This is a genomic window from Stieleria varia, from assembly GCF_038443385.1.
Lineage (GTDB): Bacteria > Planctomycetota > Planctomycetia > Pirellulales > Pirellulaceae > Stieleria > Stieleria varia.
The window spans coordinates 7,612,325-7,669,995 of sequence record NZ_CP151726.1; the positions used below are offsets into that span (position 1 = coordinate 7,612,325).

A 57,671-nucleotide genomic window follows, 5' to 3' on the forward strand; every position below is an offset into this window, starting at 1 on the left:
ATGTTCAAGGGACTGAACTTGATCAGTCTCACGATGGGCGATCAGACTTCGTACTTCTTTAATCTCTTGTACGTCATGCTGATTTTCTTCTTCTGTTATTTCTGGACGGCGATCACGTTCAATCCCAAGGAAATCTCGGACAACCTTCGCGACAGCGGCACGTTCATTCCTGGATACCGTCCGGGCAAGCGGACCACGGACTACATCGAAAAGGTGATGGTTCGTATCACCTATGTCGGTGCAGGATTCCTTGCCTTGGTTGCGATCGTTCCGACGATCATCTACGGATCGCTGGGTGTGCCCTACTCGATCGCCGGTTTCTATGGCGGTACGGGTTTGTTGATCGCAGTCAGTGTCGCCTTTGACTTGGTCCAAAAGATCGACAGCCACTTGGTCATGCGGAACTACCGCGGACTGCTGGAAGGTGCTGGCGGCGGCGTGACCCCAGTCGTTTGATCGGGGTCTGATTCTGATGCGGATCGTTTTCATCGGACCGCCGGGATCAGGCAAGGGGACGCAGTGTCAGCGGTTACTCGCACGTTACCCGCTGGCTCACATCTCAACAGGCGAAATGCTCCGCAATACGCCCACGGACACCGAGTTGGGCCTGTGGATCGCGGAGTTGATTGCGTTGGGGAACTTGGCGCCCGATGACTTGGTCATGTCGATTGTCCGACGGCGACTTGAGGAGGACGACTGCCAATCTGGTTGTTTATTCGACGGCGTCCCGCGAACGCTGACGCAAGCCAAGATGCTCGACGAGTTGTTGGCCGAGTCCGAGGAACATATTGACTTGGTTTTGTCCCTGCAGGTTGAAACGCACGAGATCTTGCGTCGATTGACCGCCAGAGCGGTCATCGAAGGCCGTCGTGACGACAACACCGCCGCCATTGAGGCTCGTTTGGACCTTTTCTATCAGCGGACGCTGCCCACCCTGGACTACTATCGACAGAGCGGAATCGTCCGTGAAATTGATGGAATGCGTGACCCTGATGAGGTTTTTGTCAGCATTGTCGACGCCATCTCAACGTCGGCCGGCTGAACATCACCGCAGGGACTCCCATTTCGACGGTCCCCGATTCGCTCGATAGGTCCTACAATGAATCTCGTTAGAATCGAGCTACAAATCATTCTGATCGATTCTTATCTGTGCCGATCCATCCCAGAGGCTTGTTCGTGAATCATCCAAGACTTCGTCACGGTTCTCCACTTCGTAGCCGGCTGATGTACTGCGCGCTGATCGCGTTGTCGGCAATCCTGGGGGCCGATCACGTTTCCGCGCAGAACATGATCATTCAGAACGGCCAACCGGCGTCCGGCCGGTTCATCGAGCCGCCGCGGTGGTTGTTGCAGCAGGTGCGCGAAGCCGAATCGGCGATCGAGAAAGAACAGTACTCCGAGGCGGTCGTTCGCTTGGGCGACTTGTTGCAAGGCGAAGACGTCAACGCGGATGGCGAAGCGTTTGCCGGACAGGACTATTTTTTGTCCATCGATCCACTCGTCAGCGTACAGCGACTGGACGAAAGCGTTCTGAAGAAGTGCCGTGACATGATCGGCAACTTGCCCGAGGCGGCTCGCGAAACTTACGAGTTGCGTTACGGCCCGTTGGCACAGCGAGAGTTGGACGAAGCCGCACAGAGTCGCGATTGGCAACGACTTCGGGACGTGCGACGCAAGTTCTTTCATACTGCGGCAGGCTACACCGCGTCATACTTGCTGGCCGTACGAGAAATGCAAACCGGGCATCCGCTCGCTGCATCCGCTTTGCTGGATGATGTGGTCAGTCAGCAACGAGCGATCAAGCAGATTGGACAGGGAGTTCGTGTGCTGCATTCTGCTGCGTGCAGTGTTTCTGGCAGAGACGTTCCGGATCCGCCCGTTGCGAACAACGCAACAGTGGTTCTCGGTGGATCGGAGACAACGTTGCCGTCATCGGATCAGTGGCCTGCATGGTTGGACGAGCATTTCAGCGTCACGATCGACCGAGCTGGCGGCGAGATGGCGGAGTACCGGTTTCTCGGGGGCGGTTCCAATCGCAATGAAACCCGGGCGGGAGAGATGCCGATCGGCAACGCGTCCTGGGTCGTTCCGACGGTCAACAGCACCGCTGAGGAACGTATGATCATGGAAGAGTCCGAGCGGTTGGTTTCATCTGGCAAACTGCCGCCGCCGAGCTGGTCTCCCTTGCGGATCGGTGACCACGTTTTGATGCGTTGCACCGAACGTCTGCGTGGAATCGATCATCGGACCGGCAAGCGGATCTGGGAATGGCCTTGGTATTCGGCCGACAACAACGTAGAAGACGACGAAACGGTCGTTGATTTGGCTGGTCCGGATGAAAACCCGACCGATGTTCTCGTGCAACGTGTTTGGAATGACTTGCCGTACGGTCAAGTGACCAGCGATGGAGAGCGTGTTTTCATGCTGGATTCTCTGGAGTCCGTTCAGCCAGTGATGTTCAACGCGGTGATCGGAATTCAAGGCACGCTGCCCAAGTCAAAAGAGGGCAATACGCTGGTCGCGTTGGAACTGGCGACGGAAGGAAAACTATTGTGGCGTCTGGGGCAGGGCGAATCGGAGGGGACGCCACTCAGCGAAGCGTTCTTTCTCGGCGCACCACTGCCCGTCGACGGGCGGTTGTACGCGATGGTCGAAATCTCAGGCGACATCTCTCTGGTTTGCCTTGATCCCGCATCGGGTGAGTTGCTGTGGCTGCAGCAACTCGTATCGATGGAATCACTAGGTGTTGAGTACGACGCCGTCCGGCGAATCTCGGGGGCCACCCCCACGTACCATGAAGGCGTGTTGATTTGTCCGACCGGTGCAGGCGTGACCATCGCGATCGACTTGGGAGACCGCATGCTGCGATGGGGCCGTAGTTATCCCCGCAAAGCGACCGTGCCCCGAGGTTACAACACACAGCAATCTGCTCCGGATGCGGAAGCCTTGATGCAACGCTGGCACCACGGTTCGGCAATCGCGTCGGGACGATACGTCGTGCAGTCGCCTTCGGAAACCGATCAAATGTTTTGCTGGGATGTGCTCAGCGGCAAGACCAGCTTCAACACCAAACAGCGTGAGAGCGCACTGTACGTTGCCGGTATTCAAGACGATCAATGCTTGATTGTCGGACCCAATGAAGTCCAGGCCATTGACCTGGCTACCGGTTCCACCAAATGGACGACGAAATCGGACCTGTTGCCCTCAGGCGAACAAATCGTCGGCAGAGGCGTCTTTGGCATCGATAGCTATCTGTTGCCCGTCTCAGGAAACCAACTGTTCCAAATTTCGCTTGAGGACGGTTCTCTATTGCAACATCGCAGCGTCAACTTTTCCGTCGGCAATTTGGTTGCCGTTGATGGCGAAATCCTGTCTCAGAGCCCCACTCAACTGTCGTTGGTCAGCGGCGAGAAAAGTTTGGCTCAGTGGGTCGAGCAAGCGATCGCTGCAACACCTGATGATGTCAATGTGTTGGTGCAACAGGCACAACTCTACGTTCAACGTGACGAACGAACCAAAGCGTTGGAGGTGCTGGATAAGGCGAGAGAGCTGGAGCCCGACAACGACGATGCCCTGGCGCTGTCGGTTTCCGCCATGCTGGGCATGTATCGGGCAGACCCCGATCAGTCTGATGACTTCATCGACGAGCTCAGCGCACTGATTCACGATTCGTCTCAACGAATGGAGTTCCTCGCTCTACGAATTCAAAAGTCACTTCGCGACGAAATGCCGATCGATGCGATCCGGCAGTTGACGGAATTCTCTTCGGAAGTCATCGATCAGCCGACGTCGGCCTTGGAAGCCGGCCATTCGCTCACCGAGACAACCCGCCAAGCTGCTCCATCGAGCTGGATTTCGGCCCGTGCAGCCGAAGTCCGTTCCGTTGCCCAACGCACCGAAAAATTGACCGACGTCAATCAGATCGTTTCGGACTACTTGGAAAACAAATCGGTCGGCTCGAACAGTTTGCTGCGACGACTTTTGCGATTCTATCAGCCGCTGGGTGTTGGCGAATTGAGCCGACGCTACGCAAAAAATCTGCTGCAGCAAGACGAAACCCTGGCGGCCGAGCGGGCAGCCATGGGAATCGCGGTGCCCCCTAACACGCCGGTCAAGCAAACCGATACAGAGAACCAAACCGAAACCTCCGACGCCATTGATTCCGAGTATGCCCTGATGCTGGCGGAGGTTTATGCCCGAGGACGATTCGGTGCCGATGCGTTGAACTGGCTTGCCGCTGCCGGCCCCATCGATGAACAGAGCGAGCGAGTCGCGGAAATCGAAAAACTTGCCAAGGGCTCACAACCGGAGACGGCCAGCGCGTTGGACGTCAAATCCCAGGTTCAGTTGAACTGGAGTTCGGAACGACTGGGCAATCCGGGCTACAACCGAATGAACGTACGCAGCGTAGCCCAACCGAGCCTATCGGGCTGTCTGACGTTTGAAGGCTGGAATGTGATCAGCGACCAGACCAGCGTGTGGACTCAAGATCCACTGGGCGAGCCTCGACGGCTGTCCATTCAACGCATTCCCACTGGCAATGACGACGCCTACGAAGTCGCCATCCACGGCGGGATCATGCTGATGATCCGTCCAGGCGAAATCACCGCGGTGGACCTGTTTAATCTGCGTGAGCAACCGTCATCGGCCGTGGTGCTGTGGCGGAGGAACTTGGGCAATAGTGACGCAGCCATGTCGAGACGTCGCAGCGCGATCAGCAAGTTCGGCAGCCAGCACACCCGCTATTCGATGAGTTCTCGCGGTCAGGAATTTCGAGTCGGTCCGATCTTGGGCGATCGCGTCGTTGTTTTACAAGGCGGTGAGCTGATGGCCATCGATATTCTCACTAACGAAACACTATGGCGAAACTCAGAGGCTCCGATCAGCGGATCGATTGTGACCGATGGCCACGAAGTCGCTGTGGTGCGCCACGTCGGGGTCCGCAGTGGTGTCCTGGAAAACGAAATCGCACTGTTTGATGTTCTCGATGGAAAGAAGAACACCACTCGGCCTTGGCAACACGGTGAGGTCTGGGAGACCAACGGTCGCAATGTGCTGGCCTATTCACCGGGCGAGGACCCTACGCTCTACGACGTCAAACTGGTCGACGCGTTTACCGACGAAGTGTTGCTGAGCATGCAGTCGCCCGTCAAACAACAATCAAAACTGTCCGCACCGAAGGGATACGGCGAAATCGTCGGCAATCGATACATGGTTTTGCTGGATACACTGGGACAACTGACCGTCTGGGATATCCAGGAGGGCAAAGAAATCTGTCGCCAGGAAGTGACGGCGGACGACCGATTGATTTCGATTCATTGTTTGCTGTCCGAGGGTCGCCTGCTGGTCATGCCAGAACGCTACGAGGCTCCCAGCGACCTGGTCACGCGTTCCAACAATGAACACTTGACCGTTCACGGGGTCTACGCGATTTCGCTCGAAAGCGGTGATTTGCAGTGGGAGCGAACTTTCGATGAACCGTGGGGCTGCACACTGTCCCAACCCTACCGCTCTCCCGTCGTGTTTTTCACTCGTTCCATAACCACTCATGAGCCCAATAAACGGACGCGTACCGTTCGCTTGGACGTGCAGATGCTGGATATCTCAGATGGAAAGACATTGCACGAAGAATTGGCTAAGGAAGTGGCCTCAAACTCCAACGGCTTGGCCACCCAGGTCAGAGTGAGTCCCTGGCAAAACCAAGTCGTTGCTCGCATTGAAAGCGAAACCCTGGTGTACACCTTTGCCGCGTTTGCCAACGGCAATCAGACGGAGAACGATACCGCAGAAAAAGAAAGCAACGAGCCTGGACTCAGCGGACGACCGTTGGAAGATGAATGAACGCTAGCAAGGTGAGTTTTCAGGCTCCTCTTGTCCTGTAATCTCGCTCTCACTACTCTGATCCTGCGTGAAGGGAGTTTCACGCCACGGGAACGGGACGCCAAACGCCAGGGAAGGTGTCAGCATGCTTAGAAATTGGACCATCCAAAAGAAATTGGTTGCCGGGATCACGCTTCTGTCGTTGATCTTTGCGTTCACTGCCGTCAGTGGAATCACCGGCTTGCGTCGCTACCGTTCTCTGGCAATCGAAGTCGAGCAGCGTGCCGATGAGATCCTTTTTGCCCACGACTTGAATCGCTGCGCAGAAATCCTCCGGCAGAGCCAGTCTCGGATGTCTCGGTTGGAAAACAACATCGGGATGATCGAATCGGTTTTCAGCCCCAGTGAAGTCGATGTCGAACGCGTCGCCATTGAGAATGCATTGGTCGAAATGCGGCTCAAACTGGAACGGTATCAACAGCACATTCAGGAAGTCGCTCAGTCGAATCAAAGCTCTTTGTTGGTCGATCGTGATCTGCAACGGGACAGTCTGACTGAGATCAGTGCGATCGTTCACTTGGTGGATCAATACTGGCACAGTCCAACCTACCATCGTGACCTGCCACTGGGTGATACGCTCAACAAGTTGGTGGAAACCACTCATGATCACTTTGATCTGATCCACCGTGGAATGGCCGAGTTCCGCGAGGATGCGCATCAAAAGTACGTCGGTTGGATGTGGAGTTGGTCTGCCTACACCAGCTTGGCACTTGGTGCCGTGATTCTGCTGAGTTGGTCGTTTCGCACCTTGGTGGTCAAGCCGTTTCAGACGCTGCTGTCAGGATCGCGGTTGGTCGCCGGCGGGCAGTTCGGACACCGCATCGACCTGGGGACCAACGATGAGTTGAGCGAACTGGCCGAGGCCATGAACGCGATGAGTCAGCGATTCATGGATGCCTACGCCAAGGAACGTAACCTCAACCGTGAATTGGAAAAGAAGGTGCGTGACCGGACTCGCGAGCTGATCAAGAACGAACAACTTGCCAGCGTCGGATTCTTAGCCGCCGGCGTTGCACACGAAATCAACAACCCGTTGGCGGCGATCGCTTTCAGCGCCGAGGAACTCGGTGACAATGTCGAAGATCTTTCGTCGTTGAGCCCAACGCCGATCGAGCAAGAAATCTACAACAATCTGCACAAGAATCTGCGACGCATCCAAGACCAGGCCTTTCGTTGCAAGGACATCACCGATCGGCTGTTGGATTTCAGCCGTTTGGGCGACTCACGACGCAGCGAGACCGATCTGAAAACACTGGTGGATGAATTGGTGGCAATGGTCGTCAAAGTCGGCAAGTTCCAATGCAAGACGGTGCGCACCCACTGCGAGGACGATGTCTTTGCCCATTGCAACCGCCAGGAGATCCAACAAGTGGTTCTGAATCTGGTCACCAACGCCATGGAAAGTGTTGATACCGAAGGGGCAGTTGATGTATACGTCACTCACCAAGATGGATGTGCCGCAGTGATCGTCCAGGACAACGGTTGTGGTATGGATCAAGAAGTCAAGGAGCATCTCTTTGAACCGTTCTACACGCGTCGACAGGACGGAACCGGCACGGGGCTGGGATTGAGTATCTCCTACCGAATCGTTTCACAGCACCACGGATCTCTGATCGCCGAGAGCGACGGCGTCGGCAAAGGATCTCGTTTGGTGCTCCTGCTGCCCACGGAAGCATCGTCGGCAAGCCTCTCAGAAAACCACGAAAGTCATTGGAATCATGAGCCGCAAAAAGTTGCCTAAGAATCAAGTGTTGCATGTCCTGTTCGCCGATGACGAACCCGATTTGCAAGAACTGGTTGGTGAGTCGCTCCGTCGCATGGGACATAGCGTCGTGGTCTGCCCTGACGGACTGACCGCCATCGCTGCGCTGGAGAAAGAATCTTTCGACTGCATGATTGTGGACCTGAACATGCCCGGCTTGGGAGGCATGGAGGTGATCAAGCAAGCCGCTCAACTGCGTCCCGAGATGGATGCCGTCGTGATGACCGGCAAAGCCACCAAGGACACTGCGATCGAGGCCGTTCGTCAAAACGTGTTCGACTATCTCACCAAGCCCTGCCGAACCGCCGAGCTTGCCGAGATGCTCGGTCGACTCTCGGAGCACCGCAGCGTGAAACGACAGATGGCCGCCCTGCGTCATCGACTACGTCAAGCCGAAGGTGACTCGAAACTGGTCGGTACCGCCCCGGTGATGGACTCCGTTCGCAAACTGATCTCGAAAGTCGGACCGACCGACAGCACGGTACTGATCCGCGGTGAAACGGGATGCGGCAAAGAACTCGTCGCACGGGCGGTATACGACAGCAGTCTGCGTGCCGCCCAACCGATGGTTTCGATCAATTGCGGCGCGTTGCCCGAAAACCTGATTGAAAGCGAGCTGTTCGGGCATTGCAAAGGCGCCTTCACCGGTGCCGATTCGGCACGCATGGGACTGTTCGAAGTAGCCGACGGGGGCACGATCTTTTTGGATGAAATCGGCGAGCTGCCTTTGTCGATGCAGGCCAAGTTGTTGCGAGTGTTGGAGACAGGCGACATCCGACGACTGGGAGACAACCAAACCGTCCACGTCGATGTTCGCGTGATCTGTGCGACACACAGAGACTTGGAAAAGATGGTGGGCGAGGATCTGTTTCGCGAAGACCTGATGTTCCGCATCAATACTTTTGAAATCGACGTGCCACCATTGAGGCAACGCGAAAGTGACATCATGCCACTGGCAGTCCACTTGCTGCGCCGCCACAGAAACGATGGAAGCGACGATCAACTGTTCAGCGACGCCGCAGTCGCAGAGCTGCTGGCACACAAGTGGCCCGGCAACGTCCGTGAGTTGGCCAACGTCATTGAGCACGCCGCGATTCTTTGTGATCACCTACCGATCGAGCCGGAGCATTTACCCAGACATTTCAGTCGTCGCCAAGTCCGGGCGGGCTTGATCGACAACCAGCCGATGACGCTACGAGAACTCGAGTCGATCGCAATCGAGCGAGCCTTAGAACGTCATCACGGCGATAAAAAAGCGGCCGCTGAAGAACTGGGAATCGCCCTCAAGACACTCTACAACCGCTTGAACTCCAACACCCCAGCCAGCGAAGCTGCATAGCGTGCCTGATAAGCATCCGCGACTACGAACAGACGAAGAACGATATCAGATGACCCCATCATCCATCAACACTCAAGCAAAGACGCGAAGAAAGGTGCCCGCCCTTCGCGCCCTTGCGCCTTCGCGTGCAAACATCACAAGGCTTGTCAGGGCTTACGGTGGACTGCTCAAAGTTTGGTGTTGACATTGTTTTTTCAGTCCATGTTTTTGTTCCATGCATCGCAATCAAAGTGAGCCTCAGGCGCTAGCCGTGGGCCGGCACCACAATCCGCCTCAGGCCCACGGCTAGCGCCTGAGGCTCACTGGGGGGCCACCAGCTGCGCCGGCAGCAGCCTCAGGCGCTAGCCGTGGGCCGGCACCACAATCCGCCTCAGGCCCACGGCTAGCGCCTGAGGCTCACTGGGGGCCACCAGCTGCGCCGGCAGCAGGGACATAAACTTGCGCAAACCCAAAAAGACACAACACCAAACTTTGAGCAGTCCAGGCTTACGGGAACACAGCACTTTACTGATTGTCGCACGGGTTCACCGAATTGATCTCAATCCCGTTTTTTCCTCCGCTCGGTTAGAGACAGTGCGATGCCTCAACAGAGTGCACTGTCTCCGGTTATTCCCCGTCCCCTTATTGCTCGTTCTTCCCCTTATTGCTCGTTAAGAAGTGAACGCTCCCACAATGTGGCACTCCATGGGGCTGACGCCCCACGCTTTATGCTGCCGTCGCATCCGCGACCGTGCACGGGCACCAATGTTGATTGGCGCCATCAGTCACTTTGATCAGCTTTTAAGACCCCCTTCCCTTTATTGCTCGTCATCAGTCACTTTGATCAGCTTGTAAAAACCCGTTCCCGTTATTGCTCGTTGACACTTGACCGACTCAACTTGTAGGGTCGAGAATGCGGTTCTTACGGGTAGTTCAATCAACGCAGGGCGTTGATCGCCAGGGCTTTGGCCCATGTTGAGCTGAAGGTTCCCAGTTGTTCCTTTGCGGGAACACGGTCCAGGGATGACATAAGACCCGAGAAATTTTCGATGCGATGGGGCAATTGTTGCGTCACTATGCGATCAACGTCATCGAATCCAAATGTTGCGTAGGGCGAACCGCCGATGGACTCCTGTATTTCATCGACGATAGGATCACACCATGCGTCGATCGCCACACCGGAGGCACCCAGTGCGATCAGTTTCACCGCGTCTGCCGGCGTGATCTCGCCAGGCACGATCCACAGTGGCAAGTGCTTCGCGTCGGCTTCTCGCATCAGCTTGCGAGCTCGTCGGGTCAAGGCGGCCAGTTGTAACGGTTCCATGTCGACTTGATCCATTCGCAAGATCACGCCGTCAGGTTTGGAGACCAGTACGCCCGACAATTCTTCTTCCAGTCGAAAAGGCGGAATCGAAACAAACACCGCCGCCTTGGGCGACAACCGTCGCAACTGATCGATTTTATTTCCCAGATGTTTCATCGAGATCACATCCGGTGGAAACGTTCCCGCAGGCACATAGCCGCCACCGGAGTGTGGCGAATCCTCGGGAGTGGCTTCCCAACGTCCAATTTGTTCAGGCGAATAGGCAAAACGTCCCGATATATCACGATGAAGTGTCAGTCGCACATCGATGATCTTGGCATCGTCGTAATCGACGGGCAGCAGACCGTAACGCTCGGGTCGATAGGGGACCATTCGCGGCAGGTAAAACGCATTCGATTCGTCTCGGCTGGCGTTGGAGGCCGGGGACGACTCATCCGCGGATTCTTGCCGCTGCGTCATCAGCATGGGTGTTGCGTGCGCGGAGAGGTCTCGTGAAAGTGCCGAAACGATGACATCCAATTCGGCCACCGACGTTGCCAACCAGTCCGCGTGTTGTGGGGCAAGCGAGTCCCAGGGAGGGTCGTACCAAAAAAGCGGCAATGGACACGTGACCTCGACACCATCGATGCGGGCAAACGTGATCGGCCGCAGATCACAATCGTGTCCGCTCCAGGGGGTCGTGACGCGTGGTGGCACGAGCAACAAAGAGGCCAATCGATCGTCCAAGAGACTCACCGCCAGTTCGGGTTGACTTCGCCACGCTGCGCCTGTTCGGCAGCCAGCATCGCTTCGGGAACAATCCGCTGAAAATCCTTTGCATCGCCACGAATTCCAGCACTGATCAGCAACAAGCCCAACTGCAATTCCTCGCGTTTTCGCAACGGGGCTCGCACGACACCCTTTGCCAAACTCTTTGCCTTGCCTCGCAGAAACACGTTGACGTTGCTCATTGCGTCGCCCAAATTTTCGCCAGCATCTCCGCCGATCACGATCATCCCACTGAGCGCGCCGACGCCGGCCTCATGCCCCACGTTGCCTTTGACAAAAATCCCTCCGCCACGCATCGCCGCGCCACAGTGATTTCCGGCCGTACCGTAGATCGCTAGCGTTCCGCCGGCCATCGCCGTTCCCGCGCCCGCACCCGCGTTTCCGCGAATGCGAATCGCTCCACTGATCATGCCCTCGCCAACACCGTGTCCTACATCACCGGTGAGCTTCGTCAGGGTTCGTGCGTTGTGTGCAAAGGCATAATCACCCAGTGGACCGGTGACGCGGAGCCGAACCGGATGATCCAATCTCATCAAGGCAGAGTGTTGGCCATTGGCATCAAGGATTTCGATTGTCGCCATCTGGTCCTCGGACCCGTCCGATTCAATGGCATGGATGGCGTCATGCAGCTCCTGCGGAGACAACTCCGCGAGCGACAAGCGGTACTCGGGCGGCGGCTCCAGAGCTGAACCGGAACCCGACAAATCTTTCCCGGCAGGTTTTCGCCGGGCCAAGTGGTCAGTCGATGAAGAATCCGAGTCAGGTGACATGGTGGCTTGAGAGGAGAAGTTTTCGATCGATTTTAATTCGATCCCACAACACTCGAAACGACTTGTTCCATTTTTGTCGCCGCTGCCTGACCGGCCTGCAGCACTTCGGCGTGATCCGCCTTCACACCATGATCTACCTGCGCGACGTTGCTGACCAGGGATAATCCCAACACTTGCATCCCTAATTCAGCGGCGGCCAAGACCTCGGGCACCGTGCTCATTCCAGCGACATCGGCACCGATCCGCCGCATCATTCGGTATTCTGCCCTGGTTTCGTAGGTTGGTCCCAAAGTCGCCAAGTACGTGCCCTCATAAGCCGTGAATCCATTCCTGACGGCCGATCTCATGGCAATCGAGGCAAGTCCAGAGTCGTATAGTTCTCCCATCCTTTGACGCCCCAGGCTCAGCGGCCAATCCGCCGGATTGGCGACCGTCGGCTGATCGGAGCTGCCCAGCCCTCGCTGGTGCAGCCAGTTGATATGGTCCCGAATGACGATGATGTCGCCGACGCGAAGCTTGGGGTTCACGCCGCCGGCAGCGTTGCTGACAATCAGCGTCCTCGCGCCCAGGGCATGCATCACGCGGACCGGAAAACCGACGTCCGCATTGCTCCAACCCTCGTAACGGTGAAACCGTCCTGCCATGGCCACAACAGGTCGTTCATTCAAAGTGCCGACGATCAATTGTCCGCGGTGACCGCTGGCAGTCGACTTTGCGAAGCAGGGAATATCGCAGTAGTCGAGTGCGATTGGGGTTTCGATCCGGTCCGCTAACCCACCCAGCCCGCTGCCCAAAATGATGGCGGTCTCAGGAACGACTGCAGTCCGCGACTGGACAAACTCCATCGTACGCTGAACTCGATTCGAAAGCGATTCCCTGTCGGTCACAAAGCGGTACTCGTTGATGGTTTTGTGCTGAATCGAAACGATAGGAATGAGCCGTCTGGCACCGAGAATGATACCAAGTATACGTGCGATCATCATCGCGTGGCCAGATCACGCCACGTAGGATGAGCGATCGAAATCGCAACCCAATCCATGCCGATTGGATTCTCTATTTCTCCGTGCCCGCAATGGAGCTGCAGATGACTGATCAACCCACTGATGGTGATCGAAACCAACCGAAGACCATTGTGGTTTGTTGCGACGGAACGGGAAATGTGGGTGGAGCCGTCACGCCGACGAATGTTTGGCGTATCCGCGAAGCGGTTTACCAAGGCATACCAAAGCGAGACGATCGCGTTCAAGTCGTCCTGTATCAGGACGGTGTCGGAACCAGCCGTTTTCGGCCCCTGGAGATCTTGGGCAAAGCCATCAGCTTTGGTCTCACGGCGAACTTGGAATCCCTGTATTCGCGATTCATCCAAGTCTACCAGCCGGGCGATCGAGTGTACTTGTTCGGGTTCAGTCGGGGCGCGTACACGGTCCGTATGTTTTCAGACCTTTTGTATCGGTGCGGCGTTGCCAGTTGCCGACATCACACAGGTCGCCTGCTGCGAAACGATGAAATCGATGATTTGGCAACGCGAGCGGTGGAGGCGTACAAACATCGCCACGTAAAGGATGCGTCAGGGCGATCGTTGGCTGAACTGTTTCGTTTGCGGGCAGGCATCTCTAAATCCGCTGACGGAGAACCCAGTTACCAGCCGCCTGCTACGTTCGAAGACCGCGAAAATGAACCAGCCGCTCCAGAGAAAGGCAGAATACCGATTGAGTTCGTCGGCGTGTGGGACACGGTCGCTTCGGTCGGATTTCCGTTTGACAACGTCAATCAACGACTGATGAGTTTCTGGCAACGAGTGGTTCGCAAACCTGGGCTACGATGGGCCACGTTCGCACAACTGAACTGGCATCGCGATGGTCACTGGACTCAATGGCGTGACGACGACTTGAATCCATTGACCCGAAACGCGTTTCACGCGATCGCGGTGGATGATGAACGCCAAGCATTTCGGCCCATTCTGTGGACCGAGTTTGACAAGCCGGACGCGTCTGTGGCAACCGATGACGATTTGGATCAAACACGTCCTCCCGTCGGAACGCGAAAAAAGAACGTGAATGTCCAGCAGGTATGGTTCGCCGGAATGCATGCCAATGTCGGTGGAGGCTATGCCAAAGACGACCTCGCCTATGTGTCACTCAAATGGATGATGGATCGGGCCGAGGAAGCCGGACTTGTTTTCGAAGCGAACACGCGTCGCCGATACGAAGACAATGCGGATCCGCTCAGCCAGATCGCGGACTCCCGCAGTGGACTGGCGTTGTACTATCGCTACAAACCTCGCTCGGTCGAAAAACTGTCTGCTCAAGTCGGCTTGACCTATCAGAACGACGAACGCAAGCCAAAAATTCATACCTCGGTCTTGCAGCGCATTGAAAACGGAACAGACCAATATGCCCCGATCGGCCTGCCAAGCCCCGATCACTATGTCGAAGTCGACGAAGCGGCTGGCACCCTGGAGCAGCAGATCCGTGCACAGACAACGACGCAAATCGAGGATTCATTCTTTCGTGACCCAACGCTCCGCGGTAGCGTGCCAACTGCGTCCTCGACCGAATATCGATGGAAACAACGAAGCCGACCTGAGGAGGAGGTGACTCGATCGACTCTTCAAAAGTCCACCGCAAGTGAGACGCTGCGTGACGAATCAACAGCGGTGGACCCTGCCTGCCCGGAAGAAACTCGCCGCCAGGCACTGCGGATCACGTACGGCTACACACGGATTCGACGAGGATTGTACTACGCGTTCTTTACGCTCACGATTGCGTTCCTCGTGGTCGGTGTCACGTCCAAACGCCCCGGACTCTTGGCCCCCATCGACAACTTCTTCTATCATGGTGTTGCCCGCGTGACAGACGCGTTCCACGAGATCAATCCCCTAGGGCCGATCCCGCTGATCGTACTCACGCCGCCTTTGATCGCGTTGGCAGTGATCTCATACCGATCTCGCAAACGGGTTTTGGCGCAAGACGAACTCGATGACCAACTCACAGAATTGGCTGATCCGAATCCGATTCGGACCATTTTCTTAAACGCCGCGGGCTTCATGATTCTCGCCCTGATCCTGCGTCCGTTGGCGCACTGGGTGACCACAGCCTTGATCCCGGTCGCGGGTGAGCAACTGGTCGGAGTTCTTGGTTCCCCCACTTGCTTTGCGATCTTCGCCGCGTTGTTCTACGGAGTGATCAAACTCAATGCTTTCTGTCGCAATCGGATGCGGCTATGGAGTGTCTACGCTTGGAGAGTGTCCCAGCGGATCATTGTGCGTAAAGAACTCTCACCCGACCGGTACGACCGTTTCGCCGGACGTTTTACCGAGCGCAGCCCATGGATCAAGTTCTTTGACCACATCGTCGTCCCCACGGTCGCCTTCTCGATTCTGAGTGTGGCCTTGGCATTTCCGATCTGGATCACGATTCGCGACATAGTGTTGCGAATGCGAATCCAGAGTGCAGACGCGACATCAGTGAGCATGGCCGACATTCCTGCCGGCATCCAAGGCATTGAGTCAAAAGCTTTTCAACTCTCCTTTGTCACCTCCGACATCCTTGACACGGAACTGACTGTCGATCCGCGTGTGATGTATGTCTTGGCGATCCAGAGAGGCCTAACAGAGGAGACGCAATGGAAGGACCGAACGCAACCCATCGATGCAGACGGCGTGATCGCACCAGAAAATCTGAATGCCTTGCAGCGGCTATCAACCCCACTGAAACGAAATCCGGCTGCCGCTTACTTTCAACTCGTTGCCAGTGTCGACGATCCCGCAGAGATGCCATTTGTGATCACGCCCGGCATCCCGTTTTCGGTTCCACGCCGAGGAAGGTTGTATCTCAGCGTCAATGACGTCCCCGGTTTCTATTTCAACAATCAGGGAACCGCAACCGTCTGGATCTGGCCACTGGCAAAGAGCACCGAACATCAAACCCCGTAGTGCAACGCTGTAAAACACTCTGACGGTCAAAAATACTAGCACGAAGCGCAAGCGAGTGAATTTGGCGACTCACTCGCTTGCGCTTCGTGCTGGTATGTTCCGCGTAGCCCGTAATGGGATTCGCCAGAATTCCCCTCCACAACACATCTCCCCCAAACCAAAAAGATGATTCGTTACGCACCGTTCGCTACCACCCCCGGGCCTGCAGTCGTTTCGCAACTTCAAATTTCAACGGGCCAGCGGCCATTCCGAACGCCAAGCGATAGTTGGCTCTTGCTTTCTTCAGATCGCCTTCGGCCTCGGCGCGTTGTCCGCGATTGAAAACCTCCAACGCCCTGGTTTGCTGTGCATCCGCATTGGCTTGCATTCGTTGTTGCAAGTATTGATTCTGTGCCGCGGTGTAGGCTTGTTCTGTCGCTCGCATTTGTTCCAGCGGTTGGCCATAGCCGCCACCGGAGACCACGGGAGTGACCCCGGTGACAAATGGGCGAATGGTCTGGCTGGAAATGGAGCCCGGATAGCCGTTCATGGTCGTCAGCGACGGGGTGGTCGATGAGATTGATCGGCTACTTCCTTGCGCGAAGTTCAATCCGAGACTGCCGCGGATCGGTCCGCTGCCGAAACCAATGCCTGTACGCAAACCGGAATTGGGATCCGGATTTCCGAATGGTGCCTGAACATTTCCACCGCCAAAGTTGGCTTGAAAATTGGGTCCCCCGATAGACCACTGAACTCCGTTCTGCTCATGGAAAGAAGAACCGATTTGTTGAAACGGAGCCTGCGTGGTGATCATTTGTGCCGACGCGACTTGAGTGCTCAGCACCATCACAAGTGCAGCGCACAGCATCGCAGGCATCGTTGCATTGAGCGCACGTCGTTGCTTGGGCGCATTATTGTTCATGATCAATGATTCTCCGCTGAGAGGGCATCGCAAGACGGTCGAGTTTCATTATCAGGCATCGGGACAAGAAAAACAAATCGAATCGATGGCTTTCGCGATCTCGTCCAAGGAAATGAAAAAACGCCGCGTCGAATGAATCGACACGGCGTCTTCGATAGCTACACAGCGAGGGAGAGATCACTCGGACTCGGGACGACGTGGTCGCTCTCCGCCTGGTTGACCTTCTCGGTCGCCCCCACGACCTCGGAATTGTGGGCGGTCGCCTTCGCCGCCACGAGCCATTCTTGCTTCTGCCATCTTTGTAAGTTCGGCCTTGGACAGTTTGCCGTCGCCATCGGAGTCGGCACGATCAATCATGGCAGCCATTCGCTCGGGCAGTTCATCGGCGGTCAGGCTTCCGTCATTGTTTTTGTCCATTTGCAGCATACGTTGCACGGCCCCCTCGACAGACGCTTCCCCACCGGGACCGCGACCTTCTGGGCCGCCAGGACCGCGACCACCAGGTCCACGACCTTCTGGGCCGCCAGGTCCACGACCTTCTGGGCCACGACCTTCTGGTCCACCAGGGCCACGTCCTTCCGGGCCACCGGGACCGCGACCTGGGAATTCGGGACGCAGTTCTTCGGCGGTCAGTTGACCGTCACTGTTTTTGTCCAGGGTGCGAAGGGCGACGGCGGCGTTGTCGATTTCTGACTTGGAGATCTTGCCGTCATGGTCTGCGTCCAAGGCAGCCAGTACGGGCATCATCCGCATCATCATTTCCGGACCGCCACCTGGGCCACCCGGACCGCCGAATCCACGAGGACCTCCCGGTCCACGGTCACCGTCGCGCGGACCGCCAGGACCTCGATCACCGTCGCGCGGACCGCCAGGGCCTCGATCACCGTCACGGGGGCCACGCTCCGCTCCGCGGTCACCGTCGCGTGGTCCTCGTTCTCGTTCGCCGTCTTGAGCGATTGTGGTTCCGGCCATCGCGGCCGCCAACAAACCTGGGATCAACAGGGCTCGTGTTTTCTTGAACATGGGGAATTGTCTCTTGGAGCAAAAGGGTTGGGGGGAAGGAATGCTGCTACGAGTTAGTACGGAAAACGGTCGCGATCGGCGACCGATCATCAGCCATCTTTTGGCGTCTTGCCCAAAACGATGTCAAAATTTGCAGTCAGTTCACCCAGGGTGGACTCCGCCATCGGCTTGAAATCCACCAAAATGGACTTCAACGCCTCGGGGTCACGGATGCGTTTCACCAAACCGTCTGTGTCGTTCTGTTTTTCGCCAGCAATCAGCATTTGAGTCGTCAGGACTCGCTTGCCGGATTGGCTGACGGCAAAGTGGATGTGTGGCGTGCGACCGGGGTATGGCACCGGTTTGATCGTTCGGAAGTAGTAGCGCCCAGCGGAGTCGGTCAAAAATCGACCGTATCCTTGGAAATTTCCGTCGCGACGTTCGCGATTGCTGCTGCCGGTGTGCAAATAGGCTCCCTGATTGTCGACTTGCCATATCTCCACATACGCATTGCGAACGGGAGATCCACTGGCCGTCAACACTTTTCCTGTTAAATGTGTGATCTCGCCGACGGCAGGTGTGATCGCGTCGTTGATGACCAGCAGATCGTTGTCTGTATCCAAAGGCAACTTGTCTGGGTAAAACGGACCTTCTGTCATCGCAGCCGTCTGCACCAACTGCTCCGCAAATAGGCCACGCGTGGTCATCATCGCCGACGCAGCGATGCCCGCGGTGAGCGCTTGACGCCGATTGAACGTTGAGATGTTCACAAAGAAATTCCTTGACAAGAGAGTAGAAACGTTATTGTTGTAACGATTACTGGCAGCGAAAGTTTCGTTGGATTCTCGCTGCCGACACTGGCAACCACTGTAAAACGCCCCATCGACGCCGCATTTGCCAACCCCTATCTGTCAGCCAACCAACAGCGCAGGACATTTTCATGGGCGACGAAAAGACATTTGATACCGACGGGATGTACGTGTGTGACCACTGCGGTGAAGAAATCGTGATTCCGTTGGATCCGATGGCAGGTTCGCACCAGGACTATGTGGAAGATTGCCCGGTTTGCTGCCATCCCAGCGTGATCCACGTGGACTGGGACGACGAGACCGCCCGCGTCTGGGCCGAGTCCGAGCAAGACCGATACTAGACGCGGATTATTCATCAGCCGGCACGCGATAGCGTCCGGTTCCCGAGTATAGGCGTGAGAACCGGACGCTATCGCGTGGCGGCTCATATGCGCAGACTGTTTTCATACCAATACGCGCAAACCGTTTCGTGCAAACGCATTGCGAAACCCGCAGTGAGTCGCGTGAATCATCCGGGCTAGTAGTCTGAACCCCACGATTGCGCCGTCTACCGATACCAAGCTCTTAATCGGTCCGGCGAAACACCCATGCGGTACGCGATCTGGATCGTCCAATTGCGTGCCGTTTGACGCACGACTCCGCGACGCTGCCAACGGCGGGCATCCACAAGCACCGGGCCGGGCAACAGAAGGGCTCGACCAACTTTGCGGAGCCGTCGAGAGAACTCAACGTCCTCCATCAATGGTATCGCGGGAAAACCGCCGACCTGATGATACACCCGCCTGCGAACGAAAATCGCTTGGTCACCGAAAGGCATCTGACGCCATCGCACTCGCGCCGCGTTACCCGTCTCAAGCCATCGATAAAGCCATCCCGTCGCTTCAATGGACTGCTCAAACGCGCCCCAAATCTGCTCCGCATCCAATTGCCTGATTTGATCAATGCACTGCACAGCCAAGCGATTGTCGGCGTGCAAGAACAATAGCCACTCGCTCGACGCCACCTCGGCACCCTTGGCCAATTGGATACCTCGTCCCGGCGACGACTCCACCACTTGATCAACTCCAGCGGCACGCGCGACAGCGATCGTTTGATCCTCACTGCCGCCGTCGGCAACGATGATTTCATCCGCTCCCGCATCGATCACCGATTGAATCGTCTCTGCGATCGAGCCTTCCTCTCGCAACGTCGGGATGATCACCGAAACGCTGTGAGACGTCATAGCGAATGGGCTTCTCGCAATCGCACATACGCAAACGGCCCCAAGATGATCAGAGGCAGCCAAGCGGCGACGGCTGGCGAAACAAGGTAGCCGTTGCCTCCCATCGCGCTGGCAACGGTCTTGAGCACAAAGAATCCGATCACCGTTCCGATCGCGATACCGATCATCACAAACAGATTGCGTCCACGGCGATTGATCACCAGTGGCAACCCGAGCAGGAAAAGCGAAAAGTCTAGGGGGACTCGGATCAGTCGCTCATGCAACAGCACGCGTGTCTTCATGCTGTTGTGTACGGCTGGATTTCGCAGACGCTTGACGAGCTCTGCGCTGGAGCACAATCGCGTGGACGACTGGTCCGTCTGCAAGATGTCCGTGTTGACCGTCGTTGCAACGAAACACTCACGCGTGCTCAACCAAACTTGATCCCGCGATGTCATCAACACCGGCCGATCGCCTGCAGCCAGTGACGGCAGCGAATCGATGTTCTCGGGATCCACCACGTTTTGCAACAAGTAACCTTCGGGATGTTCCTCGGTCGCCGCCATCCACTGCGCCGTATCGGCCATCAGCACATCGCCGTATCCAGGGAAATCGCCGTCGAGGCGGAAACTCGGCTCCAATACGAGACGACTTCGCGGCTTGATCGACTTGCCTTCCAGCAAAATCCCGTTGGCTTGATCGTAACTGGGCGAGATCAACTGCTCCGCATCGCCCGTCAAATCGCTGGCCTTGAGCGACAACGCGTCACGCATGTTGGGGATCAACAGTTCACGACTGGCCAACTGGACCAAAACCAACACGGCGGCCGCAAAAATCATCGGACGAAAAATCCGACCATGCGAAATCCCGGCGGCCAACGTTGCCGTCAACTCTCCGGTCCCTCGTAGCCAACCGACAACGAACAAGAATGCCATCAATGAAATGATCGCGCCCGTCCAATCAAATAGCAGCACCATGTAGGGCCCGTAGTAACGTGCCATCACAGACACCATCCCGCTGCCATCGGACGCCATTGCGAGCAACTGGTCCATCTTGGTGAATGCGTGAAAGACCACAAAAATGCCCCCCAATGAGCAAAAGCAAACCAAGACGGTTCGCAAATACAGCAACAGGACGTAGCGATCAATCTTGGTCACGTGGCGGAAAAGCGATTTGCTGGTAAAAAAGGGTGTGATTGGATTGCCGATCATCCTCAATCCCGGCGGACCATCGCAAGACCGAAGACACTGGTCCACCAATATCGCCCCAGAAATCAATCCTTCTGGACGAAAATCACCCACTTTTGCCGATCTGAGTTCAACCAAACCGCGGCGGCTGGCCGGTGGATTCCAAGACAGTCATCCAGAGGTCGCCGTTGGGGTCGACGCAGTTTCGCTCACGAATCGCCAACGACATCGGGACGTGAACAAATCGGGTGTGCCAACGACTGACGACCATCTTGGTCCGTCCACTCATCGCCGCATGCACCGCGTTGTGAGCCAACCTCGAACAGTAGACGCTGTCATACGGATTGGCCGGCACACTGCGGATCACATAGCTGGGGTCGATGTACTTGAGGTTCAAACACCAATCGTTTTCAGCAAAATGTCGTTCGATCTCTGACTTGAGCCAGACACCGACGTCACCCAATCGCTGATTCCCCGACGCATCCGTTTGGTTGACACGTTGCATCAAGTGCTGTCCTGCGCCCTCGGCGACCACGATCACCGCATTGCCGCTTTGCCGAAGCCGTTGTTTCAGGCAAGCGAGCAAGCCGTGTTCTCCATCCAGCTCAAACGGCACCTCGGGGATCAACACAAAGTTTGCGTCGTTCACCGCCAAAGACGCATAGCAAGCGATGAAGCCACTGTGTCGACCCATCAGCTTGACCAACCCGACACCCTGGGGTGCCCCGCAAGCCTCCACATGCGCCGCGCGGACCGCGGAGGTGCCTTCCGCAATCGCGGTTTGAAAACCGAAACTCTGATCGGTGAACATGATGTCGTTGTCGATTGTCTTGGGTACTCCGATGACGGAGATCTCCAGTTGCCGCTTTGAAACCTCCTCTGCGATCGCCATCGCACCACGAATCGTGCCATCACCGCCGATGACCATCAAAATATTGATCTCCATTTCCAATAGACGATCGACAATCTCGCTAGGATTCTGTTGACCACGCGATGATCCCAAAATGGTACCGCCGTGTTCATGAATGTCCTTGACCGAATCGGGAGTGAGTTCCACCGGCGGACGCTCCGAAGCTGACACCAGGCCTTGATATCCGTTGCAGAAACCAAAAACCGATTGGATCTGATAGCGCCGGGTGAACTCGTTGACCAAAGAACGAATGACGTTGTTCAGGCCGGGACACAGACCACCACAGGTCACAATTCCCGCTCGCGTTGTTGCGGGATCAAAGAAGATCTTTCGACGAGCACCCGCTGGCTCCAATCCGGTCAAAGCACGTCCCGATTGCAGCTCATCGCTCAATGACGAGACCGTGTTGTCGACCAAGATTCGATCGGACTCTTCGACGTAGTTGATCGAGTACTGACGGTAATCCAATAGAGGCGTTAGCGGAGACTCATACCGGCACTCTCCAAGTTGCTCGACTCGAATCTCGTCTTCGCTGTACATCAGATTGCGGCTTCGTCAAATGAAGGGAACCAAGTTGAAATCTCATCGCAGGGCTCAAGAAAAGCCAAACGAGCGGTGAAGATCAAGCGACGAAAAATCAGGGGCGACGTTTCGGGAGTTCGGGACGCTCAATAGCGGCATCAACGCCTTTGACGCTGGCGACGTTCCAGCCAGGGTTGGGCAATCACCGCGACGACAATGATCGCAGTTCCGGCAAAAAAGCTTGCTCCCATCCGCTGATGATCCCTAAATAGCAACGAACCGAGCAGGATGCCGTAGACGGGTTCCAGGTTGTTGGCAAAGTTGATCGTGAACACACTGAGCCGCTTGAGTAGCTCGACGTAAACCTGGTAAGCATAAATCGTGCACGCGAGGACCAGAATGGCAATCCATCCCCATTCCCAGAGCGTGGGAAACCAGCGATCGGACGCAAGCCCCCAGCCGAAATACTCCGAGAGTCCCAACGCAAGGGCGCAAAAGATCGCTGAACCTGCCATCTCGTACATCACGATGACCCGCTCGCCAGCATGTCCCGATAGACCGCCATTGAAAATCGAGAAGACACAAGCCAACAACGCGGAGAGCGACGCGACCACGATCCCCGCATGAAACTGCGTCTCGCCGCGATAGATCAGATAGACGCCGCCGACCACCACCAGACCGAGGATCAAGTTGACGCCTTGCCATCGCTGCTTGGCGATCATCATCGGTTCCAGCACCGCGGTCCAAAATGAAACCGTGGCCATTCCCACCATGCAAATGGATACCGTGGAGATCTTGACCGCCAGAAAAAACAGCACCCAGTGAGCACCCAACAGCATCCCGTTGCCGATCAATGCCATTGCCAACCGACGGTCGATGATCAAAAACCTGCGTAGCATGACCGCAAGTATCAAAGCGGCAAGTGAACTGCGGATGAAAACGACTTGAGCAGCACTCAGATCGATCAGGTTTCCCAAGACCGCAGTGAAGCCCCAAAGCACAACTACCAAATGCAGTTTGAGGAAGTCGCGCACAGAAGCCGGGCCAAGAAAGGTGAACGGGGAAGGAGCAGAAACGCACTACGTTACGCTCTCCGCCCAACTCACACCATGCCCTACGCATCGTAGGTCATGCTCTGCATGACAGAATACGGCACGCCTGCCCAAACGCTTGGCGGTTTGGATCAAGCAAAACGCTCGAAGCCGTCCAAAGCGTTCGGGTTGTGCTGGACGGATTGCGTCATGCACAGCATGACCTACGCGTTACGACTAGGCGTCGTTCCCCGCCCGACGGCGCACACCTGACTGCTTGTCCGATCCCACTTGCAACAACAGGTTGCTCGACTCCGGCAGGAGATCGACCGAGGCGTTGGAAGCGATCAACGCGTCGACTTCCATCACCGACAGCACGGTGTCCAAGATCTCTTTGTCGACGGCCGCAATCTCGTTCAACGCTTTGCCCACAATCTTTGGACGCGACGCGGATGCTTCGGCCATTTTCTGTGACACCTTGAACGCCGTTTCACTCTTGATCAAACCGACGCGGTTCTCACCGTCTTGTTTCATCGCGCTGGTGACCTGCACAAGACGCTTGACCACTTTCTCGGTGATGTTGTCGACCATCAACCGATCAGTGAACGCGACCTTTCGAATGTAGACCGAACCGAGTGTGTAGCCCCATTTTTCCGAAAGCGGAGAAACCGTCTCCCGAACGGTTCGACTCAACGAGTGTCTATCCTCCAGCATCTTTTCCATCTCAAGATTGCTGAGCGTCGAAATCGTCGAACTGGTCACGTTTGCCTGCAGCGAACCATCTGGATTTGCGTTGGTGAACAAGTAGGAGACCGGTTCGGTGACACGCATTTCGTACCAGATGCCGACACCCATCGGCGTACCTTCCTCCGAATTGACCATCTGGCTACGTAGATAATGTTGTCGCAGCGAAGTGTCGACGACATACGATTTTCCAAAAAATGGCACCAGCATCGCCCTGCCTCCGAAGCGGAGAACCGGAATGTGCAGCCCTGGTTCGTCGATCGTGCCGATGACCTTTCCAAACAGCGTGAACACGTGCGATTTGCATTCACCGACGCACACGTACAAGCCAAAGAATCTCGCGACCCCGAGAATCAAGGGGATCAACATCATCCCAAAAACAAAACCGCCGACAAACCATCCCATCGTATTATCCAACTAAAAAAAGAGTTCGAATGTGTATCGTCCAAAGCCGTGGTCGATCGGTTGGCTATCCCGGTTCACCCTTGTCAGTCGTCTCAATCACTCGGTTGGCGATCGAATACAGAGGAATGCGTGCGTTGCGAAGGTAGGCACGCAAGCAAGACGAGCCGCCTTCCTTTTTGATCTCAGTCAGCGTTTGCGCAAGTTCACGAAGTGGTGCCACTTCGGCTTGTGCGTTGTTGGTCGCGATCTCAACGGCGCGGGCACTCATCGTGATCTGCTGCTCGCTATCGGCTCGAGCGGTACTCAGATCGGCGGCGACTTGGTTGCGAGTGCTGTTGATCGCCGACAGCGCTCGGTCGACTTCGGCCGGCGGGTCAATTTCCGTGATCAAGGCAGCATCGAGTTCGATGCCGTAACGTCCCGTGGTGGAACGGCACTGTTCCTCCATGTACTGATTTAGCAGCGGCAAGTTCTTTCTCAGGTCGTTGATCGAGACGCCTTCGGAGAGATCCACCGCGCTGGTCGACATTTCAGGTTCGCCCTCCGGAGCGGTCGCCGCGAGAAGATTTTGGCCCTTGGGATCGACAAAATTCGCGACGCGTTCTCGTAGAACAGAGACGAAGTAGCCCATCACATGTTCCAGCGGGCTGGCGACGCCGAACAAATAGGGATAGAGGTTGCTCTCGCTGATACGGTAGCGAAGCTGACCGTTGATCCCCGTGGTCAGGTTGTCCTTGGTGACGGCTTCGATCGTATCCTGAGACTTCGAGGGGTCCCATGACAAGTCGACCGCTTGCGTGGCCACACTGACCTTGTGGACGTCTTGCCAAGGCATTTTGAAGTACGGACCGCCGGGTCTCACGACTCTTACCTGCGGGTACTCGTACCGGTTCTGCTCTTCGCTGCTGAGACCGGATGCCCCCTCGTCGCCCGGTGGTGGTTCAACGGCACGCAACCGATCGGCTTTTCCAAAGCTGGTGACGACGGCTCGTTGATCGGGGCTGACCGTGTACAGTCCGCCGGCGATGCAGCGAAAGAAGCTGTAGACGATGATGCCTAGAATCAATCCGATGATGAATGACATGTTGAAGCCTTGTTTGGCAAAAAACGGAAAAAACTCAGACGGCCAAATTACACGATTGAGATTGCATAAACGAGTGAGATTGCGAAGTGAGCGAGTGAACAGTCGCCGGCGAAACTCGTAATGGGATTCGCCAGAATTCCCCTCCTCAAGACACAGGCCCGAATCGACAGCCGACAGGGCGCCGATGTGTTGTCACACCCGATCAGGAGAACGTGTGCGATCCCCAAAACGCACGAAACCGGCCGTTTGTGTGGTGCGTTATACCGCAACTCTCAATGAACATAGGTTGCAGTTTCCGTCTGGATCAAGGATTTAGTTCTGGGAAGGGAATTCTGGCGAATCCCATTACAACGGGTGAATCTGGGCATTCGGAACAGTCTTACGGTTCTTGCGGAAAATCGTACACTCAAGAACCCAATCATCGAGGAACTTTTTCGGCAACTTGCGGTCAAAGACACGATGGTATGATGACCAGCACGTCGGCCTTTCCAGGCCGACATCGACAACCAACGGTCGGGCAAGAAAACCTGACAGACATCACACAGGGGCGACTTTCTTGAGTGCAATGAACATCAAATGCGGCACATGCTCCCAAGTCTTGTCGGTCAGTGCTGGGATGTCGGGCAAACAAGTCAAGTGCCCCAAATGCATGTCCGTGTTGGTCGTGCCCGCATTCGGGCAACCTGCGAGTCCACCCCAGGCGAGTCCATCCCCGGGAAGTCCAGCACCGGCGAGGACGCCTCAAAGCCCAAAACCGGCCACCCCAGCCGGTAATCTGATCGTCTCGTGTTCACAATGTGCGTCCAAGATGTCTGTGAAACCCTTGGATCGGCCCGCGATCGCCAAGTGCCCCAAGTGCCAGTCCAACGTGACGATTCCCGCTGCGAAACCGCAACCAGGGCCGAACGCACCTGTATTTGCACCTGTCCCTAGTCCACCGCCCGCGGGCTTCGATCCGTTCTCGTCACCGACGCCCGGTCTCGCACCCGCCACCGGTGCCATGGATTTTGACGCATTGAATCTGCCGACAGGAGCGATTCCGGGCGGAGCAACCAGCCCAGCCATGGGTGCCAATCCCTACGCCGGCGGTAATCCTTATGCAGGAACCGGCAAGGCGGCCAAAGGTTCCGGCGGAGGCTTCATGCGTTGGGTCGCCTCCCATCTTTGGGTCACCGCGATCACGGTCTTCAACGTGGCGATTTTGATCAGTTGTATTTTCTACCCGCTCATTCTCGTCGTTGCGGCGGTGAGTATTCCTGTCGGACTGGTCATCATTGGCTTGCTGTTCATTCCACGCCAACACTTGGTGCAAAAATTTTGGGACAAAGTGGGCGCGCAAGCAGCAGGGGCTGGTGCGGGAACAATCGTCCTGGTGTGCATGGGAGTCGCTTTCAAGCTAATGAGCCGTCTCTCGCGCAATGATAAGCTGGACTTCTCCGGATTCACCAATCCGGCAAACGTGGGGGCGTTGATCGGTTCCTTGGTCGGGTTCGCGGTGATGTTCTCGTTGGCGTTGTGGCTGTGGAAGATTTTTGGCATCGCCCGACTATCTGCAGGCGGATACTTGGCATTCGGGTCGCTGTTATTTAGTTCCGTGCTGTACGGTGCAATCAAGAATGAAAACCTGGGCGACCCCTTTGATCGAAGCCATCGCCCCGGCTTTCCGTCATCGGAATACTCCGGCGCTTTCGGCCCTGGACCAGAGATGGCACCGTCCAGAAATCGACCATCCGCCCGACCACCCGGTTTCCCAAGCGGCGCCGAGGCGTCCACGTTCAATGTTGCGTCTGATCAGGTCATCAGAATGACACTGTTGCATCGTGTTGATGCCGATATCGAATCTGTACGCGATCAGCTTATCAAACAGCTCGATGATGCTGATTACCAAATGGTGCGACGGGGAACGTCGACGAACCTGATCCTCAAGACGACGATGGATCCCAAAGCCCTCGCGGAGAAGATCGACTTTGGCAAAGTGCTCGCCGTCTCAGAGCGGCTCAGGACGATTCACGTCCGAGTGGATTGAAATTCATCATGGTTGTTCGCCGCTGGCGGAATCAAAGGTGTCTTCGATCTCGCGATAGTTCGCAGCCAACTCGTCGAGCTGAGCCTTCAGGCGACTCAAGTCGCGGCCGTTATCCAATGACTCGGACAAGATCGGACGCAACCATTCTTGCATGAGGTGAAACTGTCCCTTGATCAGGTCTGCCAAGACACGAGGGACCTTGTGTTGCACGTATACTTTTTGGTCGGGCGGTGCCGCCGTTGCCTGATATTCGCTGATCCGTTTGAGCTGTTCGCCGGTCTGTTTGAGCGTCCCGGCGAGTTGGTCCGCCGACGCGGTCAGGCTTTGGCGGATCGAGTCGATCCGCGTGTCCATCCGCTCCTCGGCTCCATCGCTCTGTGCGGCGATCGCCCTGGAGATGACTTGACGTATCGACTCCAATCCGTCTCGCATCGATGCCAGTTGCCGCATCAACTGCCCTGCTTGATCCTCGCTGTCCATACCTGACATGCGAACGCTCTCGACAAACGCGTACTTGATCGCGTCCCAGCGTTCTTTTTCCTCGGTTGTCAGGATGCCCATCAACTCCTTGAACTTCAGCACGTTGGCTTCGTTGTCCGTGGTCAACGTTTGGGCGTCTTGCTCGTAGCTGCCCACGATCAACGATTGCAGTTCGGCATCGTTCATCACTCCGGCAACCTTCTCCGCGATGCGGTTCATGTTTCGGTAACTACCCTGCAACTTGAACGGCGGTTCGGTGCGATACGCGTCGGCCTGTGCGGCAGATCGGATGTACGCGCGATTGACCCGCAGGACGACGTCGCGGACGCGAAGCAGTTTGCGCATGACTTCGTACATGTCGCGGACTTGGTCCATCGACAAATTGCTCTTCAGTTCGATGCCTTCGAGTGAATCGCGTTGAGCGGCCATGATGACCGCCCGAGCGTCTTCCGGTGCGGCGGAAGAAAGCGGTGCCAGAACGGGGTTGCTGGTCAAGCAGTTTTCGAGGTAACTGATTTCGAACGCGTCGGCCGAGTCACCGATGATTTCACCGAGGTTGTAAACGTCGGCTCGATTGGAAAGCATGTCCGGGATTTGGAATCGCTCGCCGCTTTCGGTGTAGGGATTGCCCGCCATGACGACGGCGACGCGACGACCACGCAAATCGTAGGTGCGTGTCTTGCCATTGGAGACGCCTTCGATCTTGCGCGTGGCGTCGCACAACGAGATGAACTTTTGCAGGAATTCAGGATTGGTGTGCTGGATGTCGTCTAGGTAAAGCATGACGTTGTCGCCCATTTCCAACGCCAAATTCAACCGCTCGACTTCCTCGCGAGCGGCGGCATTGGGTGCCTCGGCGGGATCGAGTGACGTGACTTGGTGCCCGATGGCGGGACCGTTGATCTTCATGAATACGATGCCCAACCGATTGGCGACGTACTCCATCAACGTGGTCTTTCCGTAACCCGGCGGCGAAATGAGCAACAACAAGCCCATTCGGTCCGTCCGCTTGTTTTCGCCCGCGGCGCCCATTTGCTTGGCGAGGTTGTCGCCGATCAGCGGCAAATAGACTTCATCGAGCAATCGGTTGCGGACAAAACTGGTCAGCACGCGAGGTTTGAATTCCTCCAACCGCATATCGGCACGAGCCGCATCGACCAAACGTGACTTGGTTTGGTGCAACTGTTTGAAGCGTGGCACGACATCGTTGCGGTAGTGACGCACACGACCAAGCAGCTCGTGATAGTGCAGTTGCATTTTGCCGCCGTGGATTCGCGAGTGACTGCCCGCCATCTCCTGAAGCGTGGTGGCGATGTTCACTTTTGCCACATTGGAATTGCTGTCACCACCGGAGGCGATCAGCCAGCTCAATTCATCGATGTAGTAGATCGCCGGGTCGACTTCATCTGTTTTGGAATGCGACTCCAAGAATGCATCGGCCCAGTTGCGACACAGCACGAACAACCTCACCGGATCGGCTTGATTGCTCTTGATCGCCGCGCCGAGCAACTTGTCCAAATCTGCCTGCGGCACCGCTTCGATGAACTGATGGTACAGGCCATCAGCGCGTCCGCTGACGACGTTCTTTCGTCCAGGATGGATCAGTTGATCAAACAGGTAGCGCGAAACACGAGCAGCGGTGACGTTCGCTTGAAACAGCGGTTGCCAAATGGCACCGTCGGCGGTGGCAAGCTCCTCCAGCCGTTGGCGAAATTCGACGGCCGGCTTGGCATTCGGATACGCCTTGGCCAATTTGGCAAAGCCTCCGATCCAGTCGGTCATTTCTTTACGAGTCTTGGCGTCCAGGATCTTGTGAAACCACAACAACGCCGCTGTTCGCACACTGGGGGCATGACGCAACAATCCGATCGAATCATCGATCGTGACCAAGGCTTTTAAGATCGCAGCAGCATCAAAATCGTGCACGCCCTTTGCGTAGCCTTCGTCAAATCGACCGCCGATCTTTGCCTGGACCCAAGCCGGATTGATCTTCGACGCGTCCAGCGTTTCTCCGGCCGCGTGTGCACTCTCGAAAAGGTCGACCGCCAGATACTCGCCACGATACACCTGCGCGTTCTCGCTGATCAGTTCCTGGTTCCAAAGGTCCCGGCTGGCAGCCAGTGCGTCATCGACCAACGGCTGGAAATACTGAGTTCCCGTCAAGTGCAAACACATCGCGTCGTTACGCAGCACCGTGGTCAGATCCAGTGGTTGCGTGTTGACGGCGAAACGTTGCTCGCCCAATCGGATGATGTCGCCACCGTCCTCGAACAGCTCCTGGCGGTCCTTGAGTTGACGGATTGAGTCTTCGCGGATCGTCTTGAGTCGGCTTTGCAAATCCTCCACACGCACCGCGTCGTCCAGGTCCTGCAGTTGCGTGACGATGTCACGAACTTTCTCGACCATCAAGTCGCCGGCAAAGTAAGCGGCAATGTCGTCGATCGTGTCCATTCCTCGAACGCGGTTGTCGATCCCTTTCAAGATGCGATCAGCCGCCGAGGAAAGCGACTCTGCGCGACGATTTCGCTTCTCGACCAGTTGAATCTTACGCGACTCAAACGCCGCGTAGACTTCTTCTCGCCGCGTGGCGAGTTGGACGACAAAGTCATCGAATTCTGCGAAACGGCCCTCAAGTTCCTCCAACTGGACCATCACCTTGGTAAGGTACTCGTCGCATTTTTCGGGCGAGTCACAGACATCCAAATAACCGGACGTCGTCTGCTCCAACAGTTTCAATTGCGATGCAAACTCGGCGCGTCCCTCGGTACCGACGAGTTCCGTCGTGCGTGCTTTCAGGGCACTGCGAACGCGGTTGAGCGATGCAAACACGTCACCGATGGAATCGATGATCTCAGTGCGTTTGGTGGTGTCCTCGATGCGCAGATTGCTCACCGTTTCGGTCAGCAGCTCCAACTGCGATCCCGCGGCGTCGATTTCTTCCCCGAGTTTCTTGGATTCGGCGACCGTTGAGATCGCGGGCACTTGCTCGCTCGCCTTGGCGACTCGCTGAACATAGGGGTCCAACGCACCGGGTGTGAGCAGGAAATCGACACAACGGCGAGACAAACGCTCGCTTCGTTCGGCCGTGGTCTGTTCCAGATGCTCAACCACGGCTTCGTCAACATAACGCAGCTCTTTCAATCCAATCGCGTGACCGCGTTCCTGTCGCAGCTTTGCCAACGATGCCACAAAGTCGTCGATCGACTCGAAACGACTGCGCTCGATATGTTTGATCAGCGCTTCGATCGACGACTGGACTTCCTTGGTCTTTGCCTGAGTATCACGCCGAACACGGCTGACCTTTTCGAATTCCTCGACGGCGGCATTTGCGGCGTCACGGATTTTCTGCAACGGCTCGGAGAGTTTTTCGGTTTCGTCCTTGTCGATCCAAAAGTAGCTGTCCAGGACATCGGCCGATTTCTTGCCCAGGTCCAAGTAGAGACCGTCGTAACTGTCATCCTTGTCGATCAGTTGCAGGATTTCACTGCATTCGGCCATCCCTCGCACGATTTCTTTGTTGCCGATTTTGAACAGCAAAGAATCGGTTTGGTTCTCGGGCGTGTAGTTGGCACCCGTGAACGGCGTCTGCCAAATTTGGATCGCGTGATGCTTTTGCGGTTCCTCTTGGCTGCGAAAGCAAACCATTTCACCGCGTTCAAAGAATGTTTGGCCGTGACAGATCAGTGGGGTCTCGACCGTTTGCCGGATCAAGTTGTACCGTAGTTGCACATAGGTGCCCGATTCGGGAGCGTAGAACAGGTACAAATAGTCCTCGCCATTGGATGCGGCGATCGTGCGTTGGTAACGCATGTCGGACAGACCGGTATCAAATCGTTTGGATTCACCGGTTTGTAAGTAATAGCCGCCGGGGAAAATCAATCCTTGATCGCTGGGCAGCATCACGCAAGCGTGTTGGATCTCGTCAATCCGGCTGACTTTTTGAATCTTGCTGTTGTAGACCAGAAAGCGAGTCGCACTTTCCTGATACGGTTTGATCTTGAGCAAGACGAGATTGCCAAGGACCGCATAGTGGATCTCCGCATCGTCGAGAGTTTGGTCGGCATGGTCGACCGGCTCGGCGTAGATTCCTTCGCCGCTGCCGGTGTTGTTCTCAACCTTGACGGTCAGGTCGCCACCGACCGTTTCGACGAAAACGATGTCTTCGATCGAGATGTGTGGGTGCTCGCCGTAGCGATGTTGATCACGGGTGGTGCGGGTCCAGCGAAACTCGTGCTGCTCGGGCTCTCGAATTTCGTGCTCGCTGCGGTTATCGATGTACTCGATGCTTGTCGGTGTGACACGCCACTTGAACGACTTGATGTCGCGTTGGGTCTTTCCGACTTGGAAAACCATGTGCAACATGGGCCCGACGCGAAAGAATCGAGAAAACTTGGTGTCTTTGTAGAACCGATACAGTTCGTGGAAATCGTTTTTGAAACCCGCTGCACCGATCAGATCCAGCGAATCTTCGTGAAAATGATTATCTGCGAATCGGTATACGGAAAACACATCAGCGAGTTCGATTTCTGTTTTGAGACCGAACTGCACGTTGTATCCGAACAGAAACTTGTCACCGACGGATACCAAGTCACGCGGGATGCAATTGTGCTCCGTGGTGACTCTCTCGGTGGAGAGCAGTTTCGTCTCAATGTTGCCGAAGACATCGGCGCGAGCGGTGTTCAGCTTGGCAAGCCGACCACGTAGGTCCTTCGCGGCGTCGCGTAGTCGATTGCGGAGGACCTCGTAGGTCCCAGCGGCGAGTTGGGAGTCGGTCACGAGCGGGCTCCCCTGTGGAGTGTGTTATGGAGTGATGATGTGACGGCGTCTCGTCGGGAATGGTGCATCGCGGAGATCATGTCGACCTCCGCGATGCGGGCGTGTCCAAAATCAGATTTGGACCAATCAGAGACTGACAATGGACTAAGCCTTTTTGCCGTTGGGCTTTGCGACGCTTGCTGTCAGCAATCGACCGGCCTTTTGATCAGCCACATTGGCCTGTCCAGCCATGCCGAGCAGGCTGGTGAGTTGGCCTCGGACATCCTCTGTATTTGCCATTCCCAACATTTTGGCGATCAGGGCCGCGATGGAAAGGTCTTTGACGCCATCAGTGTCGAGGTTGAACTGTCCCATCATCTTGGTCAACTGATCTCGGAAATACTCCGCATTTCCGTCAAAGAACGTGTCTTTGATGTCCGTAGCCACTCTGCTGTTGTAAACAAATCGGTCGATGGCTTTGCCGCCTTTGACCGCCGAAGTGATCTGTTCGAAGAACTCTCCGTCGCCACCGACGATGTCGATGCGAGCCGCCTTGAGTGCTTCGCCGACAACACCGGCTTGGCTTTCGGCGATGCCGCGTTGGGCATCGATCGCTGCGATCTCGACATCTTTTTCTTTGGCCAGCTTCAGCTTGAACTCCTCGTGATCCTTTCCGACGGTATCCAGAATCTTCATCGCTTCGGCCTTCTCGGTGATACCGATCGCTTCGCTGCGGTACTTCTCCAAGTCGACGTTGGCTTCTGCCAAACCTTGCTTTTCGATAGCGGCTGCCTTGGCTTCGATCCCCTTGGCTTCGGCAACGGCTTTCTTTTCCAGCACGCTGGCTTCGGCCGCCCCTTCCTTTTCCAGGCTGGTTGCTTTGGCCTCTTGGACTTTTGCTTCTGCCAATCCGATGGCGGCGGCTTGTGCCGACTCGGCTTCGGCCAACATTTTGGCGGCGGCGGTTTCGTTCTCGGCCGCATCGCGTTTCGCTTCGGCTTCGATGCGAATCTTTTCAGCAAACAGTTCGCTGGATTCCTTTTCGGCCTGGGCCAACTTGGTTTGACGAATCAATTCTTCTTCGGCTCGCATTTCTGCGGCGGTCACTTGGACCTTCTTGGCCCGCTCGGCCTTGGCGATCTCTTCGGTGTCCTTGATTCGCTCTTGTTCTTCCACGACGGCACGCTCGACGGCGACCCGTTCGCGGATGACTTCTTGAATGTTTCGTTTTTCGACTTCGATCGCCTTTTCTTTCTCGATCTCGGCGACGCCGACCAAACGCATCCGCTCGGTGGCTTCCAAGTCACGGTCACGGTTGACGCGTTCCAGCTCGACGGCGTCCGTCTTCTCCTTGTTGCGTTGGGCGACCAAGACTTGGCGATCTTTGTTTTCGGTTGCGATCCCGAGTTCTTCTTCGGTGGTGATGCGGGCACGCTCGGATTCCAGACGCTGCTCCTGCTGGACCTTTGCCGCGGAGGCTTGTTCGCGGGCCGTGATTTCGGCAATCTCGCGTTTTTGTTTCTCGACCGCTTCGACGCGTTGGCGTTCCAGAGCCAAAATGGTTTCTTCCGCTTCGACGTCCTGCTTCTTCAGCGTCTTTTCTTTGTCGCGGGTGAACTGGTTTTCCTTGACCTTTTCCTGCGAAGTCAGCTCGGTGATCTTCTTGATGCCTTCGGCGTCCAGAATGTTGCTGGGCGAAAGCATTTCCAGGGGAGTCTGCTCCAGATAGTCGATCGCAGCGTCGTCGAGGTGGTATCCGTTGAGGTCAAGTCCGATGACCTTGAGGATTTCCGATTTGAACTTGTCGCGTTGGTCGTACAGCTCGATGAAGTCGAATTGTTTGCCGACTGTTTTCAACGCTTCGGAGAATTTAGCGTCGAACAACTCGCGGAGTGTTTCCAACTCCGAGCAACGCTTGGCACCGATCGACTGTGCGACTTCCTTCATTTGTTCCGCGCTGCTATCGACGCGGATGAAGAATGCGACTTTGATGTCGGCACGAATGTTGTCTTTGCAGATCAATCCTTCGCTACCCTGACGACTGATCTCAAAACTTTTGAGAGTCAAGTCCATGAATTCATAGCGGTGGAAGACCGGGACGATCAAGCGACCGCCAGCCGTGGTGACATCCAACCCGCCCATCCCTGTCTTGACGATGGCTTTGTCAGGGCCAACCACCATGTAACAGTTCTTGATCATCGCGAAAATCACGAATGCGATCACAAGAACGATGGCTAACCCGATGGTCCAGCCATTGATGAGGCCCTCACCGAGCAATAAAAAGGCAAACGTCACGATTGTTTCTCCGGTTGAATGTTTGAGACGGTGTAGACCCGTTTCAGAGGGTCAAAGTCAATGATCCGCACTTCCGTTCCTTTGGTGACGGTCGGTCCGTCTGTGCGGACGTTCAGCAGCAGCGGTGAAGCGTTCGTCCGAAACTTAGCTTGCCCAAAGGTAGGGGTTGCTTCGTAAGACCAAATTTCACAGGTTGCTCCCAATAACCTGTCTTTGTCGTAACCAGGCTCTGGCGCGAACTTGCCAACGACCGGCTGCGTGACCGCTTTAGTCACGATGATCGCTAAAACCCAATTTCGGATCGCCAGCAGGATGGATGGCACCCAGGTCGGGGAATATCGATGGACATCAAAGTTGTGCCAAAAGGCGTATGAGATGATCCAAAAGGCCAGTGTGAAGACACCCGCCCAGATGATGAGGGGGACTCGTCCGAAGTTCGTCAGTCGGATCGAAGTTGCACCGATCCCACTGAGAAAGTCCAGTCCGCTGGGGTGCGAAATGTCCACGTCACCTCCGCCGACGCCTACGTCCGGGACATCCAGGTCGGGAACGTCAAATTCGGGCACGTCGATTTCAGGGACATCTAGACCGGGCGCATCCAGGTCAATGTCAGGTCCGTCAAGTCCAAGATCGATGAACCCCAACGCGGCAATCATGGCGTAGATGACCATCATGCAGACAAGCAGGGACGCGGGCCAAAGCGGCCCGACAAACATCAGCTCATTGAACTCATTGATTAGATTTTCCACGACCGCCAATGCCTCATCCTGTTACGACTGGTTGTTTCAGCCCGTCATCGTAGGGCATCAACCGGGCGCATTTGGGGCGCGAGCGGGCCAAAGATTCAGGAAATTCGCGTTTCGCCCAGCCACTCGGCGTCGGGAGAGCCCTTCTCAGTGATCGGATCTGCATGGAATCCGACTTCAGCAGCATCGGGGCTCATGCGAGCCAATTGGCTACGCACCCGCGCCGAATCCAGATCCAGCATGCCGACCAGGATTCCCCGCAGGTCGGCGACCGCAAACTGCCGGCGTCCTCGTCCGGCCGACATGAGCACGTCACTGAGTTTCTCATCGCAATTCAATACCGGATTGCCGGAGTCGGAGAGTTGCGACGCTAGCTGCCCTGCAAGTTGTCCCGCCGTCGTCTCCGGTCGCACGCCCGACTCCAGGGCCTTGACCAACTCAGGCAGCGGCAGGATCGAAATGGCAAAGCCGTCCAATCCGACCACTGGCATTGCCGTTCCCGTCTCGTAAGACCATCGCTGTATCAACTCCCAAATCGGTGTGTCCATCGAAACCGAGGACGGATTGTGGATCATCACGTCGCGAACCGTCAAGCCGCGAACCGACTCCATGACATCCACCTGCCGGGCTTCGGAAAGCCCCGCATAGACAACGAACGCGGCGATCAACATGCCCACGACGTGACCGAAATAGAAAGCGGTCGACGCCATGACCACGGCGCAGATCACACCGACCGTCGCCGCGATCCGAGTGGCCTTGCGATAATCGAGCTTCATCGCCAAGAGACTGCGCAGCACACGTCCGCCATCCATCGGGAACGCCGGGATCATGTTGAAGATCACCAACGCGATGTTCACCCCGGCCAACATCACGAGCATGCCGATCAAGGACGGCTCGTCCAGCAGCGTTTCGAGATGTGTTTCCGTTGCTTGGTCCACATCCGCCATCGTGAACATGGACATCGCGACCGGATGCACGATGGCGATGATGGTGATCAAGACGGTTGCGATGACGACGTTCACGGCCGGCCCCGCGACGGCAACCAGCAATTCTTGCCACGCGATCCGCGGCATGTTTCGTAGTCGCGCAACGCCTCCGATGGGCAGCAAGGTGATGTCAAGCGTCGGAATCCCGAAACGACGGGCCGTCAACGCGTGTCCGTATTCGTGGAGCGTCACACAGAGAAAAACGAGCAGCAAAAAGGCGACGTGAAACGCCATCTTTGCCAAGCCGCCCTCCGAAACCGAAAACGCGGCGTACGCCACCAGCAGGGCAAACGTCCAGTGGACGTAGACTCCGATGCCAAAGAATGTTCCAAGTTTCAGGCGTTGATCAAGCACACGTGGTCCGTTGCAGGCGTAATGGTCAGTGGAGTGGGTAAAATCGCTAGTGCGTGCGTTCTGAAGTTTACTTTCATCTACGCTCCCGCACCGCAGTGAGTTTTGTCACAATGGCAACCGGCCCGCGACAACCCTACCTCCGACACGATAGCGCCGAAACGATAGCGCCGAAACGAAAGTAGCTGACCAATCCTATCAGCCTGTCGATACCCGGGCAGACCCTTTTGCATTTCTTTTACCCTCACATCCTGGATTGAACACGATAATGTTGCGACACAAATTGATTCACCCCCAGATTTCTTCGATTTTGGCCGCAGCAGGACACCACAGCAGCGTTTTGATCGCGGACGGCAATTACCCCGCTGCCAGCAAGCGGGGGCCCCGGGCGGAACTGATCAGTTTGAACCTGATGCCAGGAGTCCCCACGTGCAATCAAGTGCTTGAGGCTGTTCTGTCCGCAGTGCCGATTGAAGCCATCCAGACGATGAAAACCGAAGACAGCGGGCCTTACGCGTTGGACGGCGACCCGCCGGTCTGGGACGACTACCGAAAAACGATCCAGGACGAAGGACTCTCGTTGGAACTGGAACCGATCGACAAGTGGGATTTCTACAAAGCCGTTACGACCGAAGACCACGTGTTGACCATTCAAACCGCTGACCAACAGCGATACGCCAACATCCTGCTGACGGTGGGTGTGCGAATGGACTGACTCGGCAGCCCGGCAGTTCGAAACGGCTTGAGAGGACTGTTGCGAAATCAGTCTCCGCAAATCAGCCGCCACGCGATAGCGTCCAGTTCTCACACCTATACTCACAAGCCGGTCGCTCCCTCGCTACGGCTGATGACGAATCCAGGCTAACACGTCGAAATTTCGCTCTCCGGTGGCGCGACGACATACAGCCGCTCCAGATCGATGGGCGACACCACGTTGTCGTGAATCATTTGGTGTCTGAGTTTTTCACTCCACGTGCCTGTCTCCAAATGCTCCATCGCATCGGACGTCGCTGCGATAAAGGGTGCCAGTGACAGTTGCGTGGCCAACGTGTTTGCGCGGCCAAATGCGATCAAGGCTTGATCGAATCGGCCGTCGTGACGCAACGAAATTCCCGAGAGAAGCGCCGCAAGCATTTTTGCATACGGCGAATGACGACTCTTCAGGTTCTTGATGGCGGTACCGATGGTCTCTTGGGGCAAACTCCAGCATTTGGCGGCAACGCGTGATTCATCAATCACCGGGAACAATCCAGAGTGACGCTGCATGTGGGCCGCGGACAATCCTATATAAAAGTCAACTGTCGTTCGAATGGCGTGCAATCGATTTATCAATGACGACTGCAGTCGATCGTTGAATACCTGACAGGCGAACCATGCTTGTTGATACTTCTGTTCATATATCAAGCGTTGGACACGGCTGACCCAAACCAAGAAATCCACCATCTCCACTTGTTCCGAACAAGTCGCGACATGCCGATGATGCCTCTGAAATTGTTTCAGCGCGGGAGCATTGTTTTCGATCAACGCGGCATTTCCGCCAAAGCCACCCGTGGCAAGCAGATGCTGCAAGGGGTCCCGGCGCCTTTGGGAATCGTGCAGCATTTCCTCGGCCACGGTCACGATGTGTGACCAATTCCCCAAATTCCAATCGGCCCAAAAACCGAGCCATCGCATTTGCGATGTTTCGAATCTCGACGGCAGGTCAGAGTGCGTGAACAGCCGGATAGCGATGCTCATCGGTTCGATGACAGCATCCCATCGCATTTCCAACGCTTCGACATAGGCTTGGGCTGTTTCGATCTCTGCGATGGCACGCTTGTCTTCGCCGCCACGGACTTGGTCTCGCAGCGTCTGCAACATCCCATGCGTTCTCTGTCTTTGAGCCGGCCGATTTCCCGCCAGCAAGACACAAATCGCAATCGACGACGCAAAATACGCTTGTTGGGCGATCGTTCCATACTTTTGCGCCAGCCGACTGCCGTCCGTCAACAAATTCACGGTGCTCCGCAAATCAAACATGGCGATGGGCCGAGCCACATACGAACACAACTCCAGTTGATGCTGCACGATTAGGTTGCCCGGCAGCCTATCCTCAGCAAACGGCGAAAGCGGTCTTTGGATAAACGAGGACGCCAGACTCACCAGGTCACGTAGCGAAGCGATGCTTGTTGAGGCAGGCTCCGCATGCAGGCGAAGGTTGAGTTGCTGCAGCAACAAATCCAGATGGGGTTTTGCTGCAACAAACTTTCCACAGCGAATCAAGACTTCCGTTGCAGAAATCGTGAAGCGAATCCGCTCGGTCAGGTCGTCAGATTCATCGGCCAATTGCCTGAAATACTCCGCCGCTCGCAGAGGCACGTCGCCCTCATAAAAACACCTTGCAGCGTCGCGCAAATGTTTTTGTCTCGCTTCCCCGGAAACCATCTCCAGGATCTTGGCATGCCACTCTCCGGCTTCCACTTTCGCGTAGATTCGATCGGCCTCGATGGCAGCATTGATCGCGAACGGCAGCGCGGCGACCGACTCCCCACATGCCCTGAGGTGATTTGCGATTCTCGCAGCGTATCGCGTCGGATGCTCGCTGCTGATCAGCAGATTTGCCCACGCTTTGTGGGCATCACGTTGTTCCTCATCGGTCAGACTCTGAAACAACCCATCGGCAACCTTGTCGTGAACGATCGTGATGCATTCGCCACCGGTCGCATCGTCGTTGACCAGTCGTTGCTTTACCAATTCCGATACGGCCGCGTCGACCGCAAGCCCCAGATCAGTCAGCATCTCAAGCTGCTGAGTCGAAACCGGACGACTCGCGGTCACGACATATGGCAACACAGAACGGGCCTCGACGCTGAGCAAATTGAATCGACGCTGCCAGAGTCGGTCCAGATTTCTCAGAGACGTGAGACTCGAATCGAGTGCCGGCTGCGGGTCGTGGAGTTCGCCTCCCGGCCTGAACTCCTCTGCCAATTCTTGCAATCGAAATGGGTTGCCGCCCGTCAGCTCCGCCAACTCTCTGCACGTGGCTGATTTGATTTTGACTCCCCACTGCTTGGCGGCATGCCCCAGTAACTCCGCCGAGCGTTGGACCGACAGCGCGCGTAGATGAATCTTGTGGTCTGCTGGTTGTCGCTGGTAGGTTTCCGGGTCACGTGAAACCGTGATGATTCCCAATCTGCCATGGCCGTCTTGCTGCAGTTCATCCCAAACTGTGTTGGTGTCGTGATCCGACCACTGCGCGTCATCAACAATGATGAACAGGGGCCCCACCTTGCGTAGTTCAACGCTCAAACGCATTGCAGCACGCAGCGCATCGATGCGTTCGGGAGCGTCTGGCAGCGGTGACGCATTGTCCGACATGTCAGAGACAACGACATGTCGCAGTTGCGGAAACATTTCATGCAAAATGCTAGCGCTGACGGGATCGACTCTCAGCTTTTCACGATCGCCTCTTGAGTACCGACTGGCGATCTGATCGGCGATTTGATCAAGCACTTGGAGTGAATGCTGCTCGCGGGTTCGACACCGCACGCGAAAGACTTGGCACCAGGGCATAGCTTCCAGGATCGCCTCGATTTCATCGATCAAGCGAGACTTGCCAATCCCGGACGGGCCATGAATATGCAATCGCTCACTCTTGCCGTCCAGGATGGAACGGATCCATTGTCGTGCCTCTGCAACCTCTTGCGTCCGACCAAACAGAGGCTGCTTGGTGATCCAAGGAATGTTCAGTGGCTCCTTGCGATCCTGCAGCGCGACTTGGATGGCCGTGAATCGCTTGGCACGATTGACTCTCAGCATGCCACGACAAACCTTGCGAAGCCATGCAGGGACACCGTCTTTCAGTCCATCAACGGCTTGTTCGATTTCGATCTTGTCTTGATCTCGTCTCCAATCCTGGAACTCACCCATCCGAAACCAATCGTTGCGTCCTCGAACGGCATTGATGATCTCCAGAGTCACCAGCCCCAGACCGAACAGGTCGCCCGGTGGGGTATAGAGTTGCTCCCAAACCGCTTCCGGCGAAAAGTAGCGTGGCGTGCCCGCTAGATAGGAGCGAACGCCATCGGCCTCGACCTCCGGGTTGCATGTGGCGACCAGCCCAAAGTCGATGATCACGCCACGGTGATCAGGTGTGACCATCAGATTCGATGGCTTGATGTCCCGATGCACCAATCCGGCCAAGTGGATCGTAGCCAAACCGGTTGCGTAGTCTCGCACCAAGTTCTCAACGATCGCGAACGCTTGATCCTCAGGCATGGCACGAATCAACGGTATCGCATCGGACAGTGTCGTGCCATTGACATGCTGCATCGCAAAGACGGTTTTGTCGTCCAGTACATGGATGCGATCGACTTGCATCAAGTTGGGATGTCGAAACGGTGTCATCCGCCGAAACCCGAGCTTGTTTCGGCAAAGCTCTCGAGACGAAAGTGGCCCCAAGACCTTCAACGCGCATCGGTGCCTAGCGACGTGGTCATACGCACGGTAGACGAAGCCACTGTTCCCCCATCCCAGCAGTTCTTGAACTTCAAAATCACCATATCGATCGCCTTCCTGCCACGGCGGTGGCACCCCGCGCTGAGTAGAATTCAGCACGAACGTCTCATCCTGCCGCACCGGACGAACCTGCGTGTCATTGTTCGGATTGAACAGCGGTAAATCATCCTCGTGCGAGGCCATGCGAAGTCTTTTCGGCGATGGAACGGCAAACCTGCTCCAGCGACCAATCAGCGTTGGCCAAGAGGATTAGGTTGATGCTGTGTTGTGAGGGACTTCCGGTGATTACTCTCGGTTTCCCCCTGCGAACGATGTGATTCGAGTATAGGAACGGGCGACTCGTACTTCCCCCTCGCTTCGCTTGAAAAAAGAAAAATAAACAGCACTCACCACCCAACCGATCAAAGATCGCCCCCTATTGCGAGGGAATCACGCGATGATTTGATGATTATCAAGCGTATTTCGGGGGTGGTTTTGGCGAATGCGAGGGAGGGGGCGTTTCTGAGCAAGTCAATGCGACGGGAACTTCAAAGCGTTTGGCGGGGGCACGCTATCGACTTGGAAAGTCGAGCGACGATTGTCGTTCGACTTTCCAAGTCGAAAACGAACACCACCATCCGGCCAAACTGGCCGTCAGGCCACGGGTTTTATGAACTGAGATGGATGCCGGACGTGCAAGACCCGGCCGCTGACGCGTCGCCGCTCACGGCGTTTGTTAGCTTCAGCCGCTTGGACTGCTCAAAGTCTGGTGTTGTGTCTTTTTGGGTTTGCGCAAGTTTATGTCCCTACTGCCGGCGCAGCTGGTGTCACCAGTGAGCCTCAGGCGCTAGCCGTGGGCCTGAGGCGGATTGTGGTGCCGGCCCACGGCTAACGCCTGAGGCTCACTTTGATTGCGATGCAGCGGGGGCACGCTATCGACTTGGAAAGTCGAGCGACGATTGTCGTTCGACTTTCCAAGTCGAAAACGAACACCACCATCCGGCCAAACTGGCCGTCAGGCCACGGGTTTTATGAACTGAGATGGATGCCGGACGTGCAAGACCCGGCCGCTGACGCGTCGCCGCTCACGGCGTTTGTTAGCTTCAGCCGCTTGGACTGCTCAAAGTCTGGTGTTGTGTCTTTTTGGGTTTGCGCAAGTTTATGTCCCTACTGCCGGCGCAGCTGGTGTCACCAGTGAGCCTCAGCCGGCTAGCCGTGGGCCTGAGGCGGATTGTGGTGCCGGCCCACGGCTAACGCCTGAGGCTCACTTTGATTGCGATGCAGGGAACGAAAACATGGACAGAAAAAACAATGTCAACCCCAAACTTTGAGGAGTCCAGCACAAGCCGTTTCACGCAGCCGTGTTGCGATGACCGTAGTGAGTCGCGTGAATCATCCGGGCTAGCCCGGATGATTCATCAGCGTGCAAAGAAGGCGTAGACGCTGACCGCCAGCAAAATCAACGCGGCTCCGACATACGGAGCTGGTTTCCACGGTGTCAGGTCGACCGCCCCGGCGTCCCGCTGAGTGTACGGACTGTCGCGTCGAAGTCCGGCGGCGGAGAGAGCGAGTTGCAAGAGAATCAATCCGAGAAACACAACGCCCATGTAGTGGTAACCCGAGTGAAAGGTGTCGATCAACCAACCTTTCGATTCCCCTGCCTCTTTTCCCGGAAAGAACGTTCCCAAAGACATCGCCACCAGTCCGACAACGAGCGTGATGATCGCTGACTTGCCGTTTGCCGTGCGGTTGACCAATCCGATGATCATGATCGCCAGGATGGGAATGAAGTACACGCCGTTGAGTTTCTGAAAGAAGCCAAAAATCTTGTCTTGTCCATGGAAAATCGTCGGCGCGGCAACCACGGCGAATATGCCTACCAGCAAACTACAAATCTGGCCAGAACGGACAACCTGCTTGGTTGTCGCATCGGGCTTGATGAAACGCTTGTAGACGTCCAGCGAAAACATCGTCGCGCTGGAGTTGAGCACCGAGTTGAATGTCGAAAGAATCGAACCGACCACGACGGCAGCAAAGAAACCGACCAAAGGTCTTGGCAATACTCGGGTGACCAAAGCACCGTAAGCATTCTGAGCGTCGACATCGGTGGTGGGATTTCCACTGTCGTCGAGTTTGTATCCGACCAATTCCCGAAACGATTCGTCCTGGGTGACCAGATAGGCCGCGATGATGCCAGGCACGACCAGGATCATCGGCGCCATGATTTTAAAGAACGCTGCGAGCAAGACGCCCTTCTGACCCTCCGCCAAGTTTTTGGCACCGAAGGTACGTTGAATGATTTGTTGGTTGGTCGACCAATAGAAAAAATTCAACAGCAGCACACCGGTGAACAAGGTGGGCCAAGAGACGTCTTCGTCATACTTGCCCAAAGAGACGAACGCGTCGGGGTTCTGGTTCTGGATGTGTGTGAACGCTTCCATGATGCCGCCTTCCGTGCCGGCCACGGTTGCCAATGCGAAATAGGTGATCAACAAACCACCAATCAACAGCCCCGCGCCATTGAACGTGTCGGACACTGCGACCGCTCGCAACCCTCCCCATATCGCATAAGCACCGCCGACCACCGCGATGAAGATGATGGTTGTCCAAATCGTGGGCAGCTCTTCCATCCCCAAGATGCTCTCCAAGTCCAACATTCCCGAGAGTCCCTTGGCCCCCAGGTACAACACAAACGGCAACAGGATCAGCATGTAGGCGATGACAAAGATAAATGTCGTGAAGGTCCGGACGCCACTGCCGTACCGCTCTTCAAAGAATTGCGGAATCGTTGCGATGCCGGATTTCAGGTAGCGGGGCAGGAAAATCAACGCCAGGGCAACGAGCGAAATGCCCGCGACCACCTCCCACGCCATCACCGACAGGCCCTCAGTGAACGCACCGGCATTGAGTCCGATCAACTGTTCGGTAGATAGATTCGTCAGCAACAACGAACCGGCGATAAAAACACCGGTCAGACTGCGTCCCGCCAGAAAGTATCCTTCGTCGGTCTCATTGCTGCTCCCACGCGTGACCCACCATGTGGCGACGGCAACCGCGGCGGTGAAGAGCAAGAACGTAGCAATCAACATGGGAAATCTTTTCCGAAAAGGGAAGGAGGGAGGGAGGAGAACTGCACGCGATAGGTTCACACAATCAACGAACAGGCTGGGAACAAGAAAGTCTTATGGCTGAACAGGACGACCGTCCGACACATCACTTTTCCGACACGCGTCCAAGATCCGCTGAGTCTTGATCGCCAACTCGGGATACAGCGGATCTCGTTTGCCGCTGAGGACCAAATCGTTGAACGTTCGCAGCATCTTGACCTCCTGGCTGTTGGCCTCGCCCGATGCGTACTCGGGGATCGAATGAGCGACCGTTTCTCGGCGAAAATTCCAGCGGCAATTGTCGATTTCCAACGTGTTGGAACTCGTCGTCCAATGCGCCATCGAATCGTAAAACGGCAACACAAAGTCTTCGATCGCGATGTAGCCTTTGTCGCCGGAGACGCTGACACGCTGATGATTTTCCGTCAGGAACGAGCAATAGAATCCAGCCGAAACACCATCCGGAAAGATCAGCTCGCCCGACATCTCACCGGGGACGCAATGCGGACTGTTCTCGCCCTGCAACGGCGTCAGCGTTCGTGCGGAAACGCTGGTCGGCATGACAAGCCCGTTGGCTTGCAAGATGAACCGAATGCAGTACCAACCAAGGTCTCCCAAACAACCATGCGTTTCCAGAACGCTGTCCACACGGATGTTGCTCTTTTGAAATTCGGCATCACCCGCAAAGGAAAAGTGAGCGTTGATGCGTCGCAGCTTTCCGACCGTGGTGCCGTCTCCGATCTGCTGCTTGACCTTTGCCAATCGCTCGGAATGGTCAAACATCACACCGTCCATGAATTGCACGCCGGCGTCTTCGCACGCGGCGATGATCTCGGCGGCGTCGGAGCTGTTGTTGGCGACAGGTTTTTCGATCAAGACATGTTTGCCAGCAGCCGCCGCCGCAATCGCCCATTCCTTTCGTAAACCCGTGGGCAAGGGAATGTAAACCGCGTCGACATCATCGCGTTCCAGCAAGCCCTCATAGCTGCCCACGGCTGAGACATCGCATCCGGCCGGATACTCGTCGTTGCACTCGTCGATAAAGGTTTGCGCGCGGTCCGCTGTCCGGCTGGCCACCGCGGCAACGCGTCCATTGCCGCTGAGGCGAATCGCTTTCCAGTTTTTGCGGGCGATCGCTGCGGTACCAAAAAATCCCCAGCGACACTGCTTATTGCTCATGTTTCTTGCTCTATCTCAGCCGGAACCATCGTGATTGAGTTGCCGCTGACCATTCGAAACAATCCTTAAACCGCCCGCGATTGCAGGACCATTACAGAATCGAAACACAACGTCAGCAAACTGTGACGCAACAGGATAGCAAGAAAATCGTCCGTGTGAGCAGGGTTGCCCCTCGTTGATCTCGGGTCTCACGACAGATTGATCTTGGGTCTCACGACGGCGACAAAGAATCTCAGTCGGGCCTCATTTGTCCAAGAGGTTTTTCTTGACAAACTCTGTCGCCCGGCCGGTGACCCCATTGCCCGCCCCGGCAACGCCGTGGTTGCCGCCGGGAATCACCACCAAAGTGGATGATGCACCGACAGACTCCAGCTCTTTGTGAAGCGCCTCGGCATGTGCCAGCGGAACAATATCATCGGCGTCTCCGTGCACTTGCATCACCGGCGGATCATCTTTACTGGCGAAGGTGATCGGCGAAACGTCTGCCATCAAGCTTTCCTGCATCTCCGTCGCGGGCGTCCCCGGCGGATAACCGATCAACTGCCGGTACGCGGGGTGTCCGTGCTGGATCGTTTTCAGCAACTCCCAATCGGTCGGTCCAGCGAAACTGACGGCACATGCCACCCGTGATGATTGCCGCGCCACAGGATCGGCCGATTTCGGGTCGGCAACGTCGTCGTGCAATGCGACATAGGCGGTCAAGTGCCCACCGGCCGATCCTCCAGTCACACCAAGGAGTTCCGGATCGATATTCCACTTCCCGGCATGCTGACGCACAAACTGAACGGCACGCAAACAATCGTTGACTTGAGCCGGATGCGTTTTGACTTGTGTGAATCGGTATTCCACCGACACCACCGACAACACGCCATCCTCCACGAACTTCTTTAGCCAAGCCGGCACGTGATTCTTGGAGCCCGCTTGCCAACCTCCGCCGTGAATGAAAATCATCGCCGCTGTCGGTTTATCTGATTTCGCCAGATAGACATCCATTTTCTGGGAGGGATCGTCCTCGGCGTAGGCGATGTCGCGATGAGTGGGTTGAACGTTTTGCGTTTGTGCGGAAAGCTCACTGGGCAAAGCGATGGCGAGGAGGGTGGTCCAGAGGATGGACAAGGCAAGTTGATTGAGTTTCATGAAGCACCTGGATAACGGAAACGGGATTTGTTGGTGGTCGGTCGATAGGATCACGAGTGCAAATGGGCTCGCTGGGTAAATGGGCTCACTGGGTCAATGAGCTCACTGGGGCAGTTCCGCCATGCGTTGACGCAGGCGTCTCAGTACTCGGGACTTTGCTTGGTAGACACTGGCGATGTTCAGCGCTAGTGTTTCTGCGACCAACGCCGCGGGTTTTTCTTCCATGGTGGTTTGCCAAAACGCCTGCCAAGTGATCGCTTCGAATTCTTGCTCGACACTTTGCAATACTCGGCGAATCAGCAAGCCCTCGACACCAGTGGTGTTGATCGTCGAATCCAATAGGTCTGGTTGATGCTGTAGTCTTTGCCAAGCGTCCGTGCCGCCGATGGCGTGAGCACGCTGAGACTCTTTACGAAAATGATCACGAACACGACTACGGGTGATCGTGGCCAGCCAGGCTCTGAAACTGCCCGTTTCCCGCTGGCGTTCGAATCGTGCGATGCCACGCGCCACCGACGCAAAGACATTTTGGACGATGTCTGGCGCGTCTTCGGACGACACGCCGGCGGCTCGGCACCAGCGATACACGACCGGTCCAAACGTCCCCGCCAAGCGACTCCAGCTCTCCGGTTCCATCGCCTTCACTCTGTCCAGCAGCAACGAAGATGCCGTCGGGATTTCGGGAGACGGCGGCTGTGACGAAGGTTCTCGGCTCATGCGACAGATTCTAGCAGATTCTCGACTCCTGAATATTTTTTCTCAAAGTGCTGTCAGACCCTTTCGTTCTTACTGTTGCCGGTAATCACCGGCCCCGCCACTCGTTTAGGCACCTCACTCGAATATGCTGGTACGCAAGGAGAATGAAATGATGACCGCCACCCAATGCCCGACGCCCGATCTGCTGCGAGACATGACGTTGGGGATCCTGCCCGGCACCGAAAGCGACGCATTGCTGGAGCATTTGAAATCCTGCCCGACTTGCCAGTCCGAACTCGAAACACTGGACAAGACCGAGGATTCGCTGATCGCGGACCTGAGAAGCAAAGAACCATCAAGTTCGCAAACGGGTGACCCGGAAAACGAACCCGCATGCAGTGTCGCGGTGGCCAAGGCACTGGGAGCTTTGGCAATCGCCCACCAGTCCCGCTCCAATGATGAGCTGGAATTGCCTCATTCGATCGGCGAATACGAAATCATCGCTCCGTTGGGACGGGGCGGCATGGGAAATGTCTTCCTCGCCCAACACACCAAACTTGGTCGCCAAGTCGCATTAAAAGTCATCGCGGATCATCGGATGCTGGATGCCCATTCGCGGGAGCGTTTTGAGAACGAGATGCGAGCCACGGGGCGACTGAGCCATCCCAATATCGTCACCGCACACGACGCTCGAGAAATCGATGGCACCGCCGTGTTGGTCACCGAGTACATCGACGGACTCGATTTGAGCCAACTGGTCCAACGCATCGGTCCGCTCTCGGTCGCCGATGCCGCGGAAATCATCCGCAAGACCGCGGCCGCGCTGCAATACACCAGCGAACAAGGCTACGTGCATCGCGACATCAAACCTTCCAACATCATGCTGAGTAGCACCGGCGAAGTCAAACTGCTTGACCTTGGCCTGGCCCGCTTCAACCCTCCCAACAACGACGCCGCGCACATGACCGGCACAGGGCAGACGATGGGGACAGCGGACTACATCGCACCGGAACAGGTGACCGACAGCCGAACCGTGGACATCCGCGCGGACATTTATTCGCTCGGTTGCACACTCTATAAACTGCTGACCGGACAAGCACCCTTTGGCACGCAAGCTCATTCCACTGCGTTTGCCAAAATGAACGCGCACGTTTCCGAAACACCGCCGAGTGTTCGTGGCTTGCGAGACGATGTGCCGGCTAAGCTGATCGCGTTGCTGGATCGGATGATGGCCAAGGATCCCAGTCATCGTCCGGCAAAACCACTCGAAGTCGCACAGCAGCTGGCGGACATTGCGGATCGATCCGATTTGCCACATTTGATCACCCGCGCCGTGAAGATGACCGCCGCGAATGAAGACCCCGTGCTGGAATCCACAGCGTTGGCGGGCGCATCGCCTGCTACTCAAACTTGGTTTCGCAAGCCACGACCGACCTACGTGGCGATCGCCGCGGGCCTGGGGGGAATCGCCGCAGGGCTGCTGCTGGGTATCTTGATCACCATCGAGTTCCCCGATGGCAGAAAAGTCGTTGTCGACGCACCCGAAGGAACTCGCGTGACAACCCAGTCGACACCGAACATTTCGGAGTCGACCGATGGAACCGCTCAGACGAACCCCAATGTCACTCCTGTTCCAATAACAACACCTTCCCCGCTCGCGTTGGCGATCCAAATCTTGCCCGCCGATGAAAATGGCACTTCCAATCCGAACTACGAAAAGGCACTCACCGAAATTCGCAAACACGACACATCCGCCGGTCCAATCGCGACCCAATACGGCACGTGGTACAGAGTTGCCAACGACTCCGTTTCACAAGGTACTCTCGACTATTTGGGACAAAAGTATGTGTTGGTCTCCAACGCTGCCGATCAACGAATCGATTGGACCCAACTCCGCACCCACGTCACCGCAGTCCAGTCTTCGGGACTCCCGATGCAAATCGATCTGAGGTTCGATGATACTCTGGCGGCAGAAATGAAACGATTGACGCAAGCCAATATGAGGCGATCGCTTGCGATCATCGTCAACGATCAAGTCATCTCGTCGCCACGGATCATGAGTCCACTGAGCAATGCGATCAGCATCACGGGAAAATTCTCACAAGAAGAGATGATGAGTTTGGGAAACGCATTCGCGCAAGCCAACCCAGACTTTATGGTGCCCCCGCAGTTACCACTTGGCAAGAAAAAGACGACGGCGAAAGAAAAGCTGCAAGGAGTCTGGTGGCTGTCGGTGGCAATAAAGAACAATCAACAAACAACCAATGAGAAAGGTGGTTTGATCTTTGACGGAGGTCAAATCGCATTGTTTAGCGACGCAAATCAACTGATGGGCACTGTTGAATTGATTGATCACCGAGACAGCGCTAGTGAAATTGATATCACCATCCAGAATGCGAATCAAACCGCAAAAACACTCAAAGGAATCGTAGAGTTTCATGGCTCATCGCGTGCCACAATCGCGTTAAACGAAGAAGGCAAACAACGCCCCACTTCCGTTACCCCCTCGTTGCTGGAACCCAGCGTTGACGTCACCTGGGTTTTGGATCGCATCTCGGATATCCCCAAAACGGAGCAAGAGTTTAAAACTCTAGCCGAAAAGGCGAGACAGGGAACTTCAAGACAGGGGGAAATGGCCCAGCTCATCTTGAGTGGAATGAAGGCGTTGGGCACGAAACTCGATTCGACAATTGACTCAACCATCGATCAGCAAATGAAGGCCCGCGCAGCCGGTGCAACGCTGAGTCGTCACCTGAAACAAATCGGAGTCGCGTTTCACAAGTACCACGCTGATCACAAAAGCTTTCCCGCCTCCAAAAACATCCCAGCCGATCAAATCGAAATGGCCACCAAGGATCAACACCCACACAGTTGGCGTGTCGCACTCTTGCCGCTACTGGGATTCTCTGAATTGCATGATCAGTATCGTTTTGATGAGCCCTGGGACAGCGAAGCAAATCTGAAACTCCTGGATCAAATGCCGGAGGTTTACCGTAGCCCCTTCCAACCCGATGATCAAACGACAGGGCATACGAACATTCAAGGATTCGCGACGGGAGACAGTGCGATGGGGATCGACAACGGAGTCGGTTTTATCGACATGAGGGACGGCACGTCGAACACCGTGTTGCTGGCCGAAACGACCGACAGTGTGCCTTGGACCCAACCACAAGACATCAACGGAGAGCCACAGTTGCCAGAGGACCGGGCGATCTACTTGTTGATCGCAGACGGCTCGGTCCAAGTATGGCCAAAGCCGGACACCGAACGACTGAAAAAGATGATCACACGTGCCGGCGGCGAATTCATTGATCGCTAACATCATTTTGCCACCAGGTGATCATTGGCGAGTAATCGTAGGTCATGCTGTGAATGACACAATCCGGTGCGTCCATCTTCACGCTCGGTCGCCTGGATTCGGGGAAAACTCTTGGTGACATCCGGCGAATAACGCGAAGCCCAGGATCGTGAGTGGAACGAAGTATCGCATGATTTTTCTCGAATGAGAATCGCCTGCTCCGCCAAATCGTCCCCTCTTCGACTACCTCAATCTCGTTTCGCATCGGGGACAAATTTTGCAAGTCGAAGCGACTTGTCTTAGGCAATTGCGGCATGAAACCGTGTACGCACGATCCAACTCCTCGAATTTCAGTGCCCGGCATGCCCTCACGATGGACGACGAGATTCAAGAGAACTCCCAGAAACGCACAAATCAGACCGGCGCGAACCGTGCGAAAGAAAATGAATCGCCAACCGACGAAAGAACGAAGCAGGGCGGGTTCGGAAATCATGATTGAAGCTGAACACCAGCAAGGAGCTGTTTCAGTCGGGCAATGGAATGCGATCGATGGAGGACAGGGTTGTGTGATTGAACTCACAGGTTGTTAAGAACCTCGCTCGAGAGAAAACTCTCGACCAATCAACGCGATAATGTCTTCCACCGAATGACCGTTGACGTCACCGCTGTCGTCTGATCGCTTCGCTGTGACTAAACCAATCGTGCGTTTGCCTACCAAGGTATTTGACTTCGTTTGCAGGCGTCACGACTGCGGTCACCAAGCCGCCGCCAAAGAATTATTGTTCAAAATTTCACCTGATCAGCGGCTTGAGTTGATCGCTTTGTTTGGCTGCCGGCCCATCGACGAACAACGCCATGCAGATATCATGAGCGTATCCTGTTTCCAGCTTGATCCGATTCCAGAGTTCGCCTTCGCGAATGAATCCGAGCGATTCATAAAGGGCTATCGCTCCTGGGTTGGTTGATCTTACTCGTAGCTCGATCTTTTCGACCAAGTCGGACTCTCTCGCCCATTGGATGGCGTAATCCATGAGTGCCCTCCCGTAGCCTTTTCTAGTGTGTCCAGGATGCACAACGATGGTCAACTGAGAGACATGGCGTGTCGAAGAAAGGGAAAGGGGTTCCAAGAAGAGGTGGCCAACTGGGAGCCCGTCCAACTCGACAACGATGTACAGGCCGCCTGTGCTGAGCTTCTGGATTTTGTTTCGAAATGCGCTCACAGGGATCTCGCCAGGCATCGCCGCAAGCAAACCTTCCTGCGCCGCAGCCGTGTCGTACTCTGCCTGAGCCAAAATCTCGGCGTCTTCGATTCTTGCTGAACCTATGAGCATATTTGGTCGTCCAACGCTCAGATCATCTGCGGCGGTGGTCTGTTGTGGTAAGGGACAGTGACACCCGCGATTATCTGTTGCTCTCTGAACGCTGCGTGATATTTCCGACAGCTTGTTGCGACAGCTTGGCGACAACTGCCCGATCAGGATATTTCAAAGAAAGGTCTTGTAGCTTTGAAACGTCAACGGCATCACCGATAGCACCCAGTGCGCCAAATACACGCATAAGCAGTCCGTTGTTCGGTTCGCTACTGTTACCATCAAGCTCCGACGCAACAATATCGTAAAGTTGACGTTTGATTGAATCTGAAACCGGCGGCCCTGCTTTCGTTAGACCAGCTGCTGCCAATGCTTGCAAGTCAGGCTGGGTCAGAGCCGCGGAGAAAGCGACTAATGTTCGCTCCCTATCGTGGTTGAGTCCAGCATTTCGCAGTACCTGCAGGGCGTCTTGCCGATCAGATAGGGTGCTGCCATTCCGTGTTTGGTCGATCCATTGCGACAAAGTCTGGCCACCGTGGATTTCCTGCTCGGGGCCAACTGGAGCGGAGTCCTCCGACGGTGGATCGGATGCGGCATCTGATTCCATCTTCGTGCCCAACTGCGCGCTGCCATTTGCCGTCCTCGCTGGTGCATCAACAGCCGTATCCGTACAACCGATTGCGAAGAGAAGGACTGTTACCAGAGGGAAGTGGGGCAGTGCCGTGTGCATGTGTGACAAACTCATAGACAGAACGACTGCGTTGACCGAGCAACGCCATTTTGGTTTCCATTTCAGTACATCTGATGCGATGCTTCGGTCCAACGTACGGTTCATCGAGGGGGGGTGGGCGGTCGAAGCAACCATCGGCATTTCCGCATCAGCCGGCGTACCGACAGTGCGAGTATGAATCAATTGATCAGCTACGCAATGTCTGCCGAATCTTTAGTAGCGATTGCCGAATCATCGCTGCCGATTTCGGGGGAAAGCGGAGAATTGCATCCACTGCCGTCCAAAACGGCATACTCGATTTGAAGGTATCGTCGTCACTCATGACATCATGTTCATCCTTGCCAGCGTATCGAGCAATCCGTTTACGGAACGACGCTGGTTGGTGAGACGCGGCGACGGGAGATGGCGACCGTGACGCTGAACCGTTGCGATATGCGGGCGGCGGCGACTGACTCGACCACTGCGAAAACGGAGACCACCGCCGCTCCGTATCATCGCATTGTTCGTTGCTTCGCCGCAGTTTAGCAGCCAAATTTTTGGACCCGTACTCGCTCGCCAATTCGGTTGTATTCAAACAATATTTCGACGTTCCTTTCGCGTGATTCCCACAGGAGCCGCAACTCTCCGATCGGGCAAACAATGACGGATGACTTCTTAAAGCCAACATCAGCATTTCTCCCCATTGCTCGGACGCGCAAGACAGCTACATCAGCTTCGCCTTCGGCAAGCTCGCCTACTAGCTTGTCTGTTGGGCGTCTTGCACGGATCTCGGAGATCGATGCCACAAAAGCCAAGCGATAGACAACTTGATGGTTAGTTTCGTCAAACCAGTCCTGTACCCGCTGCATGTGGTCGCGGACTTGAGCCGATGGCTCAATAGCCGGTCCAGCATTCGGAGCCGAGCTGCCTGCTTGATCCGGCACAGTCGCTGGCGGCTCTCGTGCGGGCAGGCACGCTCCGCTTACTACAACGGCGACCGTCGCAAGTAGCGGCAAGTAGGGCTTGAACACGCTTTGGGGCTCCATTTTGCTGCAACGAACTTCCAGGATCACGGCGCACGAACCGGCTGGTGACCAATAGGTAACGGCGCCTTGAGTCCTGCCTTGCATCCGTTTGTTCTGTCGTCTTCCGTGGCGGTAACGTACTGCCGGGGTGCAACCATTGGATTGTATCGCATGCTCGGACCGCTCCGCAATTCAAGCCATGGTTTCGCTCCTGATTTTGTCCCGCCAACGACGAGGCCGAAGTCGGATGCCGAAAACGGGCTGTGACACGCGATCCAATGGCAACGAATGTTTCGAACACTGGGGCGTCCGCGCACCATCTCACGCGTTACTGTTCTGCAATGCGATTCGCCTTCTCCATTGCGGCATCATAGATTGCACGTTGCTGATCCCGTTTCGCCGAGAGCTGCTGTAATACGGACTGAACTTCGTCTGGAGTCTGCCCAAAGCAATGAGTCGCCAGCACCACAGTCAGGGTGAATGCAATGATCGGTCGAATCTGCAATCGGTCGAATCTGCAGATGCGTCATTTTCTACTTCTCAGTCGGCGATCGCTAGGCATCACGGGGGACGGACAAACAATTTTCCACCTCAAAAACCCCACAAGCCGTCCTCCCGTGAATGTCATGGTTCTGACTCTGCTGGAGCTACTGGGCGACGTTGGCGAGAAGTCCAGCGTAGCAAAATGCAACAAGCGAGTGTGGGACAAACATTAGCAAAATGCGATGCCATTTTCGGTAATTCACGAACGCAGGGACTGCTGACAATCCACCGATAAACAGGCCGTAGGCATAATAGGTGGCGACCTGTTCGCTTTCGCCGAGATCATTGAAATAGTCGCAAAGGAAGAGTGTCGTAGCGAGAAGAAGGAGAGGAACGAAGCAAACAGTCAGTTGAAGCGGGATCGATCGGTAGAACGCACCAATCGAAGCACCGATCCCTACAAACACAACGACGAAGGGAACGGCGATCAAACCCAGGTAGGCGTCCTCGTCAAGAAGAAGCGAAATGGGTGAGCCAAGCATCGCGGTTGAACCGAAAACGGCAAGACCTAGAGCCGAGAGTCCCGCAGAAATCCAAGTTGCAACGGTTGCGTCGAGTATCCAGTGCGTCGGCCACCTCCGCTGAACGGTGGTGCTCGATGATGATGATGTCGATTCGTACGGATTCAGTGAAACACCAAGATTGAGATTCAATTGAATGGCAGAACGCGGAGATCACCCAGCCGAGGCGGTGGTCTCTTGTGGTACGCAACGACGACACCCGCGGTTTGGGTGCAGTACGACCAACAAGGACGTGATCTTGTCGGATGAAAGTCCCCTGCACTGAGTTCCGGTAACTTCCAGTAGGAGACAGGATACCAAATGTAGATCCGAAAGAAGAGAGCACGAGGCCCTGTCTCGAAGATGCCCGGCAACTGCGGAGAGGCGATAAACCGTGGGGAGGAAACCTGCGGATGTGTTCGTAAAGGCGGCTCTGGCCTGCGGAACGTGCGGTTCAACGAAAACTGAATCGGACGGAATTCCCATGGCTACTCGTGCCGTCCACATCCACGCCAAGACCCGTCGCCCGCGCGGAGCTTGCAGTAGCGAGCTTGCAGTAGCGAGCTTGCAGTAGCGAGCTTGCAGTAGCGAGCTTGCAGTAGCGAGCTTGCAGTAGCACGGTACAGAAATCATATTGAGGCCGATGACCCTAGGTGAGCTGGCTGCTGACAGCGAAACCGACCCGGAAAGCTGGGCACAGGTAGATGTGGCCCAACAAGCAATGAATACAGTGACGGGGACAGATCACGTGTCCGTGAAAATCGACGGTCCCCATCGACCAAACGGACGTCCCTTATTTCGGGAGGACTTCATCCTGCGGCCGCTAGTAGAGCTTGCTCCAACGCGGGGTGGGCCGTGGTAACACGAACCCACGATCGAAGTCGGCAGCAGAAGGCATAGGAGTGACCCGCCGAGTCCAACGGCGACACAAAGGCCTGAACGTCACAAGACAAGGAACGAACCACCGATGAACTTTGATGCTTCCTCGCTCTCCATCCGGGCTTGACCCGGTGGAAGCAAGACTGATGAGCTACAAAGAAGCAGTCGATTCGCTTGGCTCCCCTCCGGCCTCGTGCCGGTGGTAGCAAGGACGATCACTGGCCATCTCAAGTCGCGTTCGTCCCCTTGCCAGTAGCGCCAAGCCAGTGGGGAGATGAGTTGCGATTGGCCTGCGGTGTCGTAGCCAGTCAGTCAGATTCACCACCGGCACGAGGCCGGTTGGAGTCTGGTCAAATGGAACGAATGGTAACAGCTATGCCGAAGACTTCGTGATCTTCACGAAGGCCGTAGCGGTGTCGCAACGCGTGTATGCGACCGTCCAACGCACGGGGCTGGTTAGGGTACTTTGCGTTGGATCAAGTGAAGACAACGTTCACCGACTTGGACAAATGCCCCAACCCGATCAAAGCGGATCGTCGGGGCCGAGCCTGTTACTGGAAACAGTGGCGGAAATCGAAGACCCGGCTGCGGAATCTGATGTCGCTGGGCGTGTCTTATCGTGTCGCTCCTGGCTTTGCGATGAGCGGCAAGGGCCCGCGTTGTTTGGCAGACAGAGCGTCTTTCCACGACGTCTGGCGTCCAGCTCGCTTTATCCAACGAGTACCTGGCCGCCGAGGGCTTGTTTATTCTTGAAGAGTGCTGGCTATCGCTTGCATCCTTGAGGCGAAACGCACCGCATTCATCGATCTTGGGCGGACCCGCATGCTAGGTGTTGTGAGAGGGGCCCGGGCAACTGGGCTCCTATCTCGATGCCCATGGTTCGTCGTCATTCGTTGCGTAGGTGGATTACCGTTGATTCCTCTCCGCGTAGCAGTACCAGTTTATCCGGTACGGGATCGGGAGCCAACCAAACTTCATACGGAGGACCTTCGCGTTCGGACCAGATAGATCTGTAGTCGAGATCAGTCAAACCTTCGATGTCCACACGCGGCTCTGTATCAACATGCGGTCCCTTCAGTCGCACAACGAGCTTACGCTCTTCCTCGATCCACACTTCGAGCGGCGTGTAGGGACCGAGTTTGGCATCGTCAGCGATCACGTATTCAGCCAACAGTATGCCGCGAGACCGGGCATCTTCGACCGAATACGACGATGATCCTCTTCGGTGACTGCAACCAACGCAGAAGAGCAATAGCGAGATTGCGACTAACGCGCGATACATCATTACACTTTCATCGACAAACGACTAAAACCACCCGGTTGCCGCCAAGAGACTTCGACTTCAGGAAACGCCCGGTCCGCAACTCGGTTGCATTTATTGGTTCGTCAGCTTTTTTGCCGTACACCCCAGCCATCAGCGTGGCCGTTGTATTGTTCAGCGATAATCGCAAGTGTTTGTTCGGTAGTATTGATGGCATTTAGAGTTGGGACAAGCTCTACTTGGATTTGAACGTCATACCCGCCGGACTCATCGTTTGGTTCGATGGAAACGACATTGAACGACTTTTGGCGTGCCTTGCGCCCCATGATCTCAGCATCATCCTTTGTTTTGAATCGGTGC

General features: G+C 55.8%; 40 protein-coding genes (2 of these 40 running past the window's edge). 12 read left to right on the plus strand and 28 right to left on the minus strand.

From position 1 onward, the window contains the following. From secY to Pla52nx_RS25550, 5 genes are all read left to right on the plus strand, one after another. Positions 1 to 456 carry the end of a preprotein translocase subunit SecY gene (gene secY / locus Pla52nx_RS25530; protein WP_146518749.1) on the plus strand. 948 nt of this gene lie to the left of the window's left edge, so only the last 456 of its 1,404 coding nucleotides appear in the window; its start codon lies beyond the left edge, outside the window; it ends in the stop codon at positions 454 to 456. Positions 457 to 472: 16 nt separating this feature from the next. Then, positions 473 to 1,042 (plus strand): adenylate kinase, encoded by a 570-nt coding sequence (locus Pla52nx_RS25535; RefSeq protein ID WP_146518750.1) that lies wholly within the window; start codon positions 473 to 475, stop codon positions 1,040 to 1,042. A gap of 134 nt (positions 1,043 to 1,176) precedes the next feature. Further along, positions 1,177 to 5,841 carry a PQQ-binding-like beta-propeller repeat protein gene (locus Pla52nx_RS25540; RefSeq protein ID WP_146518751.1) on the plus strand — a complete coding sequence of 1,555 codons (4,665 nt, stop codon included), beginning with the start codon at positions 1,177 to 1,179 and terminating at the stop codon, positions 5,839 to 5,841. A 124-nt stretch (positions 5,842 to 5,965) separates the two neighbouring features. Further along, complete coding sequence (locus Pla52nx_RS25545) at positions 5,966 to 7,621, plus strand: sensor histidine kinase (RefSeq protein WP_146518752.1); 1,656 nt, start codon at positions 5,966 to 5,968, stop codon at positions 7,619 to 7,621. A gap of 10 nt (positions 7,622 to 7,631) precedes the next feature. Continuing rightward, entirely contained in the window at positions 7,632 to 8,981 is a 1,350-nt protein-coding gene (locus tag Pla52nx_RS25550; RefSeq protein ID WP_146519601.1) for a sigma-54-dependent transcriptional regulator, read from the plus strand. 916 nt (positions 8,982 to 9,897) lie between these two features. Here Pla52nx_RS25550 and Pla52nx_RS25555 read toward each other — a convergent pair. From Pla52nx_RS25555 to Pla52nx_RS25565, 3 genes are read right to left on the minus strand one after another with little or no spacing between them, the layout of a single operon-like run. After that, entirely contained in the window at positions 9,898 to 11,019 is a 1,122-nt protein-coding gene (locus tag Pla52nx_RS25555; RefSeq protein ID WP_146518753.1) for a hypothetical protein, read from the minus strand. Beyond that, positions 11,016 to 11,822 (minus strand): tributyrin esterase, encoded by an 807-nt coding sequence (locus Pla52nx_RS25560; protein WP_231741758.1) that lies wholly within the window; start codon positions 11,820 to 11,822, stop codon positions 11,016 to 11,018. The genes Pla52nx_RS25555 and Pla52nx_RS25560 overlap by 4 nt, the downstream gene beginning before the upstream one ends. 32 nt (positions 11,823 to 11,854) lie before the next feature. Further along, a complete protein-coding gene (locus Pla52nx_RS25565) occupies positions 11,855 to 12,805 on the minus strand; it encodes a purine-nucleoside phosphorylase (protein ID WP_146518754.1) in 951 nt (316 codons plus the stop codon). 101 nt (positions 12,806 to 12,906) lie between these two features. Here Pla52nx_RS25565 and Pla52nx_RS25570 point away from each other — a divergent pair, with 101 nt between their 5' ends. Then, positions 12,907 to 15,756 carry a DUF2235 domain-containing protein gene (locus Pla52nx_RS25570; protein ID WP_197454338.1) on the plus strand — a complete coding sequence of 950 codons (2,850 nt, stop codon included), beginning with the start codon at positions 12,907 to 12,909 and terminating at the stop codon, positions 15,754 to 15,756. Between the two features lie 187 nt (positions 15,757 to 15,943). Here the strand turns inward: Pla52nx_RS25570 and Pla52nx_RS25575 are convergent, their stop codons facing one another. Next, positions 15,944 to 16,657 (minus strand): hypothetical protein, encoded by a 714-nt coding sequence (locus Pla52nx_RS25575; protein ID WP_231741759.1) that lies wholly within the window; start codon positions 16,655 to 16,657, stop codon positions 15,944 to 15,946. On the opposite strand from Pla52nx_RS25575, the gene Pla52nx_RS25580 reads away from it, so the two are divergent. Then, on the plus strand, positions 16,656 to 16,793 hold the full coding sequence (locus Pla52nx_RS25580; protein ID WP_197454339.1) for a hypothetical protein: 138 nt from the start codon (positions 16,656 to 16,658) through the stop codon (positions 16,791 to 16,793). The genes Pla52nx_RS25575 and Pla52nx_RS25580 overlap by 2 nt on opposite strands. 41 nt (positions 16,794 to 16,834) lie before the next feature. On the opposite strand, the gene Pla52nx_RS25585 is transcribed toward Pla52nx_RS25580, so the two are convergent. Further along, the gene (locus Pla52nx_RS25585; protein ID WP_197454340.1) at positions 16,835 to 17,680 is read right to left on the minus strand and encodes an EF-hand domain-containing protein; all 846 of its coding nucleotides are present in this window, start codon (positions 17,678 to 17,680) and stop codon (positions 16,835 to 16,837) included. Between the two features lie 89 nt (positions 17,681 to 17,769). Continuing rightward, positions 17,770 to 18,429, minus strand: coding sequence for a protocatechuate 3,4-dioxygenase (locus Pla52nx_RS25590; protein WP_231741760.1), 660 nt, complete (start codon positions 18,427 to 18,429; stop codon positions 17,770 to 17,772). Between the two features lie 170 nt (positions 18,430 to 18,599). On the opposite strand from Pla52nx_RS25590, the gene Pla52nx_RS25595 reads away from it, so the two are divergent. Continuing rightward, the gene (locus Pla52nx_RS25595) at positions 18,600 to 18,809 is read left to right on the plus strand and encodes a CPXCG motif-containing cysteine-rich protein (protein WP_146518757.1); all 210 of its coding nucleotides are present in this window, start codon (positions 18,600 to 18,602) and stop codon (positions 18,807 to 18,809) included. Between the two features lie 206 nt (positions 18,810 to 19,015). On the opposite strand, the gene Pla52nx_RS25600 is transcribed toward Pla52nx_RS25595, so the two are convergent. The 6 genes from Pla52nx_RS25600 to Pla52nx_RS25625 form a co-directional block, all read right to left on the minus strand. Next, positions 19,016 to 19,690, minus strand: a complete 675-nt coding sequence (locus tag Pla52nx_RS25600) for a TIGR04283 family arsenosugar biosynthesis glycosyltransferase (RefSeq protein ID WP_146518758.1) — start codon at positions 19,688 to 19,690, stop codon at positions 19,016 to 19,018. Continuing rightward, positions 19,687 to 20,880 (minus strand): LptF/LptG family permease, encoded by a 1,194-nt coding sequence (locus Pla52nx_RS25605; protein ID WP_231741762.1) that lies wholly within the window; start codon positions 20,878 to 20,880, stop codon positions 19,687 to 19,689. Before Pla52nx_RS25605 ends, Pla52nx_RS25600 begins: the two co-directional genes overlap by 4 nt. Before the next feature lie 106 nt (positions 20,881 to 20,986). Continuing rightward, complete coding sequence (locus Pla52nx_RS25610; protein WP_146518759.1) at positions 20,987 to 22,306, minus strand: ATP-dependent 6-phosphofructokinase; 1,320 nt, start codon at positions 22,304 to 22,306, stop codon at positions 20,987 to 20,989. Between the two features lie 140 nt (positions 22,307 to 22,446). Further along, entirely contained in the window at positions 22,447 to 23,322 is an 876-nt protein-coding gene (locus Pla52nx_RS25615) for a DMT family transporter (RefSeq protein ID WP_146518760.1), read from the minus strand. 234 nt (positions 23,323 to 23,556) lie between these two features. Next, positions 23,557 to 24,468: an SPFH domain-containing protein gene (locus tag Pla52nx_RS25620; protein WP_146518761.1), complete on the minus strand. Its 912-nt coding sequence runs from the start codon at positions 24,466 to 24,468 to the stop codon at positions 23,557 to 23,559. A gap of 64 nt (positions 24,469 to 24,532) precedes the next feature. Further along, positions 24,533 to 25,552, minus strand: coding sequence for an SPFH domain-containing protein (locus Pla52nx_RS25625; protein WP_146518762.1), 1,020 nt, complete (start codon positions 25,550 to 25,552; stop codon positions 24,533 to 24,535). A gap of 808 nt (positions 25,553 to 26,360) precedes the next feature. On the opposite strand from Pla52nx_RS25625, the gene Pla52nx_RS25630 reads away from it, so the two are divergent. Beyond that, positions 26,361 to 27,578, plus strand: a complete 1,218-nt coding sequence (locus Pla52nx_RS25630) for a hypothetical protein (RefSeq protein WP_146518763.1) — start codon at positions 26,361 to 26,363, stop codon at positions 27,576 to 27,578. Between the two features lie 6 nt (positions 27,579 to 27,584). On the opposite strand, the gene Pla52nx_RS25635 is transcribed toward Pla52nx_RS25630, so the two are convergent. The 4 genes from Pla52nx_RS25635 to Pla52nx_RS25650 all read right to left on the minus strand — a co-directional run bounded on the left by Pla52nx_RS25635 (position 27,585) and on the right by Pla52nx_RS25650 (position 37,194). Next, positions 27,585 to 32,834, minus strand: coding sequence for a DNA repair ATPase (locus tag Pla52nx_RS25635; protein ID WP_146518764.1), 5,250 nt, complete (start codon positions 32,832 to 32,834; stop codon positions 27,585 to 27,587). A 144-nt stretch (positions 32,835 to 32,978) separates the two neighbouring features. Beyond that, positions 32,979 to 35,012 carry a flotillin family protein gene (locus tag Pla52nx_RS25640; protein WP_315854998.1) on the minus strand — a complete coding sequence of 678 codons (2,034 nt, stop codon included), beginning with the start codon at positions 35,010 to 35,012 and terminating at the stop codon, positions 32,979 to 32,981. Between the two features lie 92 nt (positions 35,013 to 35,104). Then, entirely contained in the window at positions 35,105 to 35,857 is a 753-nt protein-coding gene (locus Pla52nx_RS25645) for a DUF1449 domain-containing protein (RefSeq protein WP_146518765.1), read from the minus strand. Between the two features lie 95 nt (positions 35,858 to 35,952). Continuing rightward, complete coding sequence (locus Pla52nx_RS25650; protein ID WP_146518766.1) at positions 35,953 to 37,194, minus strand: site-2 protease family protein; 1,242 nt, start codon at positions 37,192 to 37,194, stop codon at positions 35,953 to 35,955. Between the two features lie 265 nt (positions 37,195 to 37,459). On the opposite strand from Pla52nx_RS25650, the gene Pla52nx_RS25655 reads away from it, so the two are divergent. Beyond that, a complete protein-coding gene (locus tag Pla52nx_RS25655) occupies positions 37,460 to 37,906 on the plus strand; it encodes an RbsD/FucU family protein (RefSeq protein WP_146518767.1) in 447 nt (148 codons plus the stop codon). 146 nt (positions 37,907 to 38,052) lie between these two features. On the opposite strand, the gene Pla52nx_RS25660 is transcribed toward Pla52nx_RS25655, so the two are convergent. From Pla52nx_RS25660 to Pla52nx_RS25680, 5 genes are all read right to left on the minus strand, one after another. Further along, a complete protein-coding gene (locus Pla52nx_RS25660) occupies positions 38,053 to 41,871 on the minus strand; it encodes a serine/threonine-protein kinase PknK (RefSeq protein WP_146518768.1) in 3,819 nt (1,272 codons plus the stop codon). A gap of 1,214 nt (positions 41,872 to 43,085) precedes the next feature. Then, positions 43,086 to 44,756, minus strand: coding sequence for a solute:sodium symporter family transporter (locus Pla52nx_RS25665; protein WP_146518769.1), 1,671 nt, complete (start codon positions 44,754 to 44,756; stop codon positions 43,086 to 43,088). A gap of 93 nt (positions 44,757 to 44,849) precedes the next feature. Continuing rightward, positions 44,850 to 45,953, minus strand: coding sequence for a Gfo/Idh/MocA family protein (locus Pla52nx_RS25670; RefSeq protein WP_146518770.1), 1,104 nt, complete (start codon positions 45,951 to 45,953; stop codon positions 44,850 to 44,852). Between the two features lie 243 nt (positions 45,954 to 46,196). Then, positions 46,197 to 47,090 (minus strand): alpha/beta hydrolase, encoded by an 894-nt coding sequence (locus Pla52nx_RS25675; RefSeq protein ID WP_146518771.1) that lies wholly within the window; start codon positions 47,088 to 47,090, stop codon positions 46,197 to 46,199. Positions 47,091 to 47,192: 102 nt separating this feature from the next. Continuing rightward, positions 47,193 to 47,807, minus strand: a complete 615-nt coding sequence (locus tag Pla52nx_RS25680; protein WP_146518772.1) for an RNA polymerase sigma factor — start codon at positions 47,805 to 47,807, stop codon at positions 47,193 to 47,195. A 148-nt stretch (positions 47,808 to 47,955) separates the two neighbouring features. Here Pla52nx_RS25680 and Pla52nx_RS25685 point away from each other — a divergent pair, with 148 nt between their 5' ends. Further along, a complete protein-coding gene (locus Pla52nx_RS25685; protein WP_197454341.1) occupies positions 47,956 to 51,105 on the plus strand; it encodes a protein kinase domain-containing protein in 3,150 nt (1,049 codons plus the stop codon). A 770-nt stretch (positions 51,106 to 51,875) separates the two neighbouring features. Here the strand turns inward: Pla52nx_RS25685 and Pla52nx_RS25690 are convergent. The 5 genes from Pla52nx_RS25690 to Pla52nx_RS25710 all read right to left on the minus strand — a co-directional run bounded on the left by Pla52nx_RS25690 (position 51,876) and on the right by Pla52nx_RS25710 (position 55,153). Further along, complete coding sequence (locus tag Pla52nx_RS25690) at positions 51,876 to 52,415, minus strand: GNAT family N-acetyltransferase (protein WP_146518774.1); 540 nt, start codon at positions 52,413 to 52,415, stop codon at positions 51,876 to 51,878. A gap of 70 nt (positions 52,416 to 52,485) precedes the next feature. Further along, positions 52,486 to 53,217 (minus strand): hypothetical protein, encoded by a 732-nt coding sequence (locus Pla52nx_RS25695; protein ID WP_342190260.1) that lies wholly within the window; start codon positions 53,215 to 53,217, stop codon positions 52,486 to 52,488. 428 nt (positions 53,218 to 53,645) lie between these two features. Further along, the gene (locus tag Pla52nx_RS25700) at positions 53,646 to 54,047 is read right to left on the minus strand and encodes a hypothetical protein (RefSeq protein ID WP_146518776.1); all 402 of its coding nucleotides are present in this window, start codon (positions 54,045 to 54,047) and stop codon (positions 53,646 to 53,648) included. 409 nt (positions 54,048 to 54,456) lie between these two features. Beyond that, positions 54,457 to 54,633 carry a hypothetical protein gene (locus Pla52nx_RS25705; protein WP_342190261.1) on the minus strand — a complete coding sequence of 59 codons (177 nt, stop codon included), beginning with the start codon at positions 54,631 to 54,633 and terminating at the stop codon, positions 54,457 to 54,459. Between the two features lie 142 nt (positions 54,634 to 54,775). Further along, entirely contained in the window at positions 54,776 to 55,153 is a 378-nt protein-coding gene (locus tag Pla52nx_RS25710; protein ID WP_231741766.1) for a hypothetical protein, read from the minus strand. 1,326 nt (positions 55,154 to 56,479) lie between these two features. On the opposite strand from Pla52nx_RS25710, the gene Pla52nx_RS25715 reads away from it, so the two are divergent. After that, entirely contained in the window at positions 56,480 to 56,803 is a 324-nt protein-coding gene (locus Pla52nx_RS25715) for a group II intron maturase-specific domain-containing protein (RefSeq protein WP_342190262.1), read from the plus strand. Positions 56,804 to 56,936: 133 nt separating this feature from the next. Here the strand turns inward: Pla52nx_RS25715 and Pla52nx_RS25720 are convergent, their stop codons facing one another. After that, positions 56,937 to 57,209, minus strand: coding sequence for a hypothetical protein (locus Pla52nx_RS25720; RefSeq protein ID WP_342190263.1), 273 nt, complete (start codon positions 57,207 to 57,209; stop codon positions 56,937 to 56,939). Positions 57,210 to 57,436: 227 nt separating this feature from the next. Continuing rightward, positions 57,437 to 57,671, minus strand: the 3' end of a protein-coding gene (locus tag Pla52nx_RS25725) for a ribonuclease E inhibitor RraB (RefSeq protein WP_197454342.1). Its footprint extends 383 nt past the window's final position; the window shows 235 of its 618 coding nt (coding positions 384–618); its start codon lies beyond the right edge, outside the window; it ends in the stop codon at positions 57,437 to 57,439.

What these genes read in the sequence shown, in the direction of transcription:
- Pla52nx_RS25535 (WP_146518750.1), top strand. Translation starts at nt 473, where the DNA reads ATGCGGATCGTTTTCATCGGACCGCCGGGATCAGGCAAGGGGACGCAG.
- Pla52nx_RS25545 (WP_146518752.1), top strand. Translation starts at nt 5,966, where the DNA reads ATGCTTAGAAATTGGACCATCCAAAAGAAATTGGTTGCCGGGATCACG.
- Pla52nx_RS25560 (WP_231741758.1), bottom strand. Translation starts at nt 11,822, where the DNA reads ATGTCACCTGACTCGGATTCTTCATCGACTGACCACTTGGCCCGGCGA.
- Pla52nx_RS25565 (WP_146518754.1), bottom strand. Translation starts at nt 12,805, where the DNA reads ATGATGATCGCACGTATACTTGGTATCATTCTCGGTGCCAGACGGCTC.
- Pla52nx_RS25570 (WP_197454338.1), top strand. Translation starts at nt 12,907, where the DNA reads ATGACTGATCAACCCACTGATGGTGATCGAAACCAACCGAAGACCATT.
- Pla52nx_RS25580 (WP_197454339.1), top strand. Translation starts at nt 16,656, where the DNA reads ATGATCAATGATTCTCCGCTGAGAGGGCATCGCAAGACGGTCGAGTTT.
- Pla52nx_RS25575 (WP_231741759.1), bottom strand. Translation starts at nt 16,657, where the DNA reads ATGAACAATAATGCGCCCAAGCAACGACGTGCGCTCAATGCAACGATG.
- Pla52nx_RS25585 (WP_197454340.1), bottom strand. Translation starts at nt 17,680, where the DNA reads ATGTTCAAGAAAACACGAGCCCTGTTGATCCCAGGTTTGTTGGCGGCC.
- Pla52nx_RS25595 (WP_146518757.1), top strand. Translation starts at nt 18,600, where the DNA reads ATGGGCGACGAAAAGACATTTGATACCGACGGGATGTACGTGTGTGAC.
- Pla52nx_RS25600 (WP_146518758.1), bottom strand. Translation starts at nt 19,690, where the DNA reads ATGACGTCTCACAGCGTTTCGGTGATCATCCCGACGTTGCGAGAGGAA.
- Pla52nx_RS25605 (WP_231741762.1), bottom strand. Translation starts at nt 20,880, where the DNA reads ATGATCGGCAATCCAATCACACCCTTTTTTACCAGCAAATCGCTTTTC.
- Pla52nx_RS25610 (WP_146518759.1), bottom strand. Translation starts at nt 22,306, where the DNA reads ATGTACAGCGAAGACGAGATTCGAGTCGAGCAACTTGGAGAGTGCCGG.
- Pla52nx_RS25620 (WP_146518761.1), bottom strand. Translation starts at nt 24,468, where the DNA reads ATGGGATGGTTTGTCGGCGGTTTTGTTTTTGGGATGATGTTGATCCCC.
- Pla52nx_RS25625 (WP_146518762.1), bottom strand. Translation starts at nt 25,552, where the DNA reads ATGTCATTCATCATCGGATTGATTCTAGGCATCATCGTCTACAGCTTC.
- Pla52nx_RS25630 (WP_146518763.1), top strand. Translation starts at nt 26,361, where the DNA reads ATGTCTGTGAAACCCTTGGATCGGCCCGCGATCGCCAAGTGCCCCAAG.
- Pla52nx_RS25640 (WP_315854998.1), bottom strand. Translation starts at nt 35,012, where the DNA reads ATGATCAAGAACTGTTACATGGTGGTTGGCCCTGACAAAGCCATCGTC.
- Pla52nx_RS25655 (WP_146518767.1), top strand. Translation starts at nt 37,460, where the DNA reads ATGTTGCGACACAAATTGATTCACCCCCAGATTTCTTCGATTTTGGCC.
- Pla52nx_RS25660 (WP_146518768.1), bottom strand. Translation starts at nt 41,871, where the DNA reads ATGGCCTCGCACGAGGATGATTTACCGCTGTTCAATCCGAACAATGAC.
- Pla52nx_RS25665 (WP_146518769.1), bottom strand. Translation starts at nt 44,756, where the DNA reads ATGTTGATTGCTACGTTCTTGCTCTTCACCGCCGCGGTTGCCGTCGCC.
- Pla52nx_RS25670 (WP_146518770.1), bottom strand. Translation starts at nt 45,953, where the DNA reads ATGAGCAATAAGCAGTGTCGCTGGGGATTTTTTGGTACCGCAGCGATC.
- Pla52nx_RS25675 (WP_146518771.1), bottom strand. Translation starts at nt 47,090, where the DNA reads ATGAAACTCAATCAACTTGCCTTGTCCATCCTCTGGACCACCCTCCTC.
- Pla52nx_RS25680 (WP_146518772.1), bottom strand. Translation starts at nt 47,807, where the DNA reads ATGAGCCGAGAACCTTCGTCACAGCCGCCGTCTCCCGAAATCCCGACG.
- Pla52nx_RS25685 (WP_197454341.1), top strand. Translation starts at nt 47,956, where the DNA reads ATGATGACCGCCACCCAATGCCCGACGCCCGATCTGCTGCGAGACATG.
- Pla52nx_RS25690 (WP_146518774.1), bottom strand. Translation starts at nt 52,415, where the DNA reads ATGCTCATAGGTTCAGCAAGAATCGAAGACGCCGAGATTTTGGCTCAG.
- Pla52nx_RS25710 (WP_231741766.1), bottom strand. Translation starts at nt 55,153, where the DNA reads ATGCTTGGCTCACCCATTTCGCTTCTTCTTGACGAGGACGCCTACCTG.
- Pla52nx_RS25715 (WP_342190262.1), top strand. Translation starts at nt 56,480, where the DNA reads ATGCGACCGTCCAACGCACGGGGCTGGTTAGGGTACTTTGCGTTGGAT.